36 protein-coding genes, 1 tRNA gene, 1 other RNA gene and 2 pseudogenes are annotated in these 46619 nt (G+C 50.6%); 18 read left to right on the top strand and 22 right to left on the bottom strand.

All coding sequences use genetic code 11. The features are described from left to right. Positions 1-281: 281 nt before the first annotated feature. Positions 282-364: transfer RNA gene (locus AB1656_03640), tRNA-Leu, on the bottom strand. Between the two features lie 63 nt (positions 365-427). Here AB1656_03640 and AB1656_03635 point away from each other — a divergent pair. Beyond that, positions 428-586: an SGNH/GDSL hydrolase family protein gene (locus AB1656_03635; GenBank protein MEW6234455.1), complete on the top strand. Its 159-nt coding sequence runs from the start codon at positions 428-430 to the stop codon at positions 584-586. 149 nt (positions 587-735) lie between these two features. On the opposite strand, the gene AB1656_03630 is transcribed toward AB1656_03635, so the two are convergent. Both AB1656_03630 and AB1656_03625 read right to left on the bottom strand, forming a co-directional pair. Continuing rightward, positions 736-2169 (bottom strand): Gfo/Idh/MocA family oxidoreductase, encoded by a 1434-nt coding sequence (locus AB1656_03630; GenBank protein ID MEW6234454.1) that lies wholly within the window; start codon positions 2167-2169, stop codon positions 736-738. A gap of 116 nt (positions 2170-2285) precedes the next feature. Beyond that, positions 2286-4115 (bottom strand): sodium:solute symporter family protein, encoded by a 1830-nt coding sequence (locus AB1656_03625; GenBank protein MEW6234453.1) that lies wholly within the window; start codon positions 4113-4115, stop codon positions 2286-2288. A gap of 237 nt (positions 4116-4352) precedes the next feature. Here AB1656_03625 and AB1656_03620 point away from each other — a divergent pair, with 237 nt between their 5' ends. From AB1656_03620 to AB1656_03610, 3 genes and pseudogenes are all read left to right on the top strand, one after another. Beyond that, complete coding sequence (locus AB1656_03620) at positions 4353-5846, top strand: hypothetical protein (protein MEW6234452.1); 1494 nt, start codon at positions 4353-4355, stop codon at positions 5844-5846. Between the two features lie 19 nt (positions 5847-5865). After that, positions 5866-8040, top strand: coding sequence for a hypothetical protein (locus tag AB1656_03615; GenBank protein MEW6234451.1), 2175 nt, complete (start codon positions 5866-5868; stop codon positions 8038-8040). Positions 8041-8327: 287 nt separating this feature from the next. Further along, positions 8328-8795: pseudogene (locus AB1656_03610) on the top strand (cell filamentation protein Fic). A 203-nt stretch (positions 8796-8998) separates the two neighbouring features. Here the strand turns inward: AB1656_03610 and AB1656_03605 are convergent. The 5 genes from AB1656_03605 to AB1656_03585 all read right to left on the bottom strand — a co-directional run bounded on the left by AB1656_03605 (position 8999) and on the right by AB1656_03585 (position 12760). After that, positions 8999-10168 carry a Fic family protein gene (locus tag AB1656_03605; GenBank protein ID MEW6234450.1) on the bottom strand — a complete coding sequence of 390 codons (1170 nt, stop codon included), beginning with the start codon at positions 10166-10168 and terminating at the stop codon, positions 8999-9001. Positions 10169-10329: 161 nt separating this feature from the next. Continuing rightward, positions 10330-10680: a transfer-messenger RNA gene (ssrA, locus tag AB1656_03600) on the bottom strand. Positions 10681-10770: 90 nt separating this feature from the next. After that, entirely contained in the window at positions 10771-11223 is a 453-nt protein-coding gene (locus AB1656_03595) for a hemerythrin domain-containing protein (protein MEW6234449.1), read from the bottom strand. A gap of 72 nt (positions 11224-11295) precedes the next feature. After that, complete coding sequence (locus AB1656_03590; GenBank protein MEW6234448.1) at positions 11296-11496, bottom strand: hypothetical protein; 201 nt, start codon at positions 11494-11496, stop codon at positions 11296-11298. A 76-nt stretch (positions 11497-11572) separates the two neighbouring features. Then, a complete protein-coding gene (locus AB1656_03585) occupies positions 11573-12760 on the bottom strand; it encodes a DUF4097 family beta strand repeat-containing protein (GenBank protein ID MEW6234447.1) in 1188 nt (395 codons plus the stop codon). A gap of 621 nt (positions 12761-13381) precedes the next feature. On the opposite strand from AB1656_03585, the pseudogene AB1656_03580 reads away from it, so the two are divergent. Next, positions 13382-13801, top strand: a pseudogene (locus AB1656_03580) (BrxA/BrxB family bacilliredoxin). A 117-nt stretch (positions 13802-13918) separates the two neighbouring features. Here AB1656_03580 and AB1656_03575 read toward each other — a convergent pair. From AB1656_03575 to AB1656_03565, 3 genes are read right to left on the bottom strand one after another with little or no spacing between them, the layout of a single operon-like run. Then, a complete protein-coding gene (locus tag AB1656_03575) occupies positions 13919-14581 on the bottom strand; it encodes a hypothetical protein (protein ID MEW6234446.1) in 663 nt (220 codons plus the stop codon). Next, positions 14578-15090: a hypothetical protein gene (locus tag AB1656_03570; GenBank protein ID MEW6234445.1), complete on the bottom strand. Its 513-nt coding sequence runs from the start codon at positions 15088-15090 to the stop codon at positions 14578-14580. The genes AB1656_03575 and AB1656_03570 overlap by 4 nt, the downstream gene beginning before the upstream one ends. A 22-nt stretch (positions 15091-15112) precedes the next feature. Then, complete coding sequence (locus tag AB1656_03565) at positions 15113-15727, bottom strand: sigma-70 family RNA polymerase sigma factor (GenBank protein MEW6234444.1); 615 nt, start codon at positions 15725-15727, stop codon at positions 15113-15115. A gap of 300 nt (positions 15728-16027) precedes the next feature. Between AB1656_03565 and AB1656_03560 the strand changes: the two genes are divergently transcribed. From AB1656_03560 to AB1656_03540, 5 genes are all read left to right on the top strand, one after another. After that, a complete protein-coding gene (locus AB1656_03560) occupies positions 16028-18274 on the top strand; it encodes a hypothetical protein (protein ID MEW6234443.1) in 2247 nt (748 codons plus the stop codon). Between the two features lie 41 nt (positions 18275-18315). Then, complete coding sequence (gene pyrE / locus AB1656_03555) at positions 18316-18936, top strand: orotate phosphoribosyltransferase (GenBank protein ID MEW6234442.1); 621 nt, start codon at positions 18316-18318, stop codon at positions 18934-18936. After that, on the top strand, positions 18933-19925 hold the full coding sequence (locus AB1656_03550; protein ID MEW6234441.1) for a hypothetical protein: 993 nt from the start codon (positions 18933-18935) through the stop codon (positions 19923-19925). The genes pyrE and AB1656_03550 overlap by 4 nt, the downstream gene beginning before the upstream one ends. A 323-nt stretch (positions 19926-20248) precedes the next feature. Further along, positions 20249-21280 (top strand): biotin--[acetyl-CoA-carboxylase] ligase, encoded by a 1032-nt coding sequence (locus AB1656_03545; GenBank protein ID MEW6234440.1) that lies wholly within the window; start codon positions 20249-20251, stop codon positions 21278-21280. Between the two features lie 150 nt (positions 21281-21430). Further along, a complete protein-coding gene (locus tag AB1656_03540; GenBank protein MEW6234439.1) occupies positions 21431-22099 on the top strand; it encodes a hypothetical protein in 669 nt (222 codons plus the stop codon). 50 nt (positions 22100-22149) lie between these two features. Here the strand turns inward: AB1656_03540 and AB1656_03535 are convergent, their stop codons facing one another. Further along, a complete protein-coding gene (locus AB1656_03535; protein ID MEW6234438.1) occupies positions 22150-23691 on the bottom strand; it encodes a sodium:solute symporter in 1542 nt (513 codons plus the stop codon). A gap of 290 nt (positions 23692-23981) precedes the next feature. On the opposite strand from AB1656_03535, the gene AB1656_03530 reads away from it, so the two are divergent. Then, positions 23982-24230 (top strand): hypothetical protein, encoded by a 249-nt coding sequence (locus AB1656_03530; GenBank protein MEW6234437.1) that lies wholly within the window; start codon positions 23982-23984, stop codon positions 24228-24230. Positions 24231-24236: 6 nt separating this feature from the next. Here the strand turns inward: AB1656_03530 and AB1656_03525 are convergent, their stop codons facing one another. After that, positions 24237-25055, bottom strand: coding sequence for an aldo/keto reductase (locus tag AB1656_03525; GenBank protein ID MEW6234436.1), 819 nt, complete (start codon positions 25053-25055; stop codon positions 24237-24239). A 257-nt stretch (positions 25056-25312) separates the two neighbouring features. On the opposite strand from AB1656_03525, the gene AB1656_03520 reads away from it, so the two are divergent. After that, complete coding sequence (locus AB1656_03520) at positions 25313-26041, top strand: protein-L-isoaspartate(D-aspartate) O-methyltransferase (GenBank protein MEW6234435.1); 729 nt, start codon at positions 25313-25315, stop codon at positions 26039-26041. Positions 26042-26074: 33 nt separating this feature from the next. On the opposite strand, the gene AB1656_03515 is transcribed toward AB1656_03520, so the two are convergent. The 5 genes from AB1656_03515 to AB1656_03495 all read right to left on the bottom strand — a co-directional run bounded on the left by AB1656_03515 (position 26075) and on the right by AB1656_03495 (position 32567). Next, positions 26075-26530: a hypothetical protein gene (locus tag AB1656_03515; protein MEW6234434.1), complete on the bottom strand. Its 456-nt coding sequence runs from the start codon at positions 26528-26530 to the stop codon at positions 26075-26077. A gap of 210 nt (positions 26531-26740) precedes the next feature. Beyond that, positions 26741-28141, bottom strand: coding sequence for a sigma-54 dependent transcriptional regulator (locus AB1656_03510; protein MEW6234433.1), 1401 nt, complete (start codon positions 28139-28141; stop codon positions 26741-26743). A gap of 94 nt (positions 28142-28235) precedes the next feature. Then, on the bottom strand, positions 28236-29405 hold the full coding sequence (locus tag AB1656_03505) for an RNA-binding domain-containing protein (GenBank protein MEW6234432.1): 1170 nt from the start codon (positions 29403-29405) through the stop codon (positions 28236-28238). Between the two features lie 259 nt (positions 29406-29664). Continuing rightward, complete coding sequence (locus AB1656_03500) at positions 29665-30786, bottom strand: hypothetical protein (GenBank protein ID MEW6234431.1); 1122 nt, start codon at positions 30784-30786, stop codon at positions 29665-29667. Positions 30787-30866: 80 nt separating this feature from the next. Then, entirely contained in the window at positions 30867-32567 is a 1701-nt protein-coding gene (locus tag AB1656_03495) for a hypothetical protein (GenBank protein ID MEW6234430.1), read from the bottom strand. Between the two features lie 716 nt (positions 32568-33283). Here AB1656_03495 and AB1656_03490 point away from each other — a divergent pair. Next, positions 33284-34816 (top strand): hypothetical protein, encoded by a 1533-nt coding sequence (locus tag AB1656_03490; GenBank protein ID MEW6234429.1) that lies wholly within the window; start codon positions 33284-33286, stop codon positions 34814-34816. Positions 34817-34925: 109 nt separating this feature from the next. Then, positions 34926-35441 carry an isochorismatase family cysteine hydrolase gene (locus tag AB1656_03485; GenBank protein MEW6234428.1) on the top strand — a complete coding sequence of 172 codons (516 nt, stop codon included), beginning with the start codon at positions 34926-34928 and terminating at the stop codon, positions 35439-35441. Between the two features lie 68 nt (positions 35442-35509). Here AB1656_03485 and AB1656_03480 read toward each other — a convergent pair whose 3' ends face one another. Further along, positions 35510-37459 (bottom strand): ATP-binding cassette domain-containing protein, encoded by a 1950-nt coding sequence (locus AB1656_03480; protein MEW6234427.1) that lies wholly within the window; start codon positions 37457-37459, stop codon positions 35510-35512. Between the two features lie 320 nt (positions 37460-37779). Here AB1656_03480 and AB1656_03475 point away from each other — a divergent pair, with 320 nt between their 5' ends. The 4 genes from AB1656_03475 to AB1656_03460 are packed head-to-tail and all read left to right on the top strand — an operon-like array spanning position 37780 to position 42991. After that, positions 37780-38685, top strand: a complete 906-nt coding sequence (locus AB1656_03475; GenBank protein ID MEW6234426.1) for a hypothetical protein — start codon at positions 37780-37782, stop codon at positions 38683-38685. Positions 38686-38712: 27 nt separating this feature from the next. Beyond that, positions 38713-39594: a hypothetical protein gene (locus AB1656_03470; GenBank protein ID MEW6234425.1), complete on the top strand. Its 882-nt coding sequence runs from the start codon at positions 38713-38715 to the stop codon at positions 39592-39594. 30 nt (positions 39595-39624) lie between these two features. Then, positions 39625-40506 carry a hypothetical protein gene (locus AB1656_03465; GenBank protein ID MEW6234424.1) on the top strand — a complete coding sequence of 294 codons (882 nt, stop codon included), beginning with the start codon at positions 39625-39627 and terminating at the stop codon, positions 40504-40506. A 58-nt stretch (positions 40507-40564) separates the two neighbouring features. Next, complete coding sequence (locus AB1656_03460; protein ID MEW6234423.1) at positions 40565-42991, top strand: carboxypeptidase-like regulatory domain-containing protein; 2427 nt, start codon at positions 40565-40567, stop codon at positions 42989-42991. Between the two features lie 71 nt (positions 42992-43062). On the opposite strand, the gene AB1656_03455 is transcribed toward AB1656_03460, so the two are convergent. The 3 genes from AB1656_03455 to AB1656_03445 all read right to left on the bottom strand — a co-directional run. Continuing rightward, entirely contained in the window at positions 43063-44223 is a 1161-nt protein-coding gene (locus AB1656_03455; protein ID MEW6234422.1) for a glycosyltransferase family 4 protein, read from the bottom strand. 297 nt (positions 44224-44520) lie between these two features. Continuing rightward, a complete protein-coding gene (locus tag AB1656_03450) occupies positions 44521-45477 on the bottom strand; it encodes a sugar-binding protein (GenBank protein MEW6234421.1) in 957 nt (318 codons plus the stop codon). 190 nt (positions 45478-45667) lie between these two features. Next, positions 45668-46619, bottom strand: a 952-nt coding sequence (locus AB1656_03445; protein ID MEW6234420.1) for an exo-alpha-sialidase, incomplete at its 5' end; no start/stop codon positions are given.

Raw genomic sequence — 46619 nt, 5'->3', positions numbered from 1 at the left:
CACCCTAACCCTCTCCCAGAGGGCGAGGGAATGGAATTTCGTCACGTTATGTCTTAACTTAATGACATTGGGTTAGGAGGGGGTTGACGTAAGTCCATTAAAATCAACCCCCCTCTAACTCCCCCCAATCTTGGGGGGAGAATTTTAAGACGGATTTCATTAATTTTGCAAGAGCCTCTTTGAATTAAAGATGGATTGCGCCGTTCGCCCCATCGATGATTCTATCCAACGATCCTGCCGGAGAGTATTTGAATCCGCCGTACCGTCTTATAAAAAAAGAATAGCCGGGGTGGGATTCGAACCCACAAGCCGTTGCCGGCAAGGGATTTTAAGTCCCTCGTGTATACCGTTCCACCACCCGGCCATCGTTATCAAAACCCGAAAAGCAATGAATATCTTATCATAGAATAAAGAGCCGCAAACCCCTATTATCGCCTCATCGATTACCCAAGGAGGCTTCGCCTCGCGTCCGGGGATAACCTCGACGGCGAAGGCTGTCCGCGAATTGCAAGTCCCCATTATCAATCTGGGTTTTCCAAAAACGGAAAGATGGAACCGAAAATGTCGGATCTGCTGGCGGAGATAGACTCATTCATTTAGGTTCTTGATTGTCTTTGGCGCATGACTCCGGACAGGGAATTACTTTTAGGCTCTTGCAAACTCGAATTAACTTATACATTCCAAATCCAAACTGTGGAAGTAATATTTAAATAAGCAAGAGCCTCGTCTTCATCATTAAATCTTCCAACCATTTTGATATTCCGGGCGAATAAAGGGATCCGCTTCGGGGCAATTGGCGGCTTTCAGGTTTTGCCCGTCCCATCTTAGTTTTTTCCCTGTTGCAATGGCGACGTTTCCCAGCAGTACTACCTCAGCCAACAGGCCGGAGTAATCGAAATTGGCGCTGGCCGGGGCGCCGCCTTTGCAGGCGTCAAGCCAATCGCGGTGATGGCCCTTCGAGCGGGGAAGCGTCTTGGGCGGGCGTTTGTACTCTTTCGCTAGGGATTGGGGGACGAGCTGCGGCGCTCCCGCCCAGCCTGGGCACATGATTTTGCCTTTTTCTCCTACAAACAAAATGCCGTTGCCATTTCCAATGAGTTCTTGTCCCGGCTCCAGTTCTTCCGGCGTAGGAGGCAATAACCCGCTGTACCAAGTCAACTTGACGGGCGGCATACCGTTGCGCGCGGGAAATTGGTAATAAATCATGGCGGCGACGGGGAAGGTTTCTTTGCTCCAACCCGCCGCGCTCGCTTCCACGCTTTCGGGATGTCCCAAATCGAGCGCCCAGAAGGCGGGATCCATGTTATGACAAGCCATATCGCCCAACGGCCCCGTGCCGAAATCCCACCAATTCCGCCAAGTGTAAGGCGCATATTCCAAATGATACGGGCGATAGGGCGCCGGACCGATCCACAAGTTCCAATCCATCCCCTCCGGAACCGGCGGAGTCTCTTTAGGCCGATTCATTTGCAGCCCTAACGGATTGATGCCATTGCTCCAAGAATGCACTTCATTAATCTGTCCAATCGCGCCGTCTTTTATCCACTCGACGGTTTGGCGAATTCCTTCGCCGCTATGCCCTTGGTTGCCCATTTGCGTGGCGACTCCCGCTTTGCGCGCGGCTTCCGTCATCGCTCGCGCTTCATAAACGGTTCGGGCTAAAGGCTTTTCACAATAGACGTGTTTCCCGCGATGGAACGCTTCCAAAGCGGTGATGGCGTGGGTATGATCGGGCGTAGCAATTACAACGGCGTCGATGCTCTTTTCCGCATCGAACATTTTACGAAAATCGATGTAGACGGTGCAGGGATTATAATCCTCCGTCGCCTTTTCCGAGGAATAACGAAGATCCACAAGCGCTTTCGCCGGGCCTCTTCCGCCTTTGCCGCCATAATAAAACCGGCTGTAATCGGCTTCTTCCGTCACGTCGCAAACCGCCATCACCTGCGCATCCTTTTGGCGGATCAATTCCTTAATATTGTCGATGCCTCGGCCGCCGGTTCCGATTATGGCGACATTCAACTTATCGCTGGGAGGCGTCGTTTGGCTGGCGCCCAAAACATAACGAGGAAGAATAAGAAAAGAAGAAACGGCTCCGCCCGCCTTGGCTATAAATCGGCGCCTGGTTATAGTTTGTTTGGAAATATCTACGCTATTGGCTTCATTCATTATCCGCATCTCCGATTTCGTTTTTATGAAAAGTAAATTGAAGAATATAAGATTCCCGTTTGCAAAGAAAGATAGTCAAACAATTCCCGCCATAAGCGTCCGGTGGTATGCGATTTTTATCTCATCGCAGGCTGAACCGGTTCGTCGTCAAGAACCTTCCAGCCTCGGCGATTTAGATCCCAATACAAAAATCCTCCCGCTGCGAGAGCGATGGCAAGAAAAACGAATCCGGACGTCCAATGCCCAAAAATGATCTTGCCTACACCGAATAAAGCGAGATAAATCATGACGCATCCGGCGATCCAATCGAAGAAATTGCTCCATCCGTCTTTCGGAGGCGTTATGTCCATAGCTTCGCGGGCGATCGGCCCCCACAAAACCGGATTGGGCCGCGTCCGGCGATAAAATTGCAATAATGTTTTTTTGTCTTCGGGCGCCGTCGCTATCGTAACCACCAGCCATATCAGAGTCGATCCCGCCACGGTGACGAGAACCGTCCACGCGAATTGGCTAGGCTCCTCGGTATCCATTTTGAAGCCAAATTGAAGAATCATGGAAAACGCAAACGACGCCAACATGGCGGAAACTTCGCTCCAGGCGTTAATGCGCCACCAGAACCAGCGCAGAATGAAAACGCTGCCAGTACCCGCGCCCACCGCCATGAGAAATTTCCACGCTCCAGCAATCGAGTCCTGGTAATACGTTACGATGGAAGAAATAACCATTAAAGCCAAGGTCGCCAATTGGGCTGCAATAACGTAATGGCGTTCGGAACGATTTTTCGCAAGAAACCGCCGGTACAAATCGTTGATCAGATAAGACGCTCCCCAGTTGAGTTGCGTGGCCACGGTTGACATATAAGCGGCGGCGAATGCGGCGATCATAAGACCCGCGAGAGCCGGGGGGAAAACAGCGGGATCGATGATAGTTTTGACGAAGCCGGATTCCTTATCCGCCAGCGTGGGATAAAGCGCCATGGATGCCAGGGCCGTTAATATCCACGGCCAGGGACGGATGGCGTAATGGGCGATGCTGAACCAAAGCGTCGCGAGGAGGGAATGTTTTTCGTCTTTGGCGCAGAACATCCGCTGGGCAACGAACCCCCCGCCGCCCGGTTCGGAACCGGGATACCATGTTGCCCACCAATTCACCGCCAAATATACGAAAAAGGCGATCATAGGCATCCAAGCGGAACCGATATCCGGGATGAAGGAAAGAACGGAGCCATGCCCGCCTTTGGCGGCGTCGAGCGCTTGAAGTTTTTCCATTAACGCTTCCATTCCCCCCACGGCTTTGACGGAGAAATAGGCCAACACGATAACCATCGTCATTTTCAGAACGAATTGAAACAGGTCCGTAACCAGGACGCCCCATAATCCCGACAGCGTGGATATGAAGGCGGTAATCACCATGATGACGAAAACCAGGCCGAGGGCAGCGATTTTAGGATCGGCAATTCCTAGGAAGGATAGCTGCAACTGGGGGAAAATCACCATCAATATTTTCACCATCGCTAAATTGACCCACCCTAAAATGATGCAATTGATCGGCAATCCTAAATAGAGCGCCCGAAAGCCGCGCAGAAAGGCAGCCGGATTGCCGCCGTAGCGCAGCTCGGCGAATTCTACGTCGGTAACGACGTTCGCACGCCGCCACAGCCGGGCGAAAAAGAAAACGGTCAACATATTACTCAACAGCATGTTCCACCATAGCCAGTTGCCCGCAATGCCATAAGACGCCACGAGTCCCGTAACCGCCAACGGCGTATCGGCGGCGAACGTCGTAGCCACCATGCTGGTTCCCGCCAGCCACCAGGAGACGTTGCGTCCGCTGACGAAATACTCTTCCGTAGAACGGGATGCCCGTTTGCGATACCACAAGCCAATCGCCAAGTTAATCGCAAAATATCCCGCAATAACCGCCCAATCGATGATAGTGAGATGCATAGAAGCCGCCTCGTTAAAAGATTTCGCGAAGAATTTGCTGCACAGCCATATGCCCATTCGAGGGAATTGTAGGGTGGGCTAAAAGCAAAGCGTAGCCCGCCATTTTCTTGTGCGCAGTCTCAATAGTCTTCGCCTTGGTTTCGTGATATTTTACAGATCGCCTTAAGATTGTATTAGGCGCAGAGAGGCGATGCTTCAATTTTATTACATGCGAATCGATCGAGGTATTAAATAACAATGATCAATAGAATAGGCTTAGCATTTCGATGGCTTTTACTTTTAACGTTTCTTGCGTCCATTAGCCGTTCCCCCGCCGCTGGCGAAAAGGCGGAAAAGTGGAAAAAATCCATCCAAATTGCCTTAGATAAAACCGAACCGCTGAAATTCGATCGCGGAGAACGCTTGCCGCTTTATCTATGGCCCGCCATGAATCCTGGCAAAATGGATGACGGCCAAGCGGAGGAACTAGTTCATTTACTAGATAGTAGAGGCGTTGGCCTCGTCTGTTCTTGGGATTATAACCGCCTAGAAGGAAGCCTCGCCGAAGCGCTTCCCATCGCCCGCGCGCAAAAAAAACTTGGGCTGCGCGTCAACATCAACGCCACCTCGCTGCTTTACAGTTTCTGCGACGGTTCGGCAGAGACTGCGCATATCGGCGCAAACGGCGCACCCTTCTTCGACGACGCTTTCGGCAATAAAAAAATGGGATGTCCTTTTCGCTTGGAAGGCCGCATCGCTCCCATCCGCGAACGATTCCAGCCTTTTATCGACGCCTACGAAAAAGAAAAACTCGGAGTCGATTTTATTTTCGCCGATTGGGAAATCGACGGTCCTTTGGAATGGAACAGGGCGCATGAATCGTCCAAACGCTGCCAGGTCTGCCGCCAGCATCTGCCCCAGATCGACGATTTTCTGTCTTACCAGCAGGAAATGCGCCGCCTGCGCAGCCGCTTGCAGCGTTTAGCCTACTCGGAACCCATCCTGGAGCGCTTTCCCGGCGCCTTGGTGGGCAACTACGCCGTCTATCCCCATAATGGCTGGCGCTATTGGTACGATTATTTCGAACGCTATATCGAAGGCCAACCGGCGCTCGCCGACCAAAACGCCCATTACCGGCATTGGGCCAACGACTTTGAAGGTTCCGGCTATACATTCGCCATGCCCGTCGTTTATCCTTGGTCATGGACATGGAATTGGTACGATTTCGATCCGGGCGATTTCCGATGGTTTTACAACAGTTTGCTAGTAGCGAGCAATGCAGGGCAATATACTCCGCGTTCTATTCCTATCATTTCTTTCGTCCATTGGCATATCGTCGATGTAGGTTTGTTTGTAGATGAAAAACCGTCGCCTAAAATGACGAGCAAGCCGCAGCCGATGAGCGAGTGGGCTTATCAAGAACTGTTATGGCACATGCTGCTGCGAGGCGCCGATGCATTCTTCCTTTGGTGCGCGGAAGAAGAACAAGCTAAAGAAGTCGAACTGCTGCATCCCGTATGGGCCGCCGCGCAAGAATACGGCGAATTTCTCGAAAAGGGAGTTCCCGTAAACTTCGACGTTCCTAATAAACCAGGTTCCGTCGTTTCGGGATTGCGTTTAAAAGATAAAGTATTGATACGCCGTACGGATTTCAAAAAGGACGCTTCGCCCGTGAAACTAAGCATCGGCGGGAAAACCGTTTCGATTCCTCCAGTGAAAGATAAATGCCAAATTCTATCATTGCAAGATTAGCGAATATTAGGAGACGATTATGCTTCGCCAAACCATCGCATGGATGATGTTTTTCGTTATGTCTTCCAGTTTAGCAATAGCCGATGTAAATCTATCTTATCCAATTGGCCAGCCAGGGCAATGGGCGCAATACCAAATCATCGCATCCGCCACCGTTCCCGAATCGGTCGTCAAAACATTCACATTAACATTCGGCCCATTGGATACGATGCGGGAAACGCCTTGCCAATGGATTCGCCTCGAAGCCATTAAAGAAAACAGCGAATCATACATAGTATGGATTCTTGCCAAAGAATATCCTGCGCCAAGCCTCGCCGAAGCGCAACTTTCGATCATTCGTTATATTTTTCAAGAGAAGAATTGCGAAGCGTTGGAATTCCGCAATCGATCGACGGGCGAAGCGTTGCTTCCAGCGCTTGGGGCATGGCCGCAGCTTTTCCCTCAACCTGTAAAAGATAAGCCGCAAAATGATAGTTTTCCTAATCGGATGAATTTATTGGGAAAGCAATATACGCTAAATTCATATGGCCGCGATGACAATATTCCCCAACCGATCCAAGCAGCGATTCTTGAACTTTATTCCGGAGCTTTGATCGGCGTTCCTAGCAATTCCAGGACAAAAGACAGCGACCGGCGCTATGACGATTCCGATTACGAATACGTTCGCTTAACGAAAGACGATTACGAAGAAATGATCGCGGCGGGAATGAATTGCTTTCGCGCGGATAAAGAACAAGCGCAATGGCTTGAACGCCGCAATGTATATTATTGGGGGCTTGGCAGCGAGGACTTGCATTATCCAGAAGTTCTTTACCGCAGCAATTATTTGGGGCCAGTCTTGTTTTTAGACGAACCGGCCGTCTGTACGCGGGATCACGTCATCCGTCCCCGTTTGCGCGCAGACGCTGCCTTTCGAAAAACCATAACGCCGCAAATCTGTTTCGAGGAATTCCGCAAGTATTTCGATCAAGCCAACCATCAAGGCAATCCAACATCGTTGATTCGAGGATTGAAAGCCAGGCCGGATGTCGATGTCGGCGACATGGATTTTGTGCAGCAAAATTTATATACATGGGAAACGGTTGTTAGTACGGCTCTCTATCAATTGTCGGAAAATCCCAGCGGTCCGCCCAATGCCATCGTCTTCGAGCCGCCCGGACGCATCGGGACGCGCCGCACGCTGCCGGAAATGAATATGGCATACCAATGTCAAATTCCCGTCGATAGTCCCCAAAATCTAATTGACATAATCTATGGCTTCCTGCGCGGAGCGGCGCGCGTTACGAACAAAACCTGGGGAACCAGCATTTACGGCTCGGTGGACCGCGACGACGCATTCTGGTTCTTAACCCATGCCTACGATCTCGGCGCGCAATTGTTCTTCTATTGGGATTCGGCGCGTCTGGCCTGCGTTCCTTACGAAGAATGCCTGGCTTTAACGAGGAATTTGCGAAATCATATCGCCAATCATCCCCATCGAGATTTGACGAAACTGAAACAAGCCGCCGAAGTGGCGATTCTGCTGCCCGCCGGCTACAACCTCGGCCATGTCCATATAGGCAAAGGCAATTTATGGGGAATCGGCGAGTTAAATCTTGAAAGAGTGAATTCCAAGGGCGTTAAATACCGTACAGTGATGGGCAATTTCTTTACGGAAATAGAACGCTATCTTCGCTTGGGAATCGCGTTCGACTTGTGTTGGGATATTCCAGCGTTTCAATCGTCCGGATACCGCGAAATCGTGCGCATTCGCGAAGATGGAAAAATCGAAGTGGAAAGCCAAGGTCAAAGCGAACATCTCGATGGTCCAAGAATCCCGCAACGTCCGGAAGGAGATCCCCCTCAGATCGAGATTGAACTTTCCGCCGCCTCCGGCAAGGCGCCTTTGGAAATCGCCGCTCACGCCCGACTAACGGAAATCTCATCGCTTGCTTACTACACGTCCGGCGCTAATGCGCAAGGCGAATATGTCAATTCGATGATTTTTTGGGAATTGTACGGCCCGCAGGAAGAAGACTACCGCATTCTATCTCATGAGTATCGAGATGTGGTTGTCAAAACCAATTCCAAACAAAGCAAAATAAATATGAATTTCGTCATTGATCGCCCCGGCAAATACCGGCTGCGCGCCTCCGCGTGCGACTTGGCGGGACGCACGGCGGTAATCTGGAAAGAAATCGACGTTACAGAATAATCTTAACTGTCAGGCCATTCCGTCCCCTGATTCATGATAAGGTCTTTCTACTAATAGAAGGCCTTGCGCACCGTTCGCTGGTATCCCGAAACAGGCTTAGGTAATAATTTTTCGATCTGGAAGCCGATTTTTAATCGTTTTTTAAGCTCGAAACACGTTTTTTGAGAATCTCTCCATTTTTGAACGGACTCCAGTCAATCAAATCATTCTCTTGAAAATTGCCGCCGAAATAACTATATTTTTAGGTTGAAGGCGTATTATAATCCTTTTTTGAGGTGCGTACACGGCGCGGCGCGATCCCCAGAGGGATTATGTTCCCTGTCTCCGCCGCCATGCTGAAAAATCCGGCGCTTTACGATCATTCCCTGGAGGCGTTCTCAAAACCGCTGATGCGGTTGGTTGAATACGACCTGGACGATCTTGGGCGGATGACCGTTTCGGGGGAGACCGGATATCTGTATCGGTATATCGATATGACGGCCCAGGCGGAGGCGTTATACGATTTCGTCAAACTCGCCATCGAGCGCGAGCTGGTGGAAGAACTCGATTTCCTTGCGAATTACGACAAGACAAAGCAGGCGATCCAGGAGATCGTAGACATGCCTGACCACCTCATCGATCTCTTTATCCAGCTCTGCCTGCAAAACAAGTGTCGTCTTTCAGCGAGAAAGAGGGAATCGCATTTCGGATTCCTAACTGATGACGAGTTGGCCATCATGGAAAACGCTGTCTGGGTGGAATACGCGAGGGAATGAGTTTTGAATTTGATAATTCTGGCTAACTAAAAGTTAGGCAGATACGTCAGGATGGGATACGTGAAGGAATGAGTTTTGAACCTCATGCGAGGCGACGAGTCGCATAGAGATTGGCTGGGCGGCAAGGGCATGGCGTTAGCCAGCCCTTGAAAGATAGGTCAAAAGCATCCAGCGTCTTGCCTTTGCCACCCAGCCGAACAGCCCTATCTTTCAGGCAGTTCCGTCCCCCTATCCATGATGCCAAGATATTCGGAATAGACGAACACGCGGTTGCGTTTCTGGGCCGTCAGTTCGCGGACGATGCCCAAGCGTTCCAAATGGCTGAGCGCCTTGTTGACCGTCGCCGGTGTGATGCCGGTCTTCTCCACTAGGGAGCTTGCCGTGGAGATGGGATGCTCCATGAGCGTCCGGTGAAACCGAAGGATCGATGCCGCCGCTCTCCCCAAGCCGCTGATCTTATCTCGATCGTTTTTGGCTAGTTCGAGAAGTTGTTGCGCCGTTTCAAACGCCTGACCGGCGGTAACAATAACCGCTTCAGCGAAAAAATCGAGCCAAGCTTCCCAATCTCCATTAAGGCGCGTCTTATTGAGCAGTTCGTAGTAATACTGGCGGCGCATCTTGAAATAAAGACTCAAGTAGAGCATCGGTTCGCGCAACGCCTTCTCTTCGCATAGAAGCAGCGTAATCAATAATCGGCCAATACGGCCATTGCCGTCGAGGAATGGATGGATCGTTTCGAATTGGACATGCGCCAGAGCCGCTTTGAGCAATACCGGCGTGGGTTCGGGTTGGCCGTGAAGAAACAGTTCAAGTTTGTTCATACACTCCAACGCTTCTTTGGATGGGGGTGGAACAAAAACAGCGTTGCCAGGCCGGGAGCCGCCGATCCAGTTCTGGCTGCGCCGGAACTCGCCAGGAGTTTGGTCGCTGCCGCGCCCTTTGCTCAGCAACACGCCGTGAATCTCCTTGATTAGGCGCAAGGATAACGGAAATCCTTCCCCTAGCCTGCGCAGACCATAGTCGAGCGCCGCCACATAGTTGCTGACTTCCCTCGCGTCATCCAGCGGGACGCCCGGTTCCTGATCCAATTCGAATAGCAGCAAATCCGAAAGCGACGACTGCGTTCCTTCGATCATGGAAGAAAGCACGGCTTCCTTCCGGACATACATATAAAGGAAAAGCGAGGCGTCGGGCAAAAGCCTCGAAACGCTGTCCAACCGGCCCAGCGCCAGCAGCGCCTGGTCGAACTTGCCTCGCAACTCCGGCGTCCAATCGATGGGCGGACGCGGCGGCAGCGGCGCCGGGATGAAAGCCTGCGCCTTCTCGCTCACCGTCGATATGGTTACATAATGCCCTTGTAGGCCTCGATCCATACGGTGCTATCCTAAAATAAGATTATCGTTATTTTAGCTTAATGCTTTATCCTAAAATATAGAGAGGTGGAGTAAAAAGCAAGTGAAAATGACAACGCCGGAATAGATATTTTAAAGGCGCGTTGGGGTTGAGGAAATCAGGGTAGATCCAATGGAGGAAATGGTGGAGGCGGCGGGAGTCGAACCCGCGTCCGAAAAAGTCCTACCGGTAAGTCCTACATGCTTAGTCTCCGCTAGGTTCTCGCCGTTCAGATCGCGGAGACCTATCTTTGAACGGCCAGCCTTCTAAGAGTTTCGCGGGTTGGTCAAAGGCGAACCGCGCCGCTATCCCTTTCTTTATGACGCCTTACGCCCAGCCGAAAGGGAGGAGCCGGACGGGACGTCGCTGCGATTAAGCAGCGAGGGGTAGACTATTGTCTGCTGTTAAATTTGTTCCGCCAGTTTAACGAGGCCAGCGGACCTCGGCATGCACTCGCCGGGCGAATCAATCCCGTCGAAACCGGTGCGCCCCCGATCTTTGTTTACGTAATGAGAAGTATAAGAGATTCTTGGCGAAAGTCAATTCGTTTTTTTGCGGCGTCTAAACGATCCTAAACTTAACTTCAGTCTTGAGCGCCAATATCGCTGGCAAGAGCGCCCTGAATCAGCTGATTTTCCTTTCGCACGTGCGTCTTCAGGTATTGAATCACATCGCCCAATTGTTTGCAAAGAGAATCGATCGCCTGGCAATCGGGCGATCCCGCCTGGCGACATTGTTGCTGGATTCGTTCCATGGCGGAAAGCACGGTCTGGTGTTCCTGGCGCAACGTTTCCACGGCGGGAGCAAGCGTGGGACGTTCTTGAATTACGGTAGTCATAAAGCCGTCCTGCTCCTCGATTTCGAAAAATCCCTTTACGTGAATAAGGAGTTGCGAGAAAAGCGCCTTCATCTCCGACGTCCACGCCTCCAGCTGGCTTTGGGGACGATGCTCCATTTTGTCGCGAAGATTATCCATCAACTCATTGATGGCTTTATATTCCTCACCGGTTTTTTTTATTATGACGTCGTAGTCCATGACAACCTCCAGGCCATAGTTCCTTTGGGTATGATCGGATTTGCGCCATATAGTGCTGTGAGCGAAAAATACTTAGGAATTCGGCGTCTGCGCAACTTCGCTTTCTTTTCGAGGAGGAGCCATCCGTTTGGGTGGAAAAAAAACGATTTGCCTTCCGCTCTGTTTTTCTTTCTCTTTAATATCCAGGTAAATCGCTTTTAAGTCGTAATTGAATTGCGCCGCGTATTCTTCGCGATATTTTCTGATTTCTTTGACAATTGGATCTTCCCACATGATTTATTCACCCGCTAACTCCGGAGGCTCTCTATTCGCCATTATAGCATAGTTTTCTTCCGCTGCCGCGTAAGAATCAAGGCGCAACCTTGGCGGGAACGAGACCGCCGGGCGTCAAGGGCGCCGGGACGGCGGTTGACGGGGCTTGAGCGGGCGCCTTCGCCGCCGGTTCGGAAATCGCGGCAGGCGGAACAATGGCTTTCTGGATAGATACAGCGCCATTTTTCACTTTAAGCCGGACGTTGCGATGGCCGCCGTTGATAGCGCCGCGGGCGAAAGAGATATTATTTTCCGCCGAGATGGGCATGGGGTAATCGGAATGGATGCGTCCATTCTCCGCTTCCACTTCCAGAAGCATTTCGGACGAGTCCAGAACGCGTAAAATCAATTCGCCGTCCACAACCGTACAATAGTAATCGCGGGGAACGGGAATCTTCGGCTCCAATTTCAGAAGACCTTTTTTGACATTGATATCGATTCCCTCATAAAAGTCCGTACAAACGACGTCTCCGTCCCGATTGTCGATCTTCAACCTGCCCTTCACTTTTTGCAGGTCGATCGAACTGCGATCTCCAGCAATTTCAACATTTCCCCCTATTCCGGCTGCAACAAGCTGCCCGTTCCAATGTTTGATGGAGACGTCTCCGCCGATAGCGTCCAATTTGATATTGGCGTCGCGGCAGTCCAATTCAACCGATTTTTTCGTGCGAACGGCGATCGCTTGCCCATCTTGCGATTGGATGCGAACTCGTCCTTCCACCGCTTCCACTTTAACGTCGCCGGTTTTATGGTCGATGAAAACGTCCGTCAATAGGTTGGAGACGGAAATCACGCCATTCCGCGTCGTCATTTCCACGATCAAGGATTGCGGAGCGTTAATCGTATAATCGATGGCTTCGCTGGGGGCGTTTTTTTTGCGGGCGCTTATGCCTTTATATTCCAGCGCCAGCCGATTAGGCGCTCTCTCGTAGTATATGATTTGAGCCGAATCTAAAAGCAGCCGCGCCTCTTCCGCGTTGGCCGCCGAAACGCGCTTGATTCCTTCGATGAGAAGGAACGGCTTATCCCAACCTTTGACGGTAACATTCCCGCCATCATGATGGATTTCCAGAATGCGCACGTTGGGCGGGATTTGAATTTGTTGGTTGAATGGCTCTTGATCGGATATGAATACGGCGCTGGATTTGTTCATCAAGTGTCCGCAAGCGGAAAAAAAGAACAATCCAAAAAGAAAGGGAAGGATGGAAAAAATTTTCGCTTTCATTTTCCTCAACTCCTGTACTCAATATATCAGCCAAAGGCAATAAACAGTATTTTTTTTCTTGAAAACTGTCCGATTCCGGAAGCCGATGCGCCCACACCGTCCATGACTACAATCATCCATCTCCTTGATATTCCCTCATTTCAATGAAGTTATCCACTGGGGAAAATATCAGGGAAAAAAATACGGCGATTCGGAAACGGAATAATATCTAGTATAACACAAGATTCGTAACCCGCGAGAGCAAAAGCCAAAAGGGGAGTAGATTTTCATCGGCGCTCCATACTTCTTAGAGTAGAATAATCGGTTAAAAAATACTTGAATTATTTTATAAATAATATACTATATTTAATTGATAAATTGCTCCCCGCTCCATTTTTCCTTCAAGATATTGCAAGGGGGCGGTGGAATAATACTAGTATGCGTTAGGATTATTGCTTATATATTCCATCGCCCTCTGGGAGAGGGTTAGGGTGAGGGAATAATAAGTCTAATAATATCAACCCTCACCTAACCTCTCCCAATCTTGGGAGAGGAATTTGAAAAGCGACAATCTCAATGCAGATTGGAATAAGTGGATCGATGGTATCCATAAAAAAAACACAATCGAAGGAGACAAGTTCGATGCAACCCTTATATGATCCCGAAACCGTTCGTCCCATGTGGGAAGAATTAGAAAGCGTGGGAATTCGTTCTTTACGAACCATAGATGAAGTAAATGAAGCGATTGCCAAAATCCAAGGAACGACGCTGGTCGTCATCAATTCCGTATGCGGTTGCGCAGCGGGTGGAGCTCGGCCGGGCGTAATGAAAGCCTTACAGAACAAAATCATCCCCGATCGACTGACAACCGCATTCGCTGGAGTCGACCGGGAGGCGGTTGAACAAGCAAGGCGATATATGCCCAATATCCCGCCATCTTCTCCATGCATCGCTCTCTTTAAAAACGGCGAATTGATGACGGTTCTCGAACGCAGACATTTGGAAAAAATGAGTCCGGATATGATAGCGGAATCGCTGAGCCGTACGTTCAACGAACATTGCTCCGCCCCTGGACCTTCAATTCCACCGGATGAGTTTGTTCGAATCAATCCAATGGATAACGGCTGCTACAATCCCGCCGCTTCCTCTTAAGTGGGATTGGTTCATGCCGAACTAGATCTATCGCTGGGCTTCCATGGCGGAAGGAGCGGGTGTTTTCTCTTCCGTGAAGGGAATATTGTTTTCTTCGGATGGAGATATTTTCTTTTCCGGTTGAAATGGCAGGGATTTGCTAGCGTCGTCATCGCGCAATTTTTTCTTCAACCGGTATTCGAGAACGGCGTCTTGGCTTTTTTCAAAACGCGCTATAAGAATTTTTAGTTTTTCGATTCGTTTGCTCAGATATTCGATCTCGAGGTATTGCCTTTCGACTTCGAGATCGAATTCTTGTTTTAGCAATTCGCGGGTTTTATTTTTCCATGCGATTTTTTTCTCGGGAGTATCGCATTGGCGATAGGAAAGAGCGGCGTTGCGAATGGAGAGAGAAATTCGCCGCGTTTCCTCCAATATTTCCGCTAGTTTGGGAAATTCTTCCCGCAATTGGCGGATGCGCTGAAATTCGTCTTCTGGAGTAACGCCGCGTCCTTCATCCAAACCGCCCATCGGCTCGACTCGAGAAAAGGGCGGCAAGGGAGGCTTTTCTATCTCTCTGGAATCGGAAGGAATAGGAGGATCGGCCGATGCATCCGGCTTGACGTTCGAATCCCCCCATACGGATATAAGCAGCAATGACGCAATGAAGAGTCCGGATTTTTTCGGCGCTTGCCGTTTTTCATTCATCATGCGTTCTCATCGGGATCGAAATCGAATTCTATGATAATGTCCATCCTCAATTGATTTATTTCTCTTTGAAGAGACAAAATTTCCATATCAACCGGTTCAAGACGAAGGGCGTTATCGTTCGCATTCCGAAATTGTTCGCAGACTCCCCCGCTCAATACGAGAAAGAGAGCAACCCAGATCCATCCCCATCCCGGCAGTCGGAAAAGGGAGGCGCCGGTGGTTTCGCTTTTTTGAGACGCCGTCTGGGTTTGCATAACCGCCGCATACGCTTTTTCCAAAATACTGGCGCGAAGGGAAGGATCGGGATCGCTCCATACCAATTTTTCCCCCATCTCAAGCGAATGTCTGAGAATTTCCCATTTATCCCTCAAGGATTCGTCAACGGCGCAAATATTTGCAAAAACCCGCGCTTCCTCGTTGCATTCCGGCTCGTCCATCGACAGCCAAAGGCGATTCTCGTTCAATCTCTTTTTTTTGTCGGAAAAACGAAATAGAGGCGTAACGCTCATGGATGGTATTGCTTTCCGTGGTCTAGGCGGATTCTTCCGTCTTGGGATCGCTTTCTTTCATATACAATCGAATGATCGGCTCGAGCCATTTCACGGCCTGGTGCATTCGCGAAAGGACGGTTCCCAAGGGAGATTTCTGGATCTCTGCAATTTCTTTGAAGGGTATTCCATGTTGCGCGCGCAGAAGATAGACTTCGCGAATCAACACTGGCATATCTTTTATCTCATGCTCCAACAGCGCCATCATTTCTTTTTCCATCGCCGCTTCGCTGGGAGTAAAAACATTGGCTGGGATAATATCCAATAAAGCCAATCCATTACGAGTTTCCACGAATTCCTCGTCATTGATTCGATGGCGGCGGCGGCGGAAAAGGTCAAGACAATAATTGTGCGCAATGCAGAATATCCACGAAGAAAAACGCCCTTTTTCTTGATAAGAGCCGCATTGCCGGATGACTTTGATCCATATCTCTTGCAATCCGTCTTCAGCGTCTTCTTTATTTTGCAGCAGTTTCAACAAGTAATTATATAAAGGCTTTTGATACGCCACTATAAGCCGATCGAAAGCGTCTACATCGCCCTTTTCTCGAAAGCGAAGCAATAGTTGTCCGTGTTCGTTTGGGCTTCCTGTTATCATACTCCCCTCGATGATTAACGCAGATGGAACCGGATTTATTTAAAAATGGCTTGCTAAATTCTCATGGATCGTTGTATTCGATATCCCAACCAAACTTCGCCAATAAAGATTCGATTGAATAACTGCGTTTTCGTACTGGAAAAATCGGCGTTATTTCATACATCATAATAAATCGAAATGAGAAGGGGAAGCCGCCTCTCCCCTAGCTGACATCGCGCGGCTAAGATGAGAAGAATAGTTAGTTTCCGCTCTCAGGGAATCGAAGGATAATTCATACCTCCTGCGAAAGGACGCAAACGATTGATCCTGTTTTTTATTCTTGTTTTCGGCGCCGCTATCTATTTATACTCATTAAAGCGTCTTGACGCGCCCATATCTCCCGGAATGCGGACGGGTCTTCTCGTTTGCCGCCTTATCTTTTTAGGATTATTGCTTTTCTTCCTGATGAAGCCCCAAATCAAAGAGACGGTCCGCACCGCAGTCTCTCCGGTTCTTTATGTCGCCTTGGACGATTCGTTAAGCATGTCGTTTCCCATCCGGCCTTCAGCGCAGAAATCGGGAATCGGCGTACTTTCCCGTTGGGAGATTCTTCGCCAAAACCTGCAAGAGGGAGATTTGTCCGCTATATGGAAACGCAAGGGATTCGATCTTAAGTATGCTCTTTTTTCCAACGCCGCGCGTTCCCTGCCCGATGAATCGCTCTGGACTTCCGGTTTTCCCCGATCCGCGTCTCCGGCATTTCCCTTCACGGACTTATCGGCGGCGATCGCTCGATTCCAACGGATTTCCCGCCAGGACGAATCCGCCTACCTTTTGCTCTTCACCGACGGCCGCTGGAATCAAGGAGCCAATCCGATCGATTCCGCCGATACTCTCTTTCGCCATGCCGGAGCGGGCGAATCCGCTCTCGGCAAAAGAATTTATACATTCGGCGTAGGAACGACGGAGACGCTTTCCGACATCATCCTCGAAGCGGCGTTGGCGCCGTCGAACGCTCGCGTTGGCGAACCTTTGCCATTGCAAGCGCGCATCGCAGTGGCGGGCGATGCGCCTTTCCAGCCGGTAGTGGTCAGAACGCGGGGCGCATCCCTATCGGGCGAGGAATTGTATTTTGAAGAAAAAACGGCGGATTTGAATAATGAGGTTCGCAAACAGACTCTTACCTTCGATATTCCCCCTCTCCCCCCCGGCGAATATCAATTTACGGTAGAAGCCGTTCCTATTCCGGGGGAACAACTAGCCAGCAATAACATGCTGATTCGCGGCGTCCGCGTCAGAAAAACCAAAGACCCTATTTTGTTGCTAACATCGGCTCCCGATTGGGAAATGAAATTTTTAAAACGTTCCTTGGAGGATCGGCTTACGATCGATCTCCAGGCGTATTTATCTCACAAAAACGGCCTATCTTCCCTTGGCGACCGCTCCTGGGTACTGGAACGCGCCGGAAAAGCCGATAAAAATCCCATCGCAGAACCGGCTCCCGCTGCGGAATCGCTCGCGGATCTTCATTTGGAGCAATGGTCTGTTGTTATTCTTCACAATTTCGCTTTTCTTCCCGATCATGTCGATTTCGCTAAGCGTCTGAGGGATTATGTGGAGAATGGCGGCGGATTGTTGTTCCTTCCTGGTCCGCTCAATGCGGCTTCTTATCCTCCCAATCTGCGCGAAACGCTTCCAGGGCCTTTATCGCAGATATATACGGCCGCTTTGCAATCCGTATCCATCCGTCCGCCTACCGAACCGGACGATCCGCTCCATTCCGCTTTTTTGAATACGGAAGAGCGGAAAATCCCCCCGCTTTTTCCTTTTTTCCAAACCGGCCCCCCATCGGCGGCGGAAAAAATATTGCTCGACGGCCTCACATCGGCTCAAGAAGCCGTCTCCCTTCTTGTCGAATATCGATTCGGCTTGGGAAAAATCGTCTGTTCGAAAAGCAATTCGTTTTGGCGATGGAACATGCTGACCGGCGAGGACTGGCTTTCGTCTTTTTGGCTGTCGGTTCTCTATCAATGCAATCCCCGGCTGCTGGCTGACGAATCCCAACTATTTACCGACCGCTCGCTCTACGAAATCTTCGAGCCGGTCCAGGTGGGATATATCGCCTCCAGCCGCCTTCGTGATGCTACGATAAGCGGCGTCCCTGTGGACGTAAAAGGACCATCGCGAGAAGAAACGCTATGGCTCTCTCCGGCGATGGCGCGCTCGAACCGCTTTGAGGAGAGATATACGCCGGTGGAGCCGGGCAATTATCTTCTCGCCAACCGCCTGGACGGCGCCACCGCCGAATTCCGCGTCGAACCGAACCGCATGGAAACCTACGAGCTGCGCCAGAACGTTTCCGATTTGCGCGCTATGGCCGAATCGTCCGGCGGCGAATACGCCAATTCTCCCGCCTGGAAGCCATTGGCGGATCGCTTGCCCGCCGCATCCGTCTATCGAGAGGAACAGCGATCTCGCTTTCTTGGCGAGAAATGGTGGGCTGCTCTATCCTTGATTTCCCTCTTGGCGCTAGAGTGGTATATGCGCTGGCTAAAAGGATTGCCATAAAATTCGAGGATAATCGAAGAATCGAAGAGGAACGCGCAATCATGACGGATTACACTTTCGATCTAACCCGTTTATCGGCGGAAGAAGCTACGCTCATCCGGGATAATTTGAGAGAGATCATCAAAGAAAAATCTCTGAAACTGGCGCCGCCGGACAAGCCATTCATCCTTACGTCCGGCAAAACTTCAACGTATTACATCGACGGGAAAAAGACGACCTGCGATCCGAACGGCCTTTTTTGTCTCTCCATGTTGATTTTGGAAAATATCAAAAACGATAACGTCGAAGCCGTCGGCGGACCGACGTTGGGCGCCGATCCGATGGTTAGCGGCGCGTCCCTGCTCAGTTATCTTCTAGGCCGTCCTATCCCGTTTTTCATCGTGCGCAAGGAAGCCAAGAAGCATGGAACCCAAAGCCTGATCGAGGGCGTAGAGATTCGAGGCAAGCGCGTCGCCGTCGTCGAGGACGTCATTACCACCGGCGGCTCCGCATTGCGCGCCATCGACGCCATCCGCGCCGAGGGCGGCGAAATCGTCAAAATGATCGCTCTCGTCGACCGGGAGCAAGGCGGGCGGGAAGCTTTCGATAAGGCGGGCGTAGAATACTCTCCTTTGTTTACGATCTCCGAACTCCTGCCGCCGGAAATGAGGAACTCCCAATGAATCGGTTTATTTCGCGTGGATTATTGGCGTTTCTGTTTTTATCGATAGCGAGCCAGAGCCTTCTGGCGGAAGAAGTGCGCCACACCCGCCTCTCTATCGAGAAAGATCGCTGGCTCATTAATGGCCAATCGGCTTATCCTGGCGCCAAGGCGGACGGCCTCTTGCTGAACGTCCGCATGGTCAACTCCACGTTCGAAGATTTGAACCGCCGGGATTTCGATCCCGATAAAAATACGGAAGCCTTCCTTCCTCGAATCCCAGATTATTACGCCAGCGGCGTGCGGGCGTTCACGCTCAACCTTCAGGGCGGAATGCCCGGTTATGAAGGCGCGCTCAATTCCGCTTTCAATCCGGACGGTTCATTGCGCGATGAATATTTGCATCGAGTGAAGCGAGTCATCGAAGCCTGCGACCGTCAAGGAATCGCCGTCATTCTTGGTCTTTTCTACCAACGCCAGGACCAGATTCTCAAGAACGATGACGCCGTTCGCAAGGGAGTCGTCAACGCCGTTCGCTGGATCGAGAAGGAAGGATTCACAAATGTTGCCGTCGAAATTGCCAACGAATACGGCCACGACGGCTTTGACCGCTCCATTATCAAGTCGCCCGCAGGCGAAGTCGAATTGATCCAACTTGCCAAACAAACTGCTCCTCGCCTATTTGTCTCTACCAGCGGCTTGGGCGATGGACTAACCAATGAAAAAATCGCCGAAGCCGCCGATTTCATCCTGCTTCATTTCAATGGCGCGCCGGTAGAGAAAATCCCCGATTGCATTTCGCTATGGAAGAAATATTCAAAGCCGATCGTCTGCAATGAAGACGACAAAACCGGGGAGGAAGCAGCCAAAGCCGCCGAAATCTCCGTCCTGCATGGATGCTCCTATGGTTTAATGTTAAAAGAGATCAACCAATATCAGCCCTTTCAGTTTCAAGGAACAAAGGACGATCCAGCGGCGTATGAAAAATTCCGCAAACTCTCTACTCCCTAATAATTTATCATGATGCCATAAGTCGTAGTCTAAAGGTAGACTCTACGGGTGAAAAATCAGTCCGAGATAAACTTGCACAAGGAGTAGATGGTTCAGGAAAAATTCCGCTCATAAATGATTGGTTACTTCAACAAAAAGAAAAAAGAATTGAGGAAGCTGCTTCACTAGCGAAATTAGCAGCCTCTCGCGCTGAAGAAGCAAGAGATGAACTATTACGATTAACACGTAGTGTTGTACGTGCTGCATGGTTTGCGGCTAGCGCAGCTATACATATACCGATCATAATAGAGATTGTTAAAATCTCCTTATGAAATCTATTCGTAATGCGCTCATCATCCAAAAACCCCAATCCAACAGATAAGCGTTACCTCGCCAACCACCCCAACAAAACTGCCATCATGCGGGTATTCGTCAAGCGTCCGCTTATGCGGCTGACTATGGCCGATCTTGCGCGCCTGTCAGGATTAAGCATAGAGGCTGTTACGGAAGCGATTTCCTCTTTGCGGGAGGATGGGATTTTGATTAAGCCTTACGATCTGGACAGGTTTTACTATGAGCCTTGCGAGGAGGTTTTGCATCCTGATGCGATTGCCGGGAATCTCTCGACTCGGTGGTGGGGAAGCCGGATATATTGCTTCGATGAAATTTCCTCTACGATCGACGCCGCCAAAACGTTGATGGAAAGCGGGGCGGTTCATGGCGCCGTCTTCGCCGCCAATCATCAAATGCGAGGACGCGGGCGGCAAGGCAGAGCTTGGAATTCGCCCAAAGGCAAGGATTTGCTGCTCACGTTTTCGCTGCAACTGGGCGAATGGGAGCCGCCGCCCTCGATACTGTCGATTTACGCCGCCGCTGCCGTCGCCCGCGTGTTCGATACGGCTTATGGCATCCCCTGCGTCATCAAGTGGCCTAACGATCTGATGGCGCAAGGGCGCAAACTGGGCGGCGTACTGGTGGAAAAAGATTTCCAGTGCCGGACGGCGCTCGTCAGTCTAGGTCTTAACGTGCATAGCGGCCCTAGCGATTGGCCGTTGGAATGCCGGGAGACGGCAGTTTCGCTGGCCATGTTGAAGCCTGAAGAATGGCGGCGCGATCTCTTGCTGGCGCAATGCGGCGCCACATGGGAAGCGCTTTGGGAAGCGTCGCAGAACGACCGGGGAGAAGCGATCCGGGGATATTGGCGGCGTTATGAGATCTCGCTGGGAAAGAAGGTGCGCTTGCTGCGGCTGGGCCGGGAAATGATGGGCGTAACGCAGGGGATCGACGAATTAGGGCGGTTATTGTTTACCGCCGAAGACGGGCAACGCTATAGCCTGCTCATCGAAGAAGTGCAACAACTGCGCGTTTTGGAATGATGAATGATGAAGGGCTGCGCTTCGCTTTGAGACTACCCAACATAACGGACAAATTTCTTATCCGCTCCAATCGCTGTTTATAAAATTATATTGTTTCGATTGAAAAAGAAGTTATAATAGAGTCCCTAAATCTATTTTGAGGGAACACGGATGGTTACCTCGATGGGGCCGATCGACTATGCGGCGAAGGCCCAGCCTATAGAGAATGAGGCGGATCGCACCTCGCGCTCCATCGCGGAAGCGAGGCGGCTCATCGCGCAAAATCAAATCGCCGGCGCCAAGGCGATGCGCATCCTCGCCATGCTTTCTACAGCAGAGCAAAATATGGGGGAGGGCAGAACCGTTGAAGCTCAGCGCATCGCTCGCGAAGCGTTGAAGCAAGCGAAAGACGCCAGCGACGAAACCAACGCCGCTCTTCTCAATCAAACGGCGGCCGCCGCCAATCCCCAAAATGCGCTGGAAGAAACCCCCGCCGCCAAAGCGCAAGGCGCATCCGCCAAGGAGCCGTTTCAGCGGAAAACCACGAATTATGCGGACGGATCAAGCGATGCCGGCGTGTCATTCCAATCAGCGACGCCCTTAACGCCGGGACAAGCGCCGTTCGCCGTCATGCAGCATGAATTGTCCCATGTCCGTCGTGAAACGTCGGACGCCATTTTGAATGGTCAGCGAATTATGGCCTCGGTAACGATCCACAGCCGCGTCGATCCCGTTACAGGAGACCGCCAAGTCGGCGGCGGCCAGGCGCGCATCCTCATCTTCCCCAACGTCGAATCTCCCCAACCGGCCAGCGGAAAAAATCTCGATATAAAAGCGTAAAAAAAAGCGCCGGACGAATCCGGCGCCGAGATCTTTTTATCCTTTTTTTTCTACGCTTTTTCTTTATCTTCCTTAAACGTCCATACTGTCAGATTCGCCAACTGCTCCGGCTTCGGCGGCGCGAAGGCGTAACTGGCGAAGTAGCCGATCGCAAAAGAAACGATGTTGCTAATCACGTTGATCATCAACTTATGGAAGGGGCTGTTGAAGGATTCCGGCAACTGATCGAGAGCGCTGAGGGTCATCCAGACGGTGACAACGAGCGAGAGAACGACTCCGATAAGCGCGCCTTGGCTATTGGCTCGCTTTGTAAAGATGCCTACAAAAAATAGCCCGCCCAATCCTCCGGCCAAAACGGAATAAATGGCGAATGCGATGGGCAAGATGGAAGATTCGATCTTCATCAAAGACAACGCCCAAACGAGCATGAAGAAGCCGGATACCGCCGTCAAAATTTTTGCGACATTCAGATAATGCCGGTCGTTGCGGCCGGGAGCGAGATGGCGGCGGTAGATATCCGAAGTCATAACAGTGGCGGCGCCGTTCATGCTCGCGTCGATGGAAGACAGGGCGGCGGCGATGATGGCGGCGATGACGAATCCGGCCAAGCCTACCGGCAATTTCGTAAGAATGAAATGGGGGAAAACGCGATCGGGCTTCATTTGAGTAACGGCGGCTTCGGGGAAATGCTGGTAGTATACCCACAAGCAGGTTCCGACGAACATAAACATCACCCAGATCGGAATGCAGCCCACGCCGCTGTAAAAGGCGGCTCTTTTCGCGCCCTTATCGGAATCGGCGGCGCAATAGCGTTGGATTTTCGTTTGGTCGGAAGCGAATTCCTGCAGGTTTTGGAAAAGGCCGAAAAGAATCAATACCCAAAGCGTTTCATTCGCAAAATTTAAATCGAAATTGACGGAAAGGTTGAATTTGCTATTGGCCCAACCTTCGGAAAAAATGGTCGCGGGACCGCCGGGAGTATCGAGAAAGATCGTAGCGATGCAGAAGAGGCCGCCGAGAATGAAAATGACGGTTTGCACGACATCCGTCCAAATCACCGCTTCAATGCCGCCGATGACAGTGTATATAGTTACGATGACTCCCATAACGAGAATGGAGATATAGGTATCCCAACCCGTGAGCGTTTTTACAGGAAGGGAGAGAAGGTATAAGACGACGCCCATGCGGAAAAAGGAATAGATGGTGAACATGATGCATCCGTAAATACGCGCCCATACGCCATAACGCATTTCGAGATATTCGTAAACGCTGACAAGTCTAGCTTTGCGGTAAAAAGGAACGAAGAACAACACTGCCAACAAGGCCGCGATGGGAATCGTCAGCCCCGGAACCAACATGCTCCAATTCGTATCGAATGCGCTTCCAGGATAAGCGAGAAACGTAACGGAACTGATAGCCGCCCCCACCAAGGAAAAAGCGACAGCCCAACTGGGGATTTTGCGGCTGCCGACAAAATAGCCTTCCGTCGATTTTAAGCGCCGGGAACACCAGTAGCCGATGCTCAACATAATAATAAAATAAATGACTAATGAGACTAAATCCCCATATCGCAAGCTTGACGATTCCGCCATAGTTTCTCATCTCCTGTTTTCTATAAGTATAGAATTTTAACCATATACTATATGCCCCAATGAATTGAAGGGGAACAGTGAGATTATGATTTAAAAAACTTACTAATCGATTGAGAATAACTAGGAATAATTTGCCTGTTCCATGTTGTAATTTCCAAAATACTCTGGTTGGCGCTATGCAGTTATTTTTGAGTAAAGTCATATATATGAAATAGTTAATGGCGATTATTCGCCTTGGCATCAAGGTTGCGATCTTCTCGCTGCGAAATCCGTTTACGAGCAAGAAGATTATGGAAACAAATACTCCCGCTATCCAATCCACTTCGCTTTTCCGGCCAATTCCCACGAATCGATTGCAAAGCAATTTGGCGTCGCACTACAATCGGACGTCCGAATTCGTCGACGCCCGCTTTAACGAACTCATCGATTTGCCGGATGACCTAGACTCCAAAATGGCGAAAAAAAACGCGGAAATCCAGGAAGATACTGCGCGGTTGAAGCCGTTTGGACTGGGGCGGCTTTTGGATATTTACGCCTAATGCGCCTCACGCGATTGGGACGGAGAACGCATCCGCCGCAAGCTGCAATTGCTCTACGGTCTCGCATCCCGCTACAATCGAAGCCGCCGGATATCGCGCCGCCTCGCGCCAAGCCTGCATAGCCGCCTCAGAAGATAAATTTCTAGGAGCGGATCGTCCGAAGATTTTCATCCCCACAACGCCCACGCCCATTCTATTCGCTAGAGGAATCACTTTTTCGACGAATCCTTCGCCGCCGGATGACGCCGGTTTGAGAGGAATCATGATCGCGTCGAAGGGGAATTCATGCAGCGCTTTGGCTATTAAATCGGGATGTCGATGGGCGGATAGGCCGATAAATCGAATATCGCCATTCTCTCGCGCCCGCAGAGCAGTTTCCAACGCGCCGCCCGGCGCCGTCATTTCTTCCCATTCCCACGGTGTTCGCAAATCATGCATCATCCATAAGTCTATACGTTCGAAGCGAAGGCGGCGCAAAGAGGCGTAAAGATCGGGCGCCGCATCCCGGCGGCGCAGCGTTTTGGATGCGATAAAAAGATGTTCTTGGGAGCGATCGAGGCATTTTCCAAGTATGGATTCCGAAACGCCATCGCCATAAGCAGCGGCAGAGTCGAAATAGGCGAAGCCCAAAGAATGAGCGTGGCGAATCAAACGTTCCGCAGCATTGGCTTCGAGCCGATGCAAATTCGCTGTCCCTAATCCCAACAGAGAAACCTTTACGCCCGTCGCTCCTAACGGGCGAAGGAGACCGAATCCATCACCACGATTGGGCGAAGCCCAAGCCGCCAAACCGCCGCAACATTCCAAAAACGTTCTTCGATCCATCTCGGATTTCTCCTTGGCGGAAATATTCCACGGACAATTTATTACATCAAGGAATGTTCTCCTTGTGAAGCGGCGAGTGAGGAGATTTCTTGAAGATTGGCGGGCAGGCGAAAGTATTCCATCGGAAAAATGCCTAATGAAGATTCTCCAAAAATCGTTTATACTGGAAAAAATAGATGGATGACGCCCGATTCGGCGGCGAAAGGAGCGTTATCATGAAGGGGATTCCGAGCGGTTGGCTGTCAAGGAAATGCCGTATGTCCGATATCCTGATTATTGGCGCATTTTCCTTCTTATTGCTTGGCGGCCTGGTTTATTTGTCCTATTCCCGCGCCACGGAGGAATCGCTGGCGGAGCAGCGCCTGCAGATGGTTTCCCGGCAAATCGCGATGCGCGGAGTGAAGGACAAGCGCGTACTCGACGCGATGCGCACAGTGGAGCGGCATCGATTCGTCCCGGAGCGGTTGCTCGCTTATGCTTATGGGGATTTTCCCTTGCCGATCGGGGAAGATCAGACGATTTCGCAGCCGTACATCGTAGGATTGATGACGGAGCTGTTAAAGCCGCAAGCGGACGATATGGTTTTGGAAATCGGAACCGGTTCCGGCTATCAGGCGGCGGTGTTGGCGGAGTTAACGAAAGAGGTCTATACGATCGAGATTATCGAAAAATTGGCGAAAAAGGCGGAGGCGCTTCTCCAAGAACTGGGTTATAAAAACATCTTCGTCAAGGCGGGCGACGGCTATAAAGGCTGGCCGCAGAAAGCGCCGTTCGACAAAATTATCGTAACGGCGGCGCCGGGCCGCGTGCCGGAACCGTTGATCGAACAGTTGAAGATCGGGGGGCGCATGGTCATTCCCGTTGGCAAGCAGGAGCAATACTTATTGTTGATTAAAAAAGAAAAGGATGGAATCAAAAAGGAGTACAGCATCCCCGTACGCTTCGTGCCCATGACCGGGGAAGTGGAAAAAACCGGACAGAATTAATTTGAGCGAAAAAAGGTTGCGCCGATACGCATGTTATTTCGCCGCGACGACATGCACGTTGGACGCGGAGGCGCTGCGGTTGCCTTTCATATCCATCGTGTCCAAATGGAACCAATGCCACCCCTGTTGAGCGGAAAATCTCCACTCCTTGTCGATTATCTTTTGACCGGGCAGGAATTCGACGGGCGTTTGTACGCCATCGACGGCGAAGATGACGTGAGCCAGGCCGTCGGGATCGTTGACGTACATATACATGCCATACGTCTCGTCGGGGCGGGAAGGATGAGCGGCGAATTCTTTCCGTTCGGTATAAAACTTATTGAACAGGTAGAGGAGAATATTCTTTCTCTCTCCCCGCACGGTGTATTCGCCCTGCAATTCGATCGTACAATAGGGTTTGTCCGATAATATGTTATAGGTGAACACCATCACAATGAGAACCAGTATCCATATAAATTGTTTCGCTTGTTTGAAACGAATGCGTTTCATAGATATTCGATTTCTCCCAAAATCGTAGCCGGGGTGGCAAGGGCAAAGTCGTTTTTGCCCTTGAATAAAACGGCCATAAATCAAGGGCAGATAAAACCTTGCCCTTGCCACCCGCCTCTTACATATCGATGGGTCAAAAAACGCGACAATCCTACTTTTCAGTATTATTCAAGGGCAAAAACAACCTTGCCCTTGCCACCCAGACATTCATCACTCATCATTTTCCGTTCTCAGCCCGTATTTTTTCATCAATTCCTGAAGGGTGCGGCGGCCGATGCCCGCCATGAGCGCGGATTGGGTAACGTTGCCGTTGTTCGCTTCCAACAATTGCTTGAGATAATGGCGTTCGAAAGCTTCGCGTGCTCTGGGCAGCGTCACTTCGCAGGGATCGGCGAGGTTGGGAACGGCGATTTTAGCGGCGGCGGTTGCGCTGGAGGGTATGTCCTCCTCGCCGATAACGCCGGAATCGCGAAGGATCATGCAGCGTTGGATGGCGTTTTCCAACTCGCGAACATTGCCCGGCCAATCGTAATTCATCAAGAGGCGCAAAGCTTCGGGAGAGATTCCCTCGACGGAACGGTTCAACTTTTGATTGAAGCGAGCGATGAAATGATCGACGAGCAGGGGGATGTCCTCCTTGCGTTCGCGCAAGGGCGGCAGGCGCAGGTCCATAATGGAGAGACGATAAAAAAGATCCTGGCGGAAAGCGCCTTGCTGTACGTCGTCTTGGAGATCGCGGTTGGTGGCGGCGACGATGCGCACATCAACGGTTTTGGGATTGACGCTGCCAATGCGGCGGATTTCCTTCTGTTCCAACACGCGCAGGATTTTGACTTGCAATTCGAGGGGAAGGTCGCCAATTTCGTCGAGCAGCAGCGAGCCGCCGTCCGCCGATTCCATCAGGCCGATCTTGCGCTGGTGGGCGCCGGAAAACGAGCCTTTCTCGTGGCCGAAGAGTTCGCTTTCGATCAACTCGCGGGGCAAAGCGCCGCAGTTGACGGCGATGAATTTTTCGTCTTTGCGCTTGGATTGATTGTGCAGAGCGCGGGCGACGAGTTCTTTGCCCGTGCCGCTTTCGCCGAGAATGAGGACGGTGCTGTCGGTGGGCGCGACTTTTTCGATGAGGCGGTAGAGCGCCTGCATGGGGCGGCTTTCGCCGATCAGCCCTTCCAGCTGTTTTCGTTCTTCCAGCGCCTGAGAGAGGTAGCGGTTGCGGTCGAGAAGGCGTTTGCGCTCGAAGGCGTTGCCGATGATGTGGATGACTTCGTCGTTGTTGAAGGGCTTGGTAATGAACTCGTAGGCGCCGCGCTTCATGGCGCTGACGGCGTCTTCGATGGTGCCATAGGCGGTCATCATAATCACTGACGTGTCCGGCGATTCTTCCCGCAAGCGATCCAGCAGCGTCAAACCGTCCATCCCCGGCATACGGATGTCGATCATGGCTACGTCGAAAGAGTCCTGGACGATCTTGCCAAGCGCCTCATCGCCCGATCCGGCGGTTTCAACGGAGTAGCCTTCATCCGCAAGCAAACGGCTGAGAATATGGCGCATTCCCTTTTCATCGTCGACGATCAACACGGCCCCCCGCCGGAGCATACCCATTGCTTGCATTCCTTTTCCCATGCGTAGTTGTTGATTAACAATAGTATATTTACGCTCGATTGTCTTGCGCAGCTATCTGTATTTTTGGCATCCATAATCAAGATTATTTTCTGTCTTCCCCACTAATTGGCCGATGAATAGCGCAAACGAACAGATTGTTTTGATAGTCGCTATCGAAATCAATATGAGGATAATGCCGCAGCGCCCGGCGAATGCCGGTGCCGATTCCGCGATAGGGCAATTCCTTAGTCGCAAATGAGGCGAGAACCGGATTCCGTAGTATTGAGTTGCCCGCCTTTATATTTTCCACTGTCAAATTATTCGGTAGATGGCCAGGGCTTATTAATTCAATGCGATTGTCAAATATAAAGATTCTCCAAGGCGCACTGATGAAATAATCGCGATGGATCAACATGTTGACAACCAATTCTTCGAGCGCGATCGGCGGTATTTCCGGTTTTCCGAGCGAATTAAAACCTTGTTGACCCTGGACTTTCCGTAAATTTCTCTTCAGAAACGACATAGCGTTCTCATACATCGTCTTCAGATTTCCACTAATATCTTCGCTATCGCGATAGTCCTGAGCGGCCGGATCGTTGCCATAGAACGACACGGCTTTGATTACTAACGCTGGTTTCTTTCGTTGCGGATTCGTTCCGAATAAAAGTAAGCCTGCCAAGTTGAGGCGCCCATTCCTAGCGAGGTTCATATTTTCCAAAAGCCGGTCTATAGGAATATCGGTTTGGTTTAAACGTTCCTCGTAAATTCTTTGATAAAAGGCTTCGAAATAGTCACTGTCGATATCGTCGATGTTGGTTCCTTCTACAGGAACTTCATCGGCATAAATTAGGTCCGACTCCTGGAAAAGACGGCGCATTTCTTCTCGCGCAGTAACCTTCCGTTTATCCGAACCGCTTTTCACCCAGATTACTCCCTGGTAGTCTGTGTAAGGTTTCGCGTTTCCTTCGCGAATGGTTACTACCATCACGATTTTATCTCTAACGCGAACGTTTTCCGTTTCAGGATTGATCGCACTCTTATCGCCTTGAATGGCGGTATTGGAAACCAATTGATTGAGACGGCGGATATCTTCGGAAGATAATCCGGTAATTTCTCCCCGATCGTTGATGCCAATAAAAATCCTTCCCCCATGCGAATTCGAAAACGCCGCCATTTCAGCGGCCAACGAATTTGCATTCGTGATATTTTCTTTAAACTGATGGCGGCTATCTTCCCCCCGGCTGATAATCTCAATGAGTTCTACTGCTTCCATAACAGGTAAATCTCCTTGCGTCTTGTGAAGGCTTCTTGGCCGCCCTCTATTATATCAACAATAAATTTTTACGTCGCGCATCGATCAACGCTTCCCATGCGCTTTATTATCTGTTCATCACGGAACGAACAGGTAATGATTTGTTCCGCGCCCCTTAAAACCGGGAAATTCGCGTTATGGGCCGCAAACAAGAATTGATGGATAGATCAATTCTTGCGTCGAACGATACGCCCTATCTTACGATAAAATGCCGTCGGCGCTATTCCCATTCAACAAGGCGGGAGTGGAGGGCGCGGAGAGAGGCGGCGGCGTTCCATTCGGGCTTGAGGGCGCGGAAGACTGGCTCGGCTCTTTCGATGCGGAAGAGGATTTTGCCCACGATTTGGTTGACGAATTGCCAGAGGGCTTCCTTGAGGGGTAAGGCGCTCTCATCGCGGCGCAGGCTGGAGGAGAAGAGAAGGCCCTGGCGGGCTCGTTCGTAGGCTTTCAGGAAATATTCGCGCTTGACGAGCATGTTGATCTCGTAAAGGAGACTCGCCGAGGAATCGTCCGGCTCCTGTTTCAGGGAATCGGCTAAGCGGCGCATGGTTTCGTTCGACAGGGCGCGGATCTTTTCCGATTCCAGCCAGATGAGGCCGGAAGTCCAGGCGCCCCCGGCGGAGTTCTCTTCCAGCAGCCAGACGTATTCGAACGGCTCTTGCGATTGAGCGGGCTTCTTCTCCATCATGGCGGAAAAGCCGATGTCCAGTTTTCCTTCCGCGGAAGCGTGGAGAGTCAGTTTCGTTTGCTTGTCAGGCGTTTGAACGCAGAGGAGAGTCAGTTCGTAAACCGCGTGGGGAGCGAGTCCGGAGAGGGAGAAGGTTTTTTCCGCCGGATCGATGGCGGCGCAGAACAAGGGATTGAATACGGGAAGATCGGCCGGTTCGATGGCCCGGCGGCGCGGCTGGTAGACGCGCTCTTTCGCCGCCGAGACGCCGCGATGGGCGGGCGCGGGAACCAGGCGCGGAGCGAGAATATCCAATACCGATTGCAGGGGGAGGAAGAAGGAACGGATTTCCTCCCAGCGCTCGCGGCTGCAAGATTCGAAGGCGTTTAAAGTTTCGCTTAGGCGAGTCAGCCAGTCTTTGCGGCGATGATCGAGCGTCCAGCGTTCCACGAGAGAAGGCGCGGCGGGATGGCGGTATTCCGCGCCGCTTTGGATCGACGCCAAGAGACGGAAGCGGCATCGATCCAACGAGTCCTTCGCATCGGCGGCGGCTTCAAGCGAGCAGGGCGTCGCCATCTCCTTATCGGCTTCGATGGCGCCGATAAGTTCGTTGACGCGCTTCCAGGTCTCTTCGGAGGCGGCGCGGCGGGAATGGATTGCGTTTTTCTCGTTCATGATAACACCGTCTGCAATCGGTTTTAGCTGGCGAGGCTTGCTTCGCTCGACCCGCTCTGCTTGCGTGAACCGTTTACTATTTAATTTTCTCCAAAAAACTGCATAATTCGTTGCTTGCACTGGTTCCATACATAGTCCACGGAACCTCTTGGGATATCCAGCCGAATTGCGATTTCTTCGTTGGTAATTCCTTCCGCCTTCAAGGATAAAAGGCGATCGAAAGCGATTTCCCGATTTTTGTAGGCCAGCGATTCCTTGCGCAATGCTCGCTGGATGCGTTCCATATCATGCCGTCTTTGCCATTCCTTGATTTCGGGTTCCGAATCCGCCATGCGATCCTCTAGTTCTACTTGATATATCGGTTCCCAAACGCGGGCGGCTAATCCGCAATGGGGACATTGCCACCGATTCGCCGCGCCGAGGGGTTCGCTGGGGGGAATAGGACAGCCCGCCGGGCAGCGGGTGAAATCGGCGCCGCAGCGGCGGCATTTCGTTTCCGAGGGGCCGGAAATCATGGAGCCGCAGCGCCAGCAAGCGTAACTGGTATGAGTATGTTTGCGGATCAGGTCGATGAGGCGCTTTTTAGCGATATGAAACACGGCGCGTTCGAATCCCGCCTTGAGCATCCATTCCGGCATGGCGCGTTCCTGTTCGCTGGCGGTTGCGATGGTTTTGCCTTTGGCGTCGCAGGTCCAATCGTAGACTTTTTGGAGGTATTGGGACAACGGCGCGAGGATCCCTGATTTGGCGCGAATTTGAAGAGCGGAGGTTTTCGCCAATTCCAAATCGGGCAGGAACGGTTCGCCGAATTGTTGGAGAAAAACCTCCTTGTTCTCTTCCCGGAAGCTGCCAACATGGAGGTCCGATTCTTCAAGAGAAAATGTAAATACCATCTGGGCGTCTGTTTCCAAAGCCAGCTGGGCGCCGGTTTGGGAAAAATAAAGATAGGCCGGTTCCCAACGTTTTTCCGAGAGGGGATTTAGTTCTTTCAAGTCCCAGCAGCGGATCAATTCCCGTTGAGGAACGTTCCAAGCATAGAGCATGGAATCGGAACGGACGGCGGCAAGCCGGGTTCCGTCCTTCGACAAAGCCACGCGCAGGATAATTCCCTGGCGGGCGCCGCGAACTCCGTCGAGCGGAAAGACGGCCGGGGCGGGATCCCCCTTTGTCCAAACGCGGGCCGAGGCGTCGCCGAGGCAACGGAGAAGTTCCTCCATCACGGCGCCCCACAATTCATCGCTCAGATCGGCGGGATTGAGAGAGAGATGTTTCAAACCCGAAGCGTTGCGGCGGACGGCGTTGAAGGCGGCGCGATGGATCAGACGGGAATGGATTTCCGCCCCCGTCTGCGCCAGGGCGTCGAAAACGGGCGGATGGGGCGAGTAAATCAAGCGCACTCCTTCCGGCGTATAAAAGACAGTGGACGTTAAATCGTCGGCAAGATCGTCCAAATGCGTTTCGAGATCGGCTTTTTCCATCTGGCGTTCCGCTAGGGCCATCAGTTTGGCCATGACGCCGTCGGCGGCCGATGCGGCGATGCGTTCGCACCATTTTTCCTCCTGAGCGGGAAACCACGGCTGCTTTCCTAGTTGCGTCAGCATGAGGGCCGTCAGGCGCTGGGCGCTGGAATCGCGGCTCGCGCCGGATGCGCCGGTTTGCAAAATGCCGTATAAGAGTTGGCGCGCGTTGTCCATATTTTCCCTGGGCGTTATCCGTCCCGCGATCCAACCGATCGGCAGGAGCGAACGATCATTCGATCGGCGAGGACGAAACTGTTTCATGATCTTACTCGGCCTCCCTACGCTCCTCAAGCAATTCCGTTAAGGCAACCCAAGAAGACGCGCCGGGAATTTCGCCTTTATTCGATGTATCGTTAAGAAAGGGCGCTCGACTAGTGAACCAGGAGCGATGAATAATGAGAAAAAAAGCAGGATGATTCGCGTTTTTTAACCCATCGTAATTTAGAGATTATGGATAGGATTGAAACCAGCGAACGATACTATTTATTAAAGTGGTCATGGAAAAACATATCATTCCAATTACTAAACATTAACAAAATTACCCGGCATCGTTTTTCTCTATGCGGGTAAAGCAGGCGTCCCGCCTGCTTTACCCATATATTCCTCCTTGACATCCCAAACCATGTAGGGTGGGATTTGTTGTTATTAGTAACTCATGTTACGCAGCCCATGTTCATTATCTTTCGGCGTTGGTATTTCGACGCCAATTAGAAGAACCGTTAAAAAGAGCAGGATGGGTTTCATTTTTCGTTACTGAATCACGAAACCACGAAAAGGGGCGAATTCCACGAAATTTTGAATCACAGATATCACGGATTTTTTTGGATTTCACGGAACAACGCAATTCACGGCGTGATCCCATGCGCCAATTTTTTCTTTTTCGTTTCGAGTTTTTGTGATTCGAAACGGCGATTCTAATTGACTACTTAAACTTTTCAATCCCGCGTAAAATGAGTTAATAATAGGAGAAAATCGCCATGAAACTTACGATACAAATAAAAACAAACATAATTTTCGCTTGCTTGTCAATGGTTGTCATGTCGGCTGCCGGACAGGAAAATCCCTATTTCAAAATTCGCGTCGTGGATGAAGAGACCGGGCGGGGAGTTCCTATGGCGGAACTGAAGACAGTCAACGAAATTCGATATTATACGGACAGTAACGGAATCGCCGCTTTTTACGAACCGGGATTGATGGGAATCGATGTGTTTTTTTCTGTAACAAGTCATGGCTATTCCTATCCGAAAGATGGATTCGGAATGCAGGGCGTCCGGCTTCGTCCCAAAAGCGGCAAGGAGGCCGTCATCCGGCTGCAGCGCCATAACCTCGCGGAACGCCTCTATCGGATTACGGGCCAGGGCGTCTATCGCGACAGCCTTTTGACCGGTGAAGCGGCGCCCATCGAAAATCCTGCGCTCAACGGCCAGGTCGCGGGGCAGGATTCCGCCGTGGTTGCGCCCTATCGCGGGAAATTGTATTGGTTTTGGGGCGATACCAGCCGCCCGCAATATCCCTTAGGGAATTTTAGAGTATCGGGCGCCACTTCCGAATTTCCCGATCAAGTCGGCTTGCCGCCCGATCAAGGCGTCAATCTTCATTATTTCACCGATAGCCAAGGATTTTGCAAATCCATGAGTCCCATCGTAAAGGAGGGTTTGATTTGGATCGATGGCTTATTGACCCTCCCCGGCGAATCCGGCCAAGAACGGCTGATCGCTCATTACGCTCACATGCGAAGCCTGGGCGAGATGTTAGAACATGGATTGGTTATTTTCGACGATGCGCGCCAGGAATTCGAAAAACTCGTGGAATTCGAATTGGATAAAAAATGGCAATGTCCGCGGGGACATCCCCTGCGCGTCAAAGATGGGGAGAAAGAATACATTTATTTCCCAATGCCGTTTCCAACCGTTCGCGTGCAGGCCGATCTCTCTGCGATAAAAGATCAATCCAAATACGAAGCGTTCACATGCTTGCAAAACGGTTCTGATTATAAAGGGGAAAACTCGCTGCTCGTCTTGGAAAAAGGACATCCGCTCTTCGCCTGGAAAACCGGCGCCGATCCCATTGGCCCGGCGGAAGAGAAGGAATTAATCGAAGCAAAAAAAATAGCCAAAGAAGACGCCCGATTCTTGCCGAAGGATGCGGACAGCGGACATACAGTCGTCATTCACGCCGGATCGGTCCATTGGAACGTATATCGCAAAAAGTGGATTCTCATCGGAGTCGAAGTAGGAGGAACCTCCTATCTAGGAGAAGTATGGTGCGCCGAATCCGGCGAATTGACGGGACCGTGGAAAAAAGCGAAGAAAATCGTTACCCATGAGCGGTATTCTTTTTACAATCCTGTCCATCATCCCTTTTTCGACCGCCGAAACGGCCGCATGATCTATTTCGAAGGAACCTATTCGACGACCTTTTCCGGCAATCCCTGCGCCACGCCGCGCTATGACTACAATCAGATCATGTATCGGCTGGATTTGGAGCGGATCCCAATGAATGATGAATGATAAGAAAAAAGCAGGATGGTCGCGTTTTTTGATCCATCGTTATTTAATAGAGGAGTTATTGACGGTTCAAATAACGCAATCCATAGCGCGATAGGAGGATATTTCTGCGATGATCCAAAAAGCCATTATCGTCAGCGATATGTTGAACGACTTCGTCATAGACGGCGCTCCGTTGCAAGTTCCCGGCGCGCAGAATATCATCCCCAACATTCAGCGCGAGATGGAAAAAGCGCGGCGGGAAGGGACGCCGGTTTTTTACCTTTGCGACAGCCATGCGCCCGGCGATCCCGAACTGGCCGTCTGGCCGCCGCACGCCATGAAGGGAACGCGGGGAGCGGAGATCGTCGAGGAACTGGCGCCCCGCGAAGGCGATGTCGTCATCGAAAAGACGCGCTATGACGGATTTTATCTTACCGATCTGGAAGAACAGTTGCGCGCCAGAGGAGTATCGGAGTTGATCTTGACGGGCGTCTGCACGGAAATCTGCGTTCATTACACCGGCGCCTCCGCCTTGATGCGGGGATTCAAAGTGACGGTTCCTGATGATTGCGTACAAGGATTGAGCGCGGAGAATGCGAAATCGGCGTTGAATATGTTGATGCGGGTCTTGCAGCCGATGGGATGATTCGATGAGATGCAAATGGTGGGCTACGCTTCGCTTTGAGCCCACCCTACTATGCTACATTTCTACACTTATGCCACTTCGATCTCTTCCACCATTTTATCCCACTGGGCGTAGAGTTTTTCTTTATTCTTGAGAAGAACCTTATAACGCTTACTGGTCTTCGCCATTTCCGTGGGATTGCGAACGAGAGCGCCGGAGGCCATGCGGGCTTCAATCTCCTTAATCTCCGCTTCCACTTCATGAATTTCCTTTTCTACCGTTTCGCATTTTTTTTTCTGCTCGCGGCGCTTGGCGCCGAGGCGATTGCGCTCCTCCGCTTCCAGACGCTTGCGTTCTTTGCGGACCAGGCGGGAATTGGCGGACGAGGCGTCGTCTTGGGAATTAGCCGCGCCGTCGAGGGCGGCGCGCTCTTCCCGGTATCGTTTGGCGTATTCGTAATCGGAATAATTCCCCTGGTAAATCTGCAAGCGGCCTTGGTTCATTTCCCAAACCTGCGTCGCCAGGCGGTCGACGAAGAAGCGGTCGTGGGAGACGAAAATAATCGTTCCCTCGAAGCGGCGCAGCGCCTCTTCCAGAATTTCCACCGTGGAAATGTCAAGATGGTTGAGCGGTTCGTCAAGGATCATGACGTTTATGGGGCGGATCAAAAGTTTGGCGAGAGCCAGACGGCTCTTTTCGCCGCCGCTGCAAACGGAGACGCATTTGAATACGTCGTCGCCTCGAAAGAGAAAAGCGGCCAGCGCGTCGCGCAGGCGCGTCTGCATTTCCGGCGGCGCGGCGGAGCCGAGTTCATCAATCAACGAGCGTTGCGACGACTGCAACTCGGCGTGATGCTGGGAAAAATAGGCTGGCAAAGTATTGTATCCCCAGGCGGCGGTTCCCTCGGTCGGCGGCATTTCCTGCGCCATCAACGAAAGAAGCGTGCTCTTGCCCGCGCCATTGGCGCCCCAAACGGCGATGCGGTCGCCCCGGTAGATGGCCGCCGTTACGGGATGCAGCGCGCGGAGATCGCCGTAGCAATGGCCCAGATTTTCCAACAGCAACACTTCCTTGCCGCTGCGGGGAACCTGGGGCATGGGAATAGATACAATGCTGGGGCCGGTCTCGATTTCGATGCGTTCGATTTTTTCCAAACGCTTGAGCCGGGATTGCGCCTGCGTCGCCTTGGTATTCTTGGCGCGGAAACGCTCCACAAAAGCTTCCAGGTGGGCGATTTCTCGATCCTGGTTGCGCTTCTGCGCCAGCAGTTGTTCGCGCAGTTCCTCTTTTTTCTTTTTATAACTGGAATAATTGCCTTTGAATGTGAGAAATCGCCCCATCTCAATTTCAGCGATTCCCGTCGTCATGCGGTCGAGAAAATAGCGGTCGTGGCTAACAAGCGCCAGGCCGGAATCGCCCGCGAGAAGGTATTGCTCGAACCACGCTAGCGTATCGGGATCGAGATGGTTAGTCGGTTCGTCGAGAAGCAGGATGTCGGGCTTCTCCAGCAGCAGCTTGCCCAGAAGAACTCTCATGCGCCAGCCGCCGCTGAATTCCTGCACCGGACGGTCCCAATCAGCCGGTTTGAAGCCCAGGCCGGAGTGTACCTTTCGCGCTTCCGCCTCGCGGCTATAGCCGCCGCGATGGCGGAATTCGTCTTCCAAAACGCCATAGCGCTGCATGGCTTTTTCATGAGCGGGATCGGCGGCGTCGGTAGATTGAATAATATGAACGAGATCGCGCATCTCCGCTTCCATGCGGTTCAACGCATCGAAGGCGCTCATCAACACTTCGGAGACGCTGCGGTCGGGCAATTCCGAGCCGTCTTGAGGAAGATAGCCGATGCGCTGGCTGCGGGAGCGCTCCACAGTTCCCTTTTCCAGCGAATATTCACCCACCAGAACGCGCAAAATCGAGGTCTTGCCGGAGCCGTTGGGGCCGACTAAGCCAATGCGATCTTTATCCCCTATGCGCCAGGAAAGGCCGGAAAAAATGACTCGCCCGCCCAAACGCAACTGACCGTCGAAAATAGAAATCATCGTCCTTCATGCCACAGGGTGGAATCGGCGCCGTAAGAGAGCGCCAGCGAAAAACAAGTATACACGCGGCGGGAGGAAAAACGAATCGCTGTATGAAATAGAAAAACTCCGCCTATTTTTCTTTAAAATCAAAAATTTATTCATATTGAAAAATATTTTCTATTTTGTATTGACAGGCTCAATTACTTATTATAAGATTATTTTAAGGCGTTGTTTTATTAAGGCGTTGTTTTATTAAGGCGTTGTTTTATTAAGGCGTTGTTTTATTAAGGCGTTGTTCTGTAAAATTAGACATATTTAAATAATTAGGAGGCGTTTCCATGCGTATTTCTATCGCCAAAACCATTGATTCTATTCAAAGGCTTTGTTTTATGGCTCTAATCGCCATCCCCTTAATTAGTCCCCCAGCATTTGGAGTTCCTCCTGGGTACATAGGCATTAATGGTTTTTGCGAGTATTCGAATACAAGAGACGAATACATCGAACTTTGGTGGCCGTCATTAGGTCTTGGAATAACGCAAGATTATTGGGAAAATACGATTGTCCCCGCCTTGGATGTTTTTGCGCAAACGGTAGACGTAGTTACAATTGGATTGGCAACAGCCCCCTTTTTTAAGGCTGATAATGCAACGCCCTGGACGAATGGAGCGCCCTGGAGCGATACGTGGGGAGTCTGCGCCTTCTTTTGTTCAACCGGTTGTCATATCAATTCCGATTTGGCGAATGCTATAATCAGGGATGTAAATGACATAAATGCTTGGGACACTGCGACTCGCGGCAGCGTCCCTGAAAGCACGTATCGAGTAGTGGGAGTCGCTGATATCTATATCCAAATACTCTATGCCGGGATTACAAAACCTTGTAGCAGACTGTCTTTGATCAGAAAGTACAATATTGTGAGCGTTAGCGCTCCCTATGCAGCCAAAGTTTTTCTTCACGAATGGGGACACACTTACGAACCTTATTTTCCATCTCTTACAGTAAATGATACGGGCATGTATCAATGGCCAAGTGAAAGAACCCCACCCGCTCCTCCATTTGAGGGATATCATTATGGCGAATATGTATATGCAACCCAAAATCGTATAGAACAATCCTGCTTTAATTGGAATATCATGCACTGGGATGGAAGGTGCGGTTGGGATGGCGATTGGAATTGGCGATTTGAAAAATATCCGTGGCTTAATCCATATTATAACTCCTTCCGTTGGGATCAAAATTACTAATCGAAGGCATAAAGAAAGGATAAATCAATGAAACGTTTATGGATTTATCAAATGTTCCTATTTACAAGTTTATTTGTCGCAATCGCTGTATATCCGCAAGAAACGCAAATCTCAAAAAGCCAGGTAGCAGGCTGGTTGAATCGTTATCTGGATGAAAATGAAGGCATTGCGACTCAAGAATTCTATTACCGCAGCCGTTTGTTAGAAAAAAAAGGCATCGATCCCGTCGCTTTCGCCGAGGGTATGCTCAAAGACATAGAATTTTCGGATTTCTGGGATGATGCAGTATGGTTATATGCTGCAAAAAAGGTTGATGAGGCCCCCGAAACTTTGATTGACCCTTTAGTTGCGTTTATGGAACGAAAAGAAAAATACTATCCTTTGGAAATCATTAGAGCGAAATCGGAGTGCCTAAATATTATTAAACAACTTATTGGACCAAATTTCTTAAAAAACGAAGCGCTTAAGCAGAAAATATTTACTTTCGCGGATCGCTTTTTCACGGAAAGCGATCCTATAGACATCAATCAATGGTACCATTATTTTGGCGTAAGCGATTTGGCGGCGCAGCCAATCCAATCTCTCAATCCAGATCAGCAAATGCTAATTGCGTGGGTTCAGTCTCATGCAAGTATGGGCGTCAAGTTCGCTGGATATTTATATTATGCTACTGGAGATGAAAAGTATGAAAAAATCCTACAGGCAGCGAAAAAATCCGAATGTCCTTCTGTCAGTAGAACAGCCATTTTTCTTGAAACCGATAGTTGCCTTGAATCTTGGAAGTCGGGAGAGTATGAGATTTTCGCCATGAATCGAAATCGGCCAAAGACGCCGAATCCTCCTGCAAACGGCGATTATATACCCGGAAATACGAGAGACCGAACCAAGGTTAAGAATAATAAGAATTGAAGGTTTTGGGAATATCTCCCGATAAATACTATGAATTACATTCACGTAATACTTTTAAATTCTATTATTTCCATACTTTTCTCTTACGCCGCTTATCCGCAAGAAACGCAAATTGCAAAAAGTCAGGTAGCCGGTTGGTTAAATCGATATCTGGATGAGAGCGAAGGTATTATTAACCAAGAATTCTATAACCGCAGTCGTTTATTAGAAAAGAAAGGCATCGATCCAGTCGCTTTCGCCGAAGGCTTGCTAAAGGATGTTGAATTTTCGGATTTCTGGAGCGATGCGGTTTTGTTGTATTCCGCAAAAAAAGTCGATGAGGATCCCGCAGATTTGATCGATCCTTTTGTTTCATTTATGGAAAGAAAAGAAAAATCTTACTCCAAGAAAATCATTGAAGCTAAATCGGGATGTCTTAATACAATTCTTCACCTAGTAGGCCCTAATTTCTTTAAAAACGAAACGCTTAAGCAGAAAATTTTAACATTCGCAGAGCGCTTTTTTGCGGAAAGCAATCCTATCGATGTCAACCAGTGGTATCAGTATTTCGGCGTAAGCGATTTGGCGGCGCAGCCGATCCAATCTCTCAATCCAGATCAGCAAATGTTGATTGCCTATGTTCAGTCTCATACTCATTTATGCGTTCAGTTTGCTGGATTTCTTTACTTTGCTACAGGAGACAATAAATACTCTAATATCGTACAAATGGCGAAAAAATCCGAATGCGCTTCTTTGCAAGGCACAATCAAACATCTTGAAAGCGATAGTTGCCTTGAATCTTGGAAGTCGGGAAAGTACGAGCTTTTCGCCATTAATCGAAATCGGCCACAAACGCCGAATCCTCCTGCAAACGGCGATTATATACCCGGAAATACGAGAGACCGAACCAAGGTTAAGAATAATAAGAATTGAAGGTTCTGGGATAATTTCGTTAAGGCATTTTTCTAGGGAGTGAGGATATCGTTCCAAGATGAAACGGCGGCTTCTTATCTTCTTTGTAATCTTTTTCTCTCTGCTTGGATTCTTTGTCTATCTAACTTTGCATTCCATGCCTTGGGAAAATGATAAGCCGGATTTCAGGCATCATGCCATAGCGAAGACGGATTTCCCGATCGCGGGAGCCGCTGCCGAGCGCTCTTTGGACGTTCAAGCGGATAATAATGACGCGGCGCTTGCAACGGCTCCAGAAAAATCTTTCGTATTGAAGGCCGTCCTGCGTTTGATTCCTCCCTGCGCAGATTGCGATGTTAGCATATCATTCTATGAGAACGAAATTCTTTCGGCCACAACGGTAAAAAAATCATCCTCCAACGGCGATGCGCAATGGAGGCATGAATCTCTTTATAAGGATCGCCGCTACTCCATCATCGCGTCCGCCAGCGGATACGTTTCGACTTGCAAGGAATTTTTCGTCAAGGAAAGCGATTTAGATATTGAAATCGAACTAAAACAAACCTTATGGCTTTCTCTTCGAGTGGAGTCCAACGCTCATATTCCCGTTCCCGGCGCCAATGTAAGCCTGCGATCAAGCGTCGGCGGGATTTTCTTAAGCGATATCCAAACGGACGGTGAAGGGAAAGCCGAAATTGCATTGCCGAAACCGGGCGAATATTCTCTTTCCGCCTCTCACCCGATGTACGCCGATTCGACCCAAGAAACAATCCGCATTGTACAAAATCCTAACCTATATACAATTACGCTGAATGGAAGGCAAGGATTGATCTACGGACGCGCCTTGAATGCGGCGAATCGCGTTATTCCTAACGCAACCATCGAACTTTATGGATCGACGAAACATAACTATTTAGATAAAACCTTCACCAACCAAGAAGGACGCTATGTTTTTCAAAACCTTCGGCTGGACGATTACTTTGTCCATATCAATGCAGGAAAGGATTGGCTTGTAAGCGATATTTCTTATGAAGGAACGGAAAAACTCGATGCTCTCTTTCCTCGCGTTAAGCTAACGCCAACTCAAACCAGCGCAGAAGTAAATTTTCAATTAGATCCATCCTTCTTCATTGGCGGCGTTGTCATCGATTCAAAGCGCCGTCCCGTATCCGGCGCCGTCGTTCGCGGCGGATTGAAGGGTCAAAGATCGCCGTCGGGAACGCCATTGGAATCGAGCGCATTATCCAGCGCGAATGGCGAATTTCAATATATCGTAGATAAGCGCGAGAAAGGGCGTGAAGATTTGCTTCTTTCCGCCGTTCATCCCATTCACGGCTTCGGATATCGAGAAATCGCCAATGCGCGCAGCCGCCATTCCTCCGAACCGATTTATATTGTACTGAATCAACCAATGGGATGGTTGAAAGCGACGGTTAGGGATTTTCGTTCCAAAGAACCGCAAATCGAACAGCCTGTCCAGTTTTTTCCTTACGCGCATAGAGATCAGAAAGAATTATCCTGGAAATCGATTACCGACAAGAACGGTTATGTAGAAATCCAACTTCCCGAAGGCAGCTACTTGCCCGAATTGGAAGGATATAAGGTTCTATCGCCGCAGTCGTTTGGAATCGCCGCCGATAGAACGATGGAACTCCCAATTTTCGTCGAAAAGGACGACGCCCCAAAAGTCCTTATGCATGGCCTTGCGGTCGATCCAGACCAAAATCCGATTCACGGCGCGCGCTTAAGCATAACGGATGGAACGCAGTCGTTTGGATTCACGGAATCCACGCCGGACGGAACCTTTCAGCTCGAAGTAAGGGAAATGGACATTAACGAAAACAGCCAACTCGCCGCCCATCATCGCAATTATAAAACTTACATCCATCCTTTAAGCGATTTGCCGATTTTCGAAACAATCGTTGTAAATATGATTCCCTATCAAGGAGCCGTGAAAGCAGTATTCATCAATAATGATGGGATGCAAAAATTATGCGCTTATCTTGTGAATGCCAATAATTTGGGTCATATCCAGGAAATGCGCGATATCGATTCTTCCGTAGTTTACTTTAAGAACATCGATGAAAGCCAAGGACCCTTTTTGATCGTTGCTGGTGGAGAGACTAGCGTCGGTTTTTCGAAGCCTTTCGATCTGCGGGATAATCCATCCCAATTTATGGAAGTAGAAATTCTTCTTGAGCGGTATGCCGCTAATTCCAATCTTTCCATGCGAATTATCGACGCTCAGACTAACGAACCGATATCCATCGCCGTATGTTCTATTCAAGGCGTTACGCTGCATCTATTCGGCGGTTTATCGATATTCGAAAAAAAAGCCGTCAGTTTGGAAGACGGAGTTGCCGTTTTTAAGAATATGCCCTCTTCCTATTGCCATCTGTTCGTTAAACATGTATATCATGGCGAAATTCAAAAATTCTTCGTATATACCGAATCCAATAAAAATTGGGAAATAACCTTATCGTTGCCGCCCAAAAAAGGCGAATGAAACATAGATTTTACGGAAAAATCTTTTTAAAGGCGCTCGCCCGTATACGTTGCGTTCGTTGTAAAAAATCCTTATTTCCCCTGCAATAATTTTCCATAAAATTCCTCGATATCTCGAATCAGCCGCTGGATGGAATATTTGCGGATGGTTTCCTCTTGCGCAAGCCGCCCCATAGCGGCGGTTTTGGCGGGATCGGCGATGGCTTTGAGCAATCCCTCGGCGATGGAATCGGGATTTCCCGGCTCCACGATGTAGCCCGTCTCCCCGTCCCGCACCAATTCGGGCACGCCGCCGACGCGGGTGGCGACGACGGGCGTTCCCGACGAAAGCGACTCGATAACGGCCACTGGCAGCCCCTCGTTGGCGGATGTCAGGACGGTCAAATCCATTGCGGCGTAAATGCGCTCTTGATCTTCGCGGAAGCCGGGGAAGAGGCAGCGGTTCGCAATACCTAATTGCTGCGCCAGAGCGACGAGTTGCGGCTTCAATTCGCCGTCGCCAACATTGACGAAATAGGCGTCGGGAAATTTTTCCAACACGTTGGGAATGGCGTGGAAGAGGTCCTCGTGGCGTTTGATAGGAACCATGCGCGCGATCATGCCGACGGCGAAGGCGCCGAGTGGGATGCCTAATTCCCGGCGGACTTCGCTGCGGTGCGGTTCGGGATCGCGGCGAAAACGCTCCAATTCCAAGCCGAGGGGAATGGCGATGACGCGATCCTCGCCGCCGATGCCGTAATGGATGAGGTCGTTGCGGCAGGATTCGCTGACGGCGATGACGGCGCTGGAACAGCGGGCAAGAAAACGCTCGACAGTGCGGAAAAACGCCGTCTTCGCTTTTCCGAAATAGCCGTGCAGAACATGGCCATGGAAGGTGTGGACGATGATCGGCGTTCCCGCCAACAGGGCGGCGAGGCGGCCTACGGTTCCCGCCTTGGCCGTGTGGGTGTGGACGATGTCGGGGCGTTCCCGGCGGATAAGCCGGTACAATTTCCATAACGTAAGAATATCGCGGATGGGATTGAGCTCGCGGCCTAAGTTGGGAACGATAACCGGCTTGACGCCTTTTTCCTCCGCCAGCGCGTACATATTCCCTTCATCAGGGCCTTCCACGCCGGAGACGAGAACCGTTTCGTACTTTTCCTTATCAAGCCCCGCCGTCAGCAGAATGACGTGAATGGCGGGGCCGCCGACGTTCAAACGGGCGATGATGCGCAAAACTTTTATCTTCATGCTTGGATTCAATGCGAATCATTGCGAGAGATTATCTATTTATCGTATTGTAGAATATGGCGGGCTGTGTTTCGCATAAAGCCCGCCATACATCATTCTTTTTTATGAATCGGGATAGTGGATAATAAATTTATTCACTTATGTTACGCATGAACGCCATTTTTCAAGGAATTTGCCGTGTCTACAATTCCTCTCCCAAGATTGGGAGAGGTTAGGTGAGGGTTGATATTATTGAACTTAGTCCCTCACCCTAACCCTCTCCCAGAGGGCGAGGGAAATGGAATTGCGTAATATGCGTTATTCAAACAAATCCCAATCGAAGACCGGAGTAGGAATCGCAAAGGTCGCTTCCGTCCATCTGGCGTCGATATCCCCATCCCCAACCCACATGACTTGCGCATCGAAACCGCCGGCTGGCAAATCGCAATCGATCCACAAATGGGTAAAACCTATTTTACTCCCGGCAAGGGGATTGGGAAGAAGCGGTTTCCAACCCAGCCGATCCAGTTCGTCAAGAGTGAGTCCCCCCGTATTATCGGGATTGGAAGGATCGACGCCCACGGGATCGCTGTAATATTGGCTTCTCTCCAGCGAACTCCAAGGAACCTTCGCTTCGACGATATAATTCGTTCCTGTGATGATGACCTTGCTTTCCCAATTCTCGTTGACTTCGCCCCGGACTACGGTTCCATCGGCCATGGTTCTATCGGAGGAATCCGAACGGTCGCCGTTGCGGGTTCCTACGGACCATCGTCTGGTTCTTATGCTGGTCTGATCTTCCGTAGCTCCGATAACGACGATCATTTCGCCCGGCAGCCATTTCTGGCTATTGGCGCCCTCGAAATCCTGAAACGCATCGGGCCAGAGGAGAATTTCTTGCTCGTCATTGTTGGTGAAATCGATGAACCACATAACGCCGTCCCGCGTCCACCACTCGAACGGCGTCGTAGACTCTTTAAATGAAATGATATCGTCATTGACTTTCGCAGCGCAATAGAGCGCCTCATCGTCGTACATCATGGCGAAAGTACAATCTGTTTCGGGATTGTTCCAATTGTAGCCGCCGGTCGCGCCGATGCTGGACGCGCTGTATTTCACCCATTCCGCGCCGCTCCAATCGTCAAAATTCCCGTCGATGACAACGCCTCTGGCAAAAGAAATCGCATACCCCGGCCCTAACGGGTTTTTCCCAAACGCTGGAATAGAGGCCAATAGCATAATTCCTAATACGGTAATGAAAATATTCTTTCCCATCGCGCTTTCCTCCTTCTTCGTCTATTCAAGTTCCAAGCTAAAATTGTCATCCCCATTGCATACGCTATTTCTTGGAATATCAGTATATCATGTTATTTACGACAAGAATACGTTATTTTATATAATGAAGAAGAATGAAATGGCGAACTGCCCTTCGTTTGAAACGTCCCATACGCAATGGCGTTTTTCATCATTCATCATAGCGTTGGCGGAATTTTTCGATGCGGTGGAACGTCATGTAATTGGCGTCGTGGTAATTATGCGCGCCGTTATAAGCCGTGCGCGAAAGGTAAATAATGTCGTCGCCATCGAACTGAAAATCGACGTATTGAAATCCCACTTTGGAATCGTTTCCGATGCGCGCGAAATCCTCTTTATCCTCCAGCAGCGTTTCCTGATGCTTCCAGGAACGCAAATCGCGTGAAGAATAGAGCGACAAAACGTTGCGCTGCCGCGGATTGGCGGGATTGGTATTGTTATTGGCGAGAGTCCAATAAACGCCGGTTTGGGGATCGCGGCGGATGGAGAATTTCGACATGCCGCCGGGAAATTCGATGAAGCCGGTCTTGGGATCGAAACTGACTTTCCCCCCTTCATCCTCCACGAGAACCATCGCGGCGCGGTCGGCGACGGGCAGGGAATTGGCGCGCAGAATATCGAACATGCGTCCGTCGGGAGCGATGATGATGTTGCCTTCCAGCCATCCCGCCGCTTTGCCGCCGGGAAGATGTTCCGCGCCCTTGGCGAATTCGGGCGGATCGGTCTCCTGGTCGTAGATCAAGTGGTTGCTCATGATCCAAGAGGAGGCTTTGAGCAGATCGGCGTCCGCATCCGCCGAAATAACCAAAGCGCGGAATCCCGCCGGCCAGCTGGGCGGAGCGCAATTCTCGAAGGCGCGATAAAGGCGTCCCTTATGATCGACAACGGGCATGGGAGCGCAATGGTAGTTAGGGCCGTCGGGCTGGCCTCCCGTTCCGGAAAAGAGAAGCCCGGTTTCCGCATCTATGGGCTTGGTCCAGGTTTCGCCGTTATTCTTAGACCGGAAAAGAAGGCCCATATTATTTCTCCCCGTTGCCGAAGAGCGAGGCGCGCCGGGGCCGAATTGATCCATCGCCGCCAGAATATCGCCGTTGTCCAATCGC

It is taken from the genome of Candidatus Omnitrophota bacterium (assembly GCA_040755155.1).
Lineage (GTDB): Bacteria > Hinthialibacterota > Hinthialibacteria > Hinthialibacterales > Hinthialibacteraceae > JBFMBP01.
The sequence above is the reverse complement of the archived record's forward strand: the minus strand, read 5'-3'. Positions and strand labels throughout refer to the sequence as shown.

Coding starts and splice junctions, on each gene's coding strand:
- AB1656_03630 (MEW6234454.1), bottom strand. CDS start 2,169: ATGAATGAAGCCAATAGCGTAGATATTTCCAAACAAACTATAACCAGG.
- AB1656_03625 (MEW6234453.1), bottom strand. CDS start 4,115: ATGCATCTCACTATCATCGATTGGGCGGTTATTGCGGGATATTTTGCG.
- AB1656_03620 (MEW6234452.1), top strand. CDS start 4,353: ATGATCAATAGAATAGGCTTAGCATTTCGATGGCTTTTACTTTTAACG.
- AB1656_03615 (MEW6234451.1), top strand. CDS start 5,866: ATGCTTCGCCAAACCATCGCATGGATGATGTTTTTCGTTATGTCTTCC.
- AB1656_03605 (MEW6234450.1), bottom strand. CDS start 10,168: ATGGATCGAGGCCTACAAGGGCATTATGTAACCATATCGACGGTGAGC.
- AB1656_03595 (MEW6234449.1), bottom strand. CDS start 11,223: ATGGACTACGACGTCATAATAAAAAAAACCGGTGAGGAATATAAAGCC.
- AB1656_03590 (MEW6234448.1), bottom strand. CDS start 11,496: ATGTGGGAAGATCCAATTGTCAAAGAAATCAGAAAATATCGCGAAGAA.
- AB1656_03585 (MEW6234447.1), bottom strand. CDS start 12,760: ATGAAAGCGAAAATTTTTTCCATCCTTCCCTTTCTTTTTGGATTGTTC.
- AB1656_03575 (MEW6234446.1), bottom strand. CDS start 14,581: ATGATGAATGAAAAACGGCAAGCGCCGAAAAAATCCGGACTCTTCATT.
- AB1656_03570 (MEW6234445.1), bottom strand. CDS start 15,090: ATGAGCGTTACGCCTCTATTTCGTTTTTCCGACAAAAAAAAGAGATTG.
- AB1656_03565 (MEW6234444.1), bottom strand. CDS start 15,727: ATGATAACAGGAAGCCCAAACGAACACGGACAACTATTGCTTCGCTTT.
- pyrE (MEW6234442.1), top strand. CDS start 18,316: ATGACGGATTACACTTTCGATCTAACCCGTTTATCGGCGGAAGAAGCT.
- AB1656_03550 (MEW6234441.1), top strand. CDS start 18,933: ATGAATCGGTTTATTTCGCGTGGATTATTGGCGTTTCTGTTTTTATCG.
- AB1656_03545 (MEW6234440.1), top strand. CDS start 20,249: ATGCGCTCATCATCCAAAAACCCCAATCCAACAGATAAGCGTTACCTC.
- AB1656_03540 (MEW6234439.1), top strand. CDS start 21,431: ATGGTTACCTCGATGGGGCCGATCGACTATGCGGCGAAGGCCCAGCCT.
- AB1656_03535 (MEW6234438.1), bottom strand. CDS start 23,691: ATGGCGGAATCGTCAAGCTTGCGATATGGGGATTTAGTCTCATTAGTC.
- AB1656_03530 (MEW6234437.1), top strand. CDS start 23,982: ATGGAAACAAATACTCCCGCTATCCAATCCACTTCGCTTTTCCGGCCA.
- AB1656_03525 (MEW6234436.1), bottom strand. CDS start 25,055: ATGGATCGAAGAACGTTTTTGGAATGTTGCGGCGGTTTGGCGGCTTGG.
- AB1656_03520 (MEW6234435.1), top strand. CDS start 25,313: ATGTCCGATATCCTGATTATTGGCGCATTTTCCTTCTTATTGCTTGGC.
- AB1656_03515 (MEW6234434.1), bottom strand. CDS start 26,530: ATGAAACGCATTCGTTTCAAACAAGCGAAACAATTTATATGGATACTG.
- AB1656_03510 (MEW6234433.1), bottom strand. CDS start 28,141: ATGCAAGCAATGGGTATGCTCCGGCGGGGGGCCGTGTTGATCGTCGAC.
- AB1656_03505 (MEW6234432.1), bottom strand. CDS start 29,405: ATGGAAGCAGTAGAACTCATTGAGATTATCAGCCGGGGGGAAGATAGC.
- AB1656_03500 (MEW6234431.1), bottom strand. CDS start 30,786: ATGAACGAGAAAAACGCAATCCATTCCCGCCGCGCCGCCTCCGAAGAG.
- AB1656_03495 (MEW6234430.1), bottom strand. CDS start 32,567: ATGAAACAGTTTCGTCCTCGCCGATCGAATGATCGTTCGCTCCTGCCG.
- AB1656_03490 (MEW6234429.1), top strand. CDS start 33,284: ATGAAACTTACGATACAAATAAAAACAAACATAATTTTCGCTTGCTTG.
- AB1656_03485 (MEW6234428.1), top strand. CDS start 34,926: ATGATCCAAAAAGCCATTATCGTCAGCGATATGTTGAACGACTTCGTC.
- AB1656_03480 (MEW6234427.1), bottom strand. CDS start 37,459: ATGATTTCTATTTTCGACGGTCAGTTGCGTTTGGGCGGGCGAGTCATT.
- AB1656_03475 (MEW6234426.1), top strand. CDS start 37,780: ATGCGTATTTCTATCGCCAAAACCATTGATTCTATTCAAAGGCTTTGT.
- AB1656_03470 (MEW6234425.1), top strand. CDS start 38,713: ATGAAACGTTTATGGATTTATCAAATGTTCCTATTTACAAGTTTATTT.
- AB1656_03465 (MEW6234424.1), top strand. CDS start 39,625: ATGAATTACATTCACGTAATACTTTTAAATTCTATTATTTCCATACTT.
- AB1656_03460 (MEW6234423.1), top strand. CDS start 40,565: ATGAAACGGCGGCTTCTTATCTTCTTTGTAATCTTTTTCTCTCTGCTT.
- AB1656_03455 (MEW6234422.1), bottom strand. CDS start 44,223: ATGAAGATAAAAGTTTTGCGCATCATCGCCCGTTTGAACGTCGGCGGC.
- AB1656_03450 (MEW6234421.1), bottom strand. CDS start 45,477: ATGGGAAAGAATATTTTCATTACCGTATTAGGAATTATGCTATTGGCC.